52 protein-coding genes and 1 riboswitch (2 of these 53 running past the window's edge) are annotated in these 56,731 nt (G+C 70.8%); of the genes, 20 read left to right on the top strand and 32 right to left on the bottom strand.

Annotated elements, in window-relative coordinates:
• The 10 genes from JK363_RS02290 to JK363_RS02245 all read right to left on the bottom strand — a co-directional run.
• Positions 1-110: the 5' portion of a cytidine deaminase gene (locus JK363_RS02290; protein WP_201870781.1), read on the bottom strand. 313 nt of this gene lie to the left of the window's left edge; 110 of the gene's 423 nt are visible here — the first part of the coding sequence; its start codon is at positions 108-110; its stop codon lies beyond the left edge, outside the window.
• Positions 107-1,402 carry an ABC transporter permease gene (locus JK363_RS02285; RefSeq protein WP_201870780.1) on the bottom strand — a complete coding sequence of 432 codons (1,296 nt, stop codon included), beginning with the start codon at positions 1,400-1,402 and terminating at the stop codon, positions 107-109. Before JK363_RS02285 ends, JK363_RS02290 begins: the two co-directional genes overlap by 4 nt.
• On the bottom strand, positions 1,399-2,523 hold the full coding sequence (locus tag JK363_RS02280) for an ABC transporter permease (RefSeq protein ID WP_201870779.1): 1,125 nt from the start codon (positions 2,521-2,523) through the stop codon (positions 1,399-1,401). Before JK363_RS02280 ends, JK363_RS02285 begins: the two co-directional genes overlap by 4 nt.
• A complete protein-coding gene (locus JK363_RS02275; protein ID WP_236075480.1) occupies positions 2,520-4,322 on the bottom strand; it encodes an ABC transporter ATP-binding protein in 1,803 nt (600 codons plus the stop codon). The genes JK363_RS02280 and JK363_RS02275 overlap by 4 nt, the downstream gene beginning before the upstream one ends.
• 12 nt (positions 4,323-4,334) lie before the next feature.
• Positions 4,335-5,369, bottom strand: coding sequence for a BMP family lipoprotein (locus JK363_RS02270; protein ID WP_201870778.1), 1,035 nt, complete (start codon positions 5,367-5,369; stop codon positions 4,335-4,337).
• 153 nt (positions 5,370-5,522) lie between these two features.
• Complete coding sequence (locus tag JK363_RS02265) at positions 5,523-6,755, bottom strand: amidohydrolase (RefSeq protein ID WP_201870943.1); 1,233 nt, start codon at positions 6,753-6,755, stop codon at positions 5,523-5,525.
• Between the two features lie 179 nt (positions 6,756-6,934).
• On the bottom strand, positions 6,935-8,206 hold the full coding sequence (locus tag JK363_RS02260; RefSeq protein WP_201870942.1) for a hypothetical protein: 1,272 nt from the start codon (positions 8,204-8,206) through the stop codon (positions 6,935-6,937).
• Positions 8,207-8,343: 137 nt separating this feature from the next.
• A complete protein-coding gene (locus JK363_RS02255) occupies positions 8,344-9,276 on the bottom strand; it encodes an N-acetylneuraminate synthase family protein (protein WP_201870777.1) in 933 nt (310 codons plus the stop codon).
• Positions 9,276-10,502, bottom strand: a complete 1,227-nt coding sequence (locus tag JK363_RS42065) for an acylneuraminate cytidylyltransferase (protein WP_201870776.1) — start codon at positions 10,500-10,502, stop codon at positions 9,276-9,278. The genes JK363_RS02255 and JK363_RS42065 overlap by 1 nt, the downstream gene beginning before the upstream one ends.
• Positions 10,503-10,543: 41 nt before the next feature.
• A complete protein-coding gene (locus JK363_RS02245) occupies positions 10,544-11,863 on the bottom strand; it encodes a DUF6716 putative glycosyltransferase (RefSeq protein ID WP_201870940.1) in 1,320 nt (439 codons plus the stop codon).
• Positions 11,864-12,086: 223 nt separating this feature from the next.
• Between JK363_RS02245 and JK363_RS02240 the strand changes: the two genes are divergently transcribed.
• From JK363_RS02240 to JK363_RS02230, 3 genes are all read left to right on the top strand, one after another.
• Positions 12,087-13,061, top strand: coding sequence for a glycosyltransferase family 2 protein (locus tag JK363_RS02240; RefSeq protein ID WP_201870775.1), 975 nt, complete (start codon positions 12,087-12,089; stop codon positions 13,059-13,061).
• Complete coding sequence (locus JK363_RS02235; protein ID WP_201870774.1) at positions 13,061-14,473, top strand: polysialyltransferase family glycosyltransferase; 1,413 nt, start codon at positions 13,061-13,063, stop codon at positions 14,471-14,473. Before JK363_RS02240 ends, JK363_RS02235 begins: the two co-directional genes overlap by 1 nt.
• A gap of 108 nt (positions 14,474-14,581) precedes the next feature.
• Complete coding sequence (locus JK363_RS02230; RefSeq protein ID WP_201870773.1) at positions 14,582-15,739, top strand: acyltransferase family protein; 1,158 nt, start codon at positions 14,582-14,584, stop codon at positions 15,737-15,739.
• 22 nt (positions 15,740-15,761) lie between these two features.
• Here the strand turns inward: JK363_RS02230 and JK363_RS02225 are convergent, their stop codons facing one another.
• The 4 genes from JK363_RS02225 to JK363_RS02210 form a co-directional block, all read right to left on the bottom strand.
• The gene (locus tag JK363_RS02225) at positions 15,762-17,150 is read right to left on the bottom strand and encodes a CoA transferase (protein ID WP_201870772.1); all 1,389 of its coding nucleotides are present in this window, start codon (positions 17,148-17,150) and stop codon (positions 15,762-15,764) included.
• A 134-nt stretch (positions 17,151-17,284) separates the two neighbouring features.
• Positions 17,285-18,166: a D-alanyl-D-alanine carboxypeptidase family protein gene (locus tag JK363_RS02220; protein ID WP_201870771.1), complete on the bottom strand. Its 882-nt coding sequence runs from the start codon at positions 18,164-18,166 to the stop codon at positions 17,285-17,287.
• Positions 18,167-18,358: 192 nt separating this feature from the next.
• Positions 18,359-19,756 (bottom strand): GntP family permease, encoded by a 1,398-nt coding sequence (locus tag JK363_RS02215; RefSeq protein WP_201870770.1) that lies wholly within the window; start codon positions 19,754-19,756, stop codon positions 18,359-18,361.
• A 32-nt stretch (positions 19,757-19,788) separates the two neighbouring features.
• Complete coding sequence (locus JK363_RS02210) at positions 19,789-20,304, bottom strand: gluconokinase (protein ID WP_201870769.1); 516 nt, start codon at positions 20,302-20,304, stop codon at positions 19,789-19,791.
• 133 nt (positions 20,305-20,437) lie between these two features.
• On the opposite strand from JK363_RS02210, the gene JK363_RS02205 reads away from it, so the two are divergent.
• The 4 genes from JK363_RS02205 to JK363_RS02190 all read left to right on the top strand — a co-directional run bounded on the left by JK363_RS02205 (position 20,438) and on the right by JK363_RS02190 (position 23,060).
• Entirely contained in the window at positions 20,438-21,148 is a 711-nt protein-coding gene (locus JK363_RS02205) for a FadR/GntR family transcriptional regulator (protein ID WP_201870768.1), read from the top strand.
• Positions 21,149-21,257: 109 nt separating this feature from the next.
• On the top strand, positions 21,258-22,070 hold the full coding sequence (locus tag JK363_RS02200) for a helix-turn-helix domain-containing protein (RefSeq protein ID WP_201870767.1): 813 nt from the start codon (positions 21,258-21,260) through the stop codon (positions 22,068-22,070).
• Complete coding sequence (locus JK363_RS02195; RefSeq protein WP_201870766.1) at positions 22,067-22,312, top strand: DUF397 domain-containing protein; 246 nt, start codon at positions 22,067-22,069, stop codon at positions 22,310-22,312. The genes JK363_RS02200 and JK363_RS02195 overlap by 4 nt, the downstream gene beginning before the upstream one ends.
• A complete protein-coding gene (locus JK363_RS02190; protein ID WP_201870765.1) occupies positions 22,305-23,060 on the top strand; it encodes a YwqG family protein in 756 nt (251 codons plus the stop codon). Before JK363_RS02195 ends, JK363_RS02190 begins: the two co-directional genes overlap by 8 nt.
• Here the strand turns inward: JK363_RS02190 and JK363_RS02185 are convergent.
• The 4 genes from JK363_RS02185 to JK363_RS02170 all read right to left on the bottom strand — a co-directional run bounded on the left by JK363_RS02185 (position 23,050) and on the right by JK363_RS02170 (position 28,126).
• The gene (locus JK363_RS02185; protein ID WP_201870764.1) at positions 23,050-24,189 is read right to left on the bottom strand and encodes an LCP family protein; all 1,140 of its coding nucleotides are present in this window, start codon (positions 24,187-24,189) and stop codon (positions 23,050-23,052) included. The genes JK363_RS02190 and JK363_RS02185 overlap by 11 nt on opposite strands.
• 17 nt (positions 24,190-24,206) lie before the next feature.
• Positions 24,207-26,294 carry a bifunctional polysaccharide deacetylase/glycosyltransferase family 2 protein gene (locus JK363_RS02180; protein WP_201870763.1) on the bottom strand — a complete coding sequence of 696 codons (2,088 nt, stop codon included), beginning with the start codon at positions 26,292-26,294 and terminating at the stop codon, positions 24,207-24,209.
• Positions 26,291-26,611 (bottom strand): hypothetical protein, encoded by a 321-nt coding sequence (locus JK363_RS02175; RefSeq protein WP_201870762.1) that lies wholly within the window; start codon positions 26,609-26,611, stop codon positions 26,291-26,293. Before JK363_RS02175 ends, JK363_RS02180 begins: the two co-directional genes overlap by 4 nt.
• 66 nt (positions 26,612-26,677) lie before the next feature.
• Entirely contained in the window at positions 26,678-28,126 is a 1,449-nt protein-coding gene (locus JK363_RS02170) for an amidase (protein ID WP_201870761.1), read from the bottom strand.
• Between the two features lie 182 nt (positions 28,127-28,308).
• Between JK363_RS02170 and JK363_RS02165 the strand changes: the two genes are divergently transcribed.
• Positions 28,309-28,452, top strand: a complete 144-nt coding sequence (locus JK363_RS02165) for an SCO1431 family membrane protein (RefSeq protein WP_201870760.1) — start codon at positions 28,309-28,311, stop codon at positions 28,450-28,452.
• 60 nt (positions 28,453-28,512) lie between these two features.
• On the opposite strand, the gene JK363_RS02160 is transcribed toward JK363_RS02165, so the two are convergent.
• Positions 28,513-29,766, bottom strand: coding sequence for an alpha/beta hydrolase family protein (locus JK363_RS02160; RefSeq protein ID WP_201870759.1), 1,254 nt, complete (start codon positions 29,764-29,766; stop codon positions 28,513-28,515).
• 157 nt (positions 29,767-29,923) lie between these two features.
• On the opposite strand from JK363_RS02160, the gene JK363_RS02155 reads away from it, so the two are divergent.
• Positions 29,924-30,637 carry a B3/B4 domain-containing protein gene (locus JK363_RS02155; protein WP_201870758.1) on the top strand — a complete coding sequence of 238 codons (714 nt, stop codon included), beginning with the start codon at positions 29,924-29,926 and terminating at the stop codon, positions 30,635-30,637.
• A 21-nt stretch (positions 30,638-30,658) separates the two neighbouring features.
• Here the strand turns inward: JK363_RS02155 and JK363_RS02150 are convergent, their stop codons facing one another.
• A complete protein-coding gene (locus JK363_RS02150) occupies positions 30,659-30,871 on the bottom strand; it encodes a hypothetical protein (RefSeq protein ID WP_201870757.1) in 213 nt (70 codons plus the stop codon).
• Positions 30,872-30,982: 111 nt separating this feature from the next.
• Entirely contained in the window at positions 30,983-32,572 is a 1,590-nt protein-coding gene (locus JK363_RS02145; RefSeq protein ID WP_201870756.1) for an acyl-CoA mutase large subunit family protein, read from the bottom strand.
• A gap of 144 nt (positions 32,573-32,716) precedes the next feature.
• Here JK363_RS02145 and JK363_RS02140 point away from each other — a divergent pair, with 144 nt between their 5' ends.
• Positions 32,717-33,622: a L,D-transpeptidase family protein gene (locus tag JK363_RS02140; protein ID WP_215910397.1), complete on the top strand. Its 906-nt coding sequence runs from the start codon at positions 32,717-32,719 to the stop codon at positions 33,620-33,622.
• Positions 33,623-33,803: 181 nt separating this feature from the next.
• On the opposite strand, the gene JK363_RS02135 is transcribed toward JK363_RS02140, so the two are convergent.
• From JK363_RS02135 to JK363_RS02120, 4 genes are all read right to left on the bottom strand, one after another.
• Positions 33,804-34,991 (bottom strand): hypothetical protein, encoded by a 1,188-nt coding sequence (locus tag JK363_RS02135; RefSeq protein WP_201870755.1) that lies wholly within the window; start codon positions 34,989-34,991, stop codon positions 33,804-33,806.
• Positions 34,991-35,671: an RNA polymerase sigma factor gene (locus tag JK363_RS02130; RefSeq protein ID WP_201870754.1), complete on the bottom strand. Its 681-nt coding sequence runs from the start codon at positions 35,669-35,671 to the stop codon at positions 34,991-34,993. The genes JK363_RS02135 and JK363_RS02130 overlap by 1 nt, the downstream gene beginning before the upstream one ends.
• 51 nt (positions 35,672-35,722) lie before the next feature.
• A complete protein-coding gene (locus tag JK363_RS02125) occupies positions 35,723-36,571 on the bottom strand; it encodes a DUF4328 domain-containing protein (protein ID WP_236075479.1) in 849 nt (282 codons plus the stop codon).
• A gap of 426 nt (positions 36,572-36,997) precedes the next feature.
• Positions 36,998-38,608: a beta-N-acetylhexosaminidase gene (locus tag JK363_RS02120; RefSeq protein WP_201870752.1), complete on the bottom strand. Its 1,611-nt coding sequence runs from the start codon at positions 38,606-38,608 to the stop codon at positions 36,998-37,000.
• 192 nt (positions 38,609-38,800) lie between these two features.
• On the opposite strand from JK363_RS02120, the gene JK363_RS02115 reads away from it, so the two are divergent.
• From JK363_RS02115 to JK363_RS02085, 7 genes are all read left to right on the top strand, one after another.
• A complete protein-coding gene (locus tag JK363_RS02115) occupies positions 38,801-39,412 on the top strand; it encodes a 2-oxo-4-hydroxy-4-carboxy-5-ureidoimidazoline decarboxylase (protein ID WP_372444694.1) in 612 nt (203 codons plus the stop codon).
• Between the two features lie 157 nt (positions 39,413-39,569).
• Complete coding sequence (gene sdhC / locus JK363_RS02110) at positions 39,570-39,950, top strand: succinate dehydrogenase, cytochrome b556 subunit (RefSeq protein WP_201870751.1); 381 nt, start codon at positions 39,570-39,572, stop codon at positions 39,948-39,950.
• Positions 39,951-39,953: 3 nt separating this feature from the next.
• Complete coding sequence (locus tag JK363_RS02105) at positions 39,954-40,424, top strand: succinate dehydrogenase hydrophobic membrane anchor subunit (RefSeq protein ID WP_201870750.1); 471 nt, start codon at positions 39,954-39,956, stop codon at positions 40,422-40,424.
• 24 nt (positions 40,425-40,448) lie between these two features.
• Positions 40,449-42,203 (top strand): succinate dehydrogenase flavoprotein subunit, encoded by a 1,755-nt coding sequence (gene sdhA, locus JK363_RS02100; RefSeq protein ID WP_201870749.1) that lies wholly within the window; start codon positions 40,449-40,451, stop codon positions 42,201-42,203.
• On the top strand, positions 42,203-42,976 hold the full coding sequence (locus JK363_RS02095) for a succinate dehydrogenase iron-sulfur subunit (protein ID WP_201870748.1): 774 nt from the start codon (positions 42,203-42,205) through the stop codon (positions 42,974-42,976). The genes sdhA and JK363_RS02095 overlap by 1 nt, the downstream gene beginning before the upstream one ends.
• Before the next feature lie 289 nt (positions 42,977-43,265).
• Positions 43,266-44,687: a serine/threonine kinase C-terminal domain-containing protein gene (locus JK363_RS02090; RefSeq protein ID WP_201870747.1), complete on the top strand. Its 1,422-nt coding sequence runs from the start codon at positions 43,266-43,268 to the stop codon at positions 44,685-44,687.
• Positions 44,688-44,764: 77 nt separating this feature from the next.
• The gene (locus tag JK363_RS02085; protein ID WP_201870746.1) at positions 44,765-46,123 is read left to right on the top strand and encodes a VanZ family protein; all 1,359 of its coding nucleotides are present in this window, start codon (positions 44,765-44,767) and stop codon (positions 46,121-46,123) included.
• On the opposite strand, the gene JK363_RS02080 is transcribed toward JK363_RS02085, so the two are convergent.
• On the bottom strand, positions 46,089-47,765 hold the full coding sequence (locus JK363_RS02080; protein WP_201870745.1) for a metallophosphoesterase: 1,677 nt from the start codon (positions 47,763-47,765) through the stop codon (positions 46,089-46,091). The genes JK363_RS02085 and JK363_RS02080 overlap by 35 nt on opposite strands.
• A 46-nt stretch (positions 47,766-47,811) precedes the next feature.
• A complete protein-coding gene (locus JK363_RS02075) occupies positions 47,812-48,063 on the bottom strand; it encodes an SCO4848 family membrane protein (RefSeq protein ID WP_201870744.1) in 252 nt (83 codons plus the stop codon).
• Between JK363_RS02075 and JK363_RS02070 the strand changes: the two genes are divergently transcribed.
• Positions 48,062-49,507, top strand: a complete 1,446-nt coding sequence (locus tag JK363_RS02070; protein ID WP_372444693.1) for a D-alanyl-D-alanine carboxypeptidase family protein — start codon at positions 48,062-48,064, stop codon at positions 49,505-49,507. The two genes, JK363_RS02075 and JK363_RS02070, sit on opposite strands and share 2 nt — an antisense overlap.
• Before the next feature lie 28 nt (positions 49,508-49,535).
• On the opposite strand, the gene JK363_RS02065 is transcribed toward JK363_RS02070, so the two are convergent.
• The 3 genes from JK363_RS02065 to trpS form a co-directional block, all read right to left on the bottom strand.
• Positions 49,536-50,486, bottom strand: coding sequence for a YihY/virulence factor BrkB family protein (locus JK363_RS02065; RefSeq protein ID WP_201870742.1), 951 nt, complete (start codon positions 50,484-50,486; stop codon positions 49,536-49,538).
• A gap of 302 nt (positions 50,487-50,788) precedes the next feature.
• Positions 50,789-51,388 carry a 2'-5' RNA ligase family protein gene (locus tag JK363_RS02060; RefSeq protein WP_201870741.1) on the bottom strand — a complete coding sequence of 200 codons (600 nt, stop codon included), beginning with the start codon at positions 51,386-51,388 and terminating at the stop codon, positions 50,789-50,791.
• 176 nt (positions 51,389-51,564) lie between these two features.
• Positions 51,565-52,578, bottom strand: coding sequence for a tryptophan--tRNA ligase (gene trpS / locus JK363_RS02055; protein ID WP_201870740.1), 1,014 nt, complete (start codon positions 52,576-52,578; stop codon positions 51,565-51,567).
• A 55-nt stretch (positions 52,579-52,633) separates the two neighbouring features.
• On the opposite strand from trpS, the gene JK363_RS02050 reads away from it, so the two are divergent.
• Positions 52,634-53,494 (top strand): RNA polymerase sigma factor, encoded by an 861-nt coding sequence (locus tag JK363_RS02050; protein WP_307821547.1) that lies wholly within the window; start codon positions 52,634-52,636, stop codon positions 53,492-53,494.
• A 224-nt stretch (positions 53,495-53,718) separates the two neighbouring features.
• On the opposite strand, the gene glyA is transcribed toward JK363_RS02050, so the two are convergent.
• Positions 53,719-54,990: a serine hydroxymethyltransferase gene (gene glyA, locus JK363_RS02045; protein WP_201870739.1), complete on the bottom strand. Its 1,272-nt coding sequence runs from the start codon at positions 54,988-54,990 to the stop codon at positions 53,719-53,721.
• Positions 54,991-55,031: 41 nt separating this feature from the next.
• Positions 55,032-55,129, bottom strand: a riboswitch (ZMP/ZTP riboswitch).
• A gap of 45 nt (positions 55,130-55,174) precedes the next feature.
• Between glyA and rocD the strand changes: the two genes are divergently transcribed.
• Positions 55,175-56,401, top strand: coding sequence for an ornithine--oxo-acid transaminase (gene rocD / locus JK363_RS02040; protein ID WP_201870738.1), 1,227 nt, complete (start codon positions 55,175-55,177; stop codon positions 56,399-56,401).
• Between the two features lie 24 nt (positions 56,402-56,425).
• Here the strand turns inward: rocD and JK363_RS02035 are convergent, their stop codons facing one another.
• Positions 56,426-56,731: the end of a glutathionylspermidine synthase family protein gene (locus JK363_RS02035; RefSeq protein ID WP_201870737.1), read on the bottom strand. 879 nt of this gene lie beyond the right edge of the window; the window shows 306 of its 1,185 coding nt (coding positions 880-1,185); its start codon lies off the right edge, out of view; it ends in the stop codon at positions 56,426-56,428.

Below are 56,731 nucleotides of genomic sequence, written 5' to 3'. Positions count from 1 at the left end.
GCGGCGCCCACCGGGAAGCGGGAGTACGGGGCGTAGGCCCGGGACATCGCGTCCCGGGCCGCCGCGCGCAGCGACTCCCAGTCGGGAGCCGCCGCAGCGGATGTGCTCATGTGCCCTGTCCCTTCCGGTAGGGCTTGTTGTTGGCCTTGGGCATCCGCAGCCGTTGTGAGGCCATTCCCATCACCAGCAGGGTGACGACGTACGGGGTACCGGCGACCAGGTCGTTGGAGACGGTGTCCGACAGCAGGTACCAGACGATCAGCAGAACGGCACCCGCACCGGCCACCGCGCCTCCGAGATAACTCTTGCGGAACAGCCGCCAGCCCGCCAGCAGAGCGAGGCCGAGTGCCACCAGCAGGAGCAGCGCGTGCACGGTGGCACCGCCGTTGCGCAGCTGGAGGGCGTCGGAGTAGCCGAACAGGCCCGCGCCCATCGCCAGCCCGCCGGGCCGCCAGTTGCCGAAGAGCATCGCGGCGAGGCCGATGTAGCCGCGGCCGCCGGTCTGGCCCTCGTTGTAGATGTGCGAGCGGACCAGGGCGAGGAAGACACCGCCGAGTCCGGCCAGGGCACCGGAGGTGACCACGGCCGCGTACTTGTACAGGTAGACGTTGACGCCGAGGGACTCGGCCGCCGTCGGGTTCTCACCGCAGGACCGCAGCCGCAGTCCGAACGAGGTCTTCCACAGGACGAAGAAGCTCCCGATGACCAGCAGCACCGCCAGGATGGTCAGCGCCGAGATCTCGGTGACCAGCCCGCCGAGGATGCCGGCGATGTCCGAGACCACGAACCAGTGGTGGTTCTCCAGAGTGGACAGCCAGTCGGACAGACCCGGCACGGTGAATGTCGGGAGGTCGTCGACCTGCGGGGACTGCTTGGGCGAACCGCCGATGTCGCTCAGCGGCTCGAACCAGCGCTTGGCCAGATAGGTGGTGGCGCCCAGCGCGAGGATGTTGATCGCCACACCGGAGATGATGTGGTCGACCCCGAAGGTGACGGTGGCGATGGCATGGACCAGTCCGCCGACGGCGCCGCCGAGGACGCCCGCGAGCACACCCACCCAGGGGTTGGTCTGATACCCGGCCCAGGCACCGAAGAAGGTGCCGAGGATCATCATGCCCTCGAGGCCGATGTTGACCACACCGGCACGCTCGGCCCACAGGCCGCCGAGGCCCGCGAGCCCGATCGGCACGGCCAGGCCGAGCGCGGCGCCGATCTGACCGGCGGAGGTGACGCGGTCGAAGTCCGCCTGCTGGGCGGCGTCGACGAAGGTCCGCAGCACCGACAGGGCGACCAGTGCCCCGGCGACGATCAGCAGCACCTTGGCCAGGGACATCCGGGAGGCGGACCCCGCGGTCTTGCCCGGCGTGGTCGTGCTCTTGGTGGTGGTCACCGTGGCACTCATGCCGGCACCTCCTGCTTGTCACTCTTGGCGGCCTTGGCCTGGGCGGCGAGCTCCGCACCGACCTTCTGCTGCTGGCGCTTGAGGCCGTAGCGGCGCACCAGTTCGTATGCGATGACGACGCACAGGACGATCACGCCCTGCATCACGCCGACGATCTCCTTGTCGTAGCCCTCGAACTCCAGCCGGTTGGCACCGCGCTCCAGGAAGCCCCACAGCAGGGCGGCCAGTCCGATGCCGACCGGGTTGTTGCGGCCGAGCAGGGCGATGGCGATACCGGTGAAGCCCACGCCCACGGGGAAGTCGGCGGTGAACTGGTGGGTGTCGTTCAGCACGGTGGGCATGCCGATCAGGCCGGCCATCGCGCCGGAGAGCAGCATGCTGGTGAGGACCATGCGCTTGACGTTGACACCGCTGGCCTCGGCGGCGGACTCGGAGCGGCCCACCGCGCGCAGGTCGAAGCCGAACCGGGTGCGGCCCAGCATGAACCAGAAGCCGACCCCGGCGAGGACGGCGACGACGATGAAGCCCCAGATCGGGTCCAGGTCACCACCGGCCGGGATGGTGAAGAAGTGGCTGGACTCCGGCAGCGGCTCGGTGGCCACGATGTTGGTCTGCTTGTCCAGTACGCCCAGTCGGCCGTCCACCAGCAGATAGCTGATCAGGATGCCCGCGAGGGAGTTCAGCATGATGGTGCTGATCACCTCGCTGACGCCGCGGTAGACCTTGAGCAGACCGGCGATGGACGCCCACATCGCGCCGACGAGCATGGCGACCAGGATGATCAGCGGGATCTGCACCAGACCCGGCAGCCCCATCGCGCCACCGGCGGCGGCGCCGAAGAAGGCGCCCAGCCGGTACTGGCCGTCGACACCGATGTTGAACAGGTTCATCCGGAAGCCGATGGCCACCGCGAGACCCGCCAGGTAGTACGTCGTGGCCTTGTTGAGGATGTAGACCTGGCTGTCGGCCTTCACCCCGTAGTCGAACATCACGCCGAAGGCGTCGAACGGCGCCTTGCCGGTCGCCGCCAGCACCACCGCGGTCAGCAGGAACGCGCTGACGATCGCCAGCAGCGGGGCCGCGATCGCGAGGAGCACCCGCTCCTTGTCGAACTTCTTCATCGGTCCTCTCCCCCAGCCGGGGCCTCGTCGGCCGGTTCGGCGGTCGCCGGGGCGTCGGTGTCGGCCGGAGCGTCGGTGTCGGCGTCGGCCGGGGCGTCGGCGTCGGCCGTGCCCTCCAGATGGCCGGACGCCGCGCCGGTCATGGCCGAGCCCAGCTCCTCCGGGGTGATCGTGCAGGGGTCGGCGTCGGCGACCAGCCGGCCGCGGTACATCACCCGCAGGCTGTCGGACAGGCCGATCAGCTCGTCCAGGTCGGCCGAGATCAGCAGCACGGCCAGGCCCTCGCGCCGGGCGGCGCGGATCTGGTCCCAGATCTGCGCCTGCGCGCCGACGTCCACACCGCGGGTGGGGTGCGCGGCGATCAGCAGCTTGGGGTGGTGGCTCATCTCCCGGCCGATGATCAGCTTCTGCTGGTTGCCGCCGGAGAGGGAGGCCGCGGTGACCTCGATACCGGGGGTGCGCACGTCGTACTCGGTGACGATCCGCTCCGTGTCACGGCGCGCGGCACCCGGATTGAGCAGCCCGCCCTTGCTGTTGGGCGCCTCGGTGACATGGCCGAGGATGCGGTTCTCCCACAGCGGGGCCTCCAGCAGCAGGGCGTGCCGGTGGCGGTCCTCGGGGATGTAGCCGATGCCGTCCTCCCGCCGTTTGCGGGTGGGGGCGTGCGAGATGTCGGCGCCGTCGAGGGTGATGACGCCCGCGTCGGGGTCGCGGATACCCATGATGGCCTCGACCAGTTCGGCCTGGCCGTTGCCCTCCACACCGGCGATGCCCAGGACTTCGCCCTTGTGGATGGTGAGGTCGATGCCGTCGAGCACCGCGCGCTGCACCCCGTCCACATCGGTGGCGGTCAGCCGCAGTCCGTCGACGGTCAGCATCTTCTGGTCGGTGACGGTGGACTCGCGGGTCTCCGGAGAGGGCAGTTCACTGCCGACCATCAGCTCGGCGAGCTGGCGGGGGCTGGTCTGGGAGGGGACGACGGAGGCCACCGTGGTGCCGCGCCGGATGACGGTGATGTCATCGGCCACGGAGAGGACTTCACCCAGCTTGTGGGAGATGAAGAGGACGGTGAGGCCCTCGGACTTGAGCTCGCGGAGGTTGTCGAAGAGCGCGTCGACCTCCTGCGGCACGAGGACCGCGGTCGGCTCGTCGAGGATCAGCGTACGAGCGCCGCGGTAGAGGACCTTGAGGATCTCCACCCGCTGGCGGTCGGCGACGCCGAGGTCCTCCACGAGGACGTCGGGGCGGACCCCCAGGCCGTAGGCGTCGGAGATCTCCTTGATCCTGGCGCGCGCCTTGGCGCCGATGCCGTGCAGCTTCTCCGCGCCGAGGACGACGTTCTCCAGCACGGTGAAGTTGTCGGCCAGCATGAAGTGCTGGTGCACCATGCCCACGCCGCGGGATATCGCGTCCGCCGGGGAGTGCAGTTCGACCGTGGCGCCGTCGAGCGCGATGGTGCCCTCGTCCGGGCGCTGCATCCCGTAGAGGATCTTCATCAGGGTCGACTTGCCCGCGCCGTTCTCGCCGACGAGGGCGTGGACGGTACCGCGGCGCACGGTGATGTCGATGTCGTGGTTGGCGACGACTCCGGGGAACCGCTTGGTGATTCCGTGGAGTTCTACGGCGATGTCATGGACGTCGCCGGCGGGGGCGCCCTTGGGTGGGCTGGCGGCTTTGATGGCGCACTCCTGAGGGGCGTGAGCGGTAGAACTGGCCGGAGCGCGCCGGGAGCGCGCCTGCGTCGGAAGCGACGGGGATGTGCCATGGACCCGGGCGGACGGCGGGTCCCCCGGGTCCATGGCGGACGGTGATCAATCCTTGTAGGTGTCCGCCACCTTGATCTTGCCGTCGATGATCTTCTTCTTGGCTTCCTCGATCTTCGGCTTGATGTCGTTGATGAATCCGCCGGAGTACGAGAGGGAGACGCCGCCACGCTTCAGGTCGTAGGTCTGGACGCCGCTCTCGGGCTTCTTGTCCTTGGCCACGCTCTTGATGAAGTCGTAGACCGAGTTGTCCACGGTCTTGATCATGGAGGTCATGATCGTGTGCTTGTACTGGGCCAGGCCCTTGTCGTAGTACTGGTCGCCGTCGACACCTATCGACCAGGTGCCCTTCTTCTTGGCGGTGGCCTCGATGGCGCCCGCGCCGGAGCCGCCGGCCGCCGAGTAGATCACGTCAACCTTGTTGGAGAGCATGCCCTCGGCGATGTCCTTGCCGCGGTCGGGCATGCCGAAGCCCTTGGCGGAACCGACCTGGACCCACTGGACGTCCAGCGACGCCTTGGGGTTGGTGTCCTTCAGGCCCTGCTGGAAGCCGCCCGCGAACTTCTTGATCAGTGCGCTGTCGGTGCCGCCGATGAAGCCGACCTTGTTGGACTTGGTCTTCAGGCCCGCGGCCACACCGGCGAGGTAGGAGCCCTCGTGCTCGGCGGAGACCAGGCTGGCGACGTTCTTGAGGTCGACGACCGAGTCGACGATCGCGAAGTCGGTGTCCTTGTACTTCTTGGCGGCCTTGGTGAGCGAGGGGGTCCACGCGTAGCCGACGCCGACGACCGGGTTGTAGCCCTCCTCGGCGAGGCTGGCCAGCTTGTCGTAGCGGTCGGCGTCGGTGTCGCCGTCCTTCGCCGTCAGCTCGGTGCCACCGATCTTGAAGTCCTTCTTGGCCTTGTCGAAGCCCTTGGCGGCGGAGTCGTTGAAGGAGTGGTCGCCGCGGCCGCCCACGTCATAGGCCAGGCCGACGCCCTTGTCCTTCTTTCCTTCCGTCGAACTGCTGCCACAGGCGGTGGCGGAGAATGCGAGGGCCGCGGTGGCGATGCCCGCGGCAACTATCTTGGATACCCGGCGCACGAGGGTCCCCTCTGACTCGAAGCGCCTCCTTTGGCGCTGGCTCCGCGGCATCGTAACGCGCGTAGATGTCAGATAAAGCCCCCCTCGGAAGCCGTTATCGGATCGTCGCGAACGTGCCTTGACCGAGGGGTCGCGAAGGGGTCTCGGAGGGATCTACAGAAGGTTTCGGTCGAGCAACGCGGCGGCGGTGAACAGCTCCACGCCGACGCCGATGGCACCCTCGTCCACATCGAAGTCGCCGCAGTGCAGATCGCGCCGGGTGCTGTCGCCGGGCCGGCGGACGCCCAGCCGGGCCATGGCGCCCGGCACCCGCTCCAGGTACCAGGAGAAGTCCTCGCCGCCGAGGCTCTGTTCGGTGCCCTCGACCGCGGTGGAGCCGCGGCGGGCCACCATCGCGTCGCGCAGCAGCTGGGTGGAGCTCGCCTCGTTGACCACCGGCGGCACCCCGCGGATGTAGTTGATCTCCGACTTGGCGCGGTGCAGGGTGGCGATCTCGTCGACCGCGGCGTGCACCAGGTCCGGAGCCTCGCGCCAGGCGGGCAGGTCCAGGCAGCGGACGGTGCCGGACAGCTCGGCGTGCTGCGGGATGACGTTGCAGGCGTGGCCGGATTCCACCCGCCCCCAGGTCAGCGCGAGCCCGGAGCGGGCGTCGACCCGGCGCGCCAGCAGCGCGGGCACCTCGGTGATCACCTTGGCGGCGGCGGTCACCAGGTCGGTGGTCAGATGCGGACGCGCGGTGTGGCCGCCCGGTCCGTCGAGGGAGATCTCCAGCCGGTCGCAGGCCGAGGTGATCGGCCCGGTGCGCAGCCCGATCCGGCCGACCTCGACCTTGGGGTCGCAGTGCAGGGCCAGGATCCGGCCGACGCCGTCCAGCACACCCGCCTCGATCGCGTCGGCCGCGCCGCCGGGCAGCACCTCCTCGGCGGGCTGGAACAGCAGCCGCACCGGGCGGTGCAGCCGTCCCTCACGGGCCAGCTCGGCCAGGACCAGACCGGCGCCGAGCACCACGGTGGTGTGCACATCGTGGCCGCAGGCGTGGGCGCGGTCGGCGAAGGTCGAGCGGTAGGGGACGGTCTTGGTGTCCGGGATGGGCAGTCCGTCGATGTCGGCGCGCAGCGCCAGCAGCGGCAGCGCCGTCGACAGGCTGTCGCGCGGGCCGATGTCACAGATGAGACCGGTGCCGGAGGGGAGCACTCGCGGGGCGAGACCCGCCTTCTCCAGCCGCGCCTTGATCGCGGCGGTGGTGCGGAACTCGCAGTTGCCGAGCTCCGGGTGCATATGCAAGTCCCGCCGGAAGGAGATCAGTTCGGTGCGGAGCGCATCGGGCACCGCACCGGGCAGTGCCGCGTCGGCGGAGGGTGTGGCATCGGTCTCATCGAGGGACATCAATTGCTTCACCTGAAGAAGCGTAGAACGGCAACCGGGTCGCCCGAATGTCGATCAACAAAACTTCAACCGGATCGGGGAGGGAAAAGTACCCCTCCCGGTGCATGATCTCCCTAGTCAGGGGGTATAACAGCCTGCTTTGTCGTGAGAAGGGCCACACGGCCGTCCGAGCGACGCTGTCAGGAAGCTGCCATCGCGGTCCCGGGGGCCGCGGGTCTCCCCGGGGAGGACGCGGGCGGCGTCTGCGGTGCCGGAGCCGACGAAGGGCCGGGCGCCGGGGGCGAGGGCTGCGGCACCGTGACCGACGGCGCCGGGCTCAGCCGCTGGACGTCCCGGGCGGTGCCGGTGACACCCGACAGGAACCCCTGGGCGCGCGGTGAGGCGTCGCTCGTCAGCCAGGCCGGGTCCACATCGCAGACGGCGACCTGCACCCCGGTGCCCACCAGCGCCAGCGGCAGGGTGTGCACCACGGTCGAGGGAAAGCTCACGATGGTGTGGCCGATGGGGCCCCGGCGCGCTATCAGCTCCAGCGGCAGATCCGGCCGTACGATCTCCAGCCCCACCTCGGACGAGACCCGGTGCAGCTTCTCGGTGCTCTCCCGGCGGTGGGCGAAGTAGCGGGTGGCGCCGTGGGTACGGGCCAGGGCGGCGACCGCCTCCAGATAGCGCTCGAGGTCCACCACCCCGGTCTCCACCAGGGAGGTGCCCACCAGATCGGTGCCGCGGGTGAGTCGGGGCGGGCCGAAGCGGGAGCGGGTCCAGGCGAAGTCGTTGGCGATGACGGTCACCCCCGCGGGCGGCTCGACCGGCATGGAGCTGAAGACCTCGACCCGGCGCTTGTTGCCCGGGGTGAGCCGACGGCGTGCGGTGGCGGACACCGGCGCGAAGACCATGTCGCGCGCCCCTCGGCTGCTGCCGCGGCGGTGCCAGCGCTCCAGCCGCTCCCCGTTGGCGAGCTGGGAGATGAACTCCATGGTGGCCGTGCCGTCGTCCACCACGACCAGGTCGCGGGCGCGGGTGAGGGTCAGCAGCAGCTGGACGTAGCGCGAGAAGGGATCGCCGATGACGATCCGCCCGGCGCGGCGCAGCGGTCCGCGCAGTCCGCCGATGGTCTTCAGCGGGGCGCCCGCCCCGCCGCGCGCGTTCTCCCAGCGCACCGTGATGCTCTCGTCCCGGGCGAGCTCGGCCATCCGGCGCAGCTGGCCACGGGTCATCGGATCGTGCGGGGAGAGCACCACCACGGTGAGGTCCAGCGCGTCGCCCAGCGGTGGCAGCCGGTCCGGCGCCGCGGCGGACGCATCGGAACCACCGGAGCTGTCGGAACCACCGGACGTGGCCGGTGCCGTACCGCGCAGCGCGTCCGCGTACGCCCACTCCAGCACGTTCAGCAGCTGGACCGGGCTCTCCACGAAGGCGAGGGTGCTCAGGGGGGAGGAGGGGGCGGCGGGCATCGCACCGTCCACGGAGGGCATCGCACCGTCCAAGGGCAGGGCCCGGAACCGGCGAGCGGCCCCCGAGTGCTCGGGGCCGCCCGCCGTCTCCGGGCGCGGGCCGGTCTCACCGGCCGGTGGGTTCACGTCGAGGTGCCTCAGACCGCGACGGGCTCGCGCTCGGCGGCCTCGCCCTCGGCGATGACGCCCGGGACCCGGCGCAGCTTCTTCATCGGGCCGAGCTCGCTCTCGTAGACCTTCTTGATGCCGTCGCCCAGCGACTCCTCGACCACGCGGATGTCACGGACGAGGCGCTGGAGGCCCTGCGGCTCCACCGAGGCGGCCTGGTCCGAGCCCCACATGGCGCGGTCCAGGGTGATGTGGCGCTCGATGAAGGTCGCGCCGAGCGCGACGGCGGCCAGGGTGGTCTGGAGACCGGTCTCGTGGCCGGAGTAGCCGATCGGCACGTTGGGGTACTCGCCCTGGAGCGTGTTGATCACGCGCAGGTTGAGCTCCTCGGCCTTGGCCGGGTAGGTGGAAGTGGCGTGGCAGAGCAGGATGTTGTCGCTGCCCAGCACCTCGACCGCGTGGCGGATCTGCTTGGGGGTGGACATGCCCGTCGACAGGATGATCGTGCGGCCGGTCGCGCGCAGGGCGCGCAGCAGCTCGTCGTCGGTCAGCGAGGCGGAGGCCACCTTGTGGGCCGGGACGTCGAACTTCTCCAGGAAGGCGACGGCCTCGGTGTCCCACGGGGAGGCGAACCAGTCGATACCGCGCTTCTTGCAGTGCTCGTCGATGGCGCGGTACTCGTCCTCACCGAACTCCACGCGGTGGCGGTAGTCGATGTAGGTCATCCGGCCCCAGGGGGTGTCGCGCTCGATGTCCCACTGGTCGCGCGGGGTGCAGATCTCCGGGGTTCGCTTCTGGAACTTGACCGCGTCGCAGCCCGCGTCGGCGGCCACGTCGATCAGCTTGAACGCGTTCTCCAGGTCGCCGTTGTGGTTGATGCCGATCTCACCGGTGACGTAAACCGGCTGGCCGGGCCCGGCGGTCTTGTCACCGAGGGTGCGGAGGCGAGAGATGGAGCTCACTAAGACAGTTCCTTTCCGAGAATCCACGAGGCGATCTCGCGGATCGCGCCGTCACCACCGGGGGTGGAGGTGACCGCACGTGCGGCGCCGCGCACGACGTCGTGCGCACCTGCGACCGCCACGGGCCAGCCGACAAGGCCGAAGCACGGGAGGTCGTTGACGTCGTTGCCGACGTAGAGCACGCGCTCCGGCGCGATGCCCTGCTCCTCGCACCACTGCTTCAGTGCGAGATCTTTTCGGTCGATGCCGTGGAGCACGGGGACCTGGAGTTTGCGGGCCCGTGCGGCGACGACCGGGTTCTTTTCCGTGGACAGGATCAGCAGCGCCAGCTCCGCTCGGCGCAGGGCGGCGATCCCGAGCCCGTCGCCGCGGTGCACGGCGACGAGTTCGCGTCCTTCGGAGTCGATCAGCACCCTGTCGTCGGTCTGGGTGCCGTCGAAGTCGAGTACCACCGCGTCGATGTCCTCGCGGGTGGGGAGGGAGCCCGGCCGGTCCGCGTCCAGCAGCGGGGCCAGGGCGCGGGCGCGGGCCAGGTCGTGCGGGTCGTCGACCTCCAGCACCCGGGCGGCGTCGGTGCGCACCAGCTCGGTGCGGCCGAAGAAGCGGTGTCCGGCCTCGCGGAAGCCGCGCGCGTCCATCGCGTAGGCGGCGCCGGTCTCCAGGAAGTCCTGGGGGCGGTCCTGACGGCGCGGCCGGTACGCCTTGTCGTGGTTCACGCCCGAGCCGCCCGCGGCGGCAGGGATCGGGGCGGTCACGTCACTTTCCTGCTCGCCCTCGCGCCAGACGAAGCCGTGGAAGGGGGCGACCGTCAGGGCGCTGTCGGCGCCCTTCTCCACCACCGCCGCGGCGACCCCGTCGATGTCCTCGCGCACCAGGAACGGGCTGGTGCACTGCACCAGCAACACCACGTCCACCGGACCACCGCCGAGCGCCTCGTAGGCGTCCATGGCGTGGATCACCGCGGCCTCGCTGGTGGCGGTGTCGCCCGCGATGGCCGGGGGACGCTGGACGACCTCGGCGCCCGCGCCGCGGGCCGCGGCGGCGATCCCGGAGTCGTCGGTGGAGACGACCACGTCCGTCACCAGGCGGCTGGCCCGGCACTCCCGGACGGCGCGCGCCACCAGCGGCACGCCTCCCACGGCGGCGAGGTTCTTGGCGGGGACGCCCTTGGACCCGCCGCGGGCGGGGATCACGGCGAGTACTCGCCGGTCGGCGGAGGTGGGCATCGCGGCTCCTTCAGTGCTGATCGAGGTGGTCACAGCGGTGGTCACAGCTCCCCCATCCGACGGATGACGGGGGCCACACGCTGTACGCCGTGGCGGTAGGCGCCGCGGGCCGCCTCGCGCATCGTGTGGCGCACCACCCGGCGCAGACCCCCGACCCGGGCCTCGTCCTCGGGGGTGGCACCGGGGCGGGGCCGTCCGTCCGGCTCGAAGCCGTAGCGGGCGAGCCGTCCGGGCAGATAGCCGGGGGCGGTGGCGCGGGTGTAGTAGGGGTCGAGCGGCGGCAGGGTGTCCGCGGCGGCCAGTTCGGCGACCCGGTCCCGGGCGGCGTCGAACCAGGTCTCGTACGGCCCGTCGGCGGCGACGCCCTGACGGGCCAGCCACGCGGGGTCGGGCTCGGGCCGGTGTCCGGCGTCCAGCTGGTCCCAGGAGGCCAGGCAGCCGGAGCCGAGGAAGTGGTGGTTGCCCAGCGCCTCGCGGATCCCCAGATCGGTGAGGACGGCGGTGGGCACACCCCGGTGCAGGGACTCCAGCGCGGCCGTGGAGCTGACCGTGACCAGCAGGTCGGCAGTGTCCAGGACCTCGCCCATGTTCCCGTACGCCAGACGGAAGTTGGCGGGGACGCCGTCGCCGAGCCGGTCGATCAGCTTCTGGTAGGGAAGCTCCTCGATATGGGTGGTGTGCTCGCCGGGCTTGCTGCGCAGCTTGACCACCACCTCGCGGTCGGGGTGGCGGCGGGCGTGCTCCACCGCGCGGCGCAGCAGATAGGTGCGGTCGGCGCGGTTGTCGGGCACGGACGGCTGGACGGCGAAGACCACGGTGCCGCCGGGGTGGGCACGGCCGAGCCGGGCCTTCTCGTCGTAGCGGGCGCCGCCGAGGAACGGCAGCGCGCACTCCACGACGCTGTCCGCCGAGGCGCCCACGCCCCGGTAGACCTCGCGGAACCGCTCCGCGTCATGGCGGGAGTTGGCGAGCACGACATCGGCGCCGTGGCGCAGCAGCAGACCGTCGGCCAGCTTCTCGTAGACCACGCCGACATAGCCGGTGACGACCACGGGGCGGCGGGCGGCGCCGCGCCAGGCGTGGGCCAGACCGTGCACCATGGCCTGGACGGCACCCCCGACCAGGGAGAGCACGATCACGTCGTAGTGTTCACGGTCCATCGCGCGGACGAATTCGGTGCCGGTCACCTCGCGCAGCGCGTCGGCGCGCACCCCCACCTCGGCGAGCTGCCGGACGGTCGGCGTCGCGCGGCCGCGCAGCAGAAAACCGTCCAGGCGGCGGCCCGCCTCCGAGTCATCCGGGACGAGGCGCTGTGCGGTGAGCGCGCCCCATTTCCACCGGGTGTCGGAGTCGGCGAGCACGGCCACTCGCGGGGATGTAGGGATAGGTGAGGACACGCCGAAGACGCTAGGAAGCGATTTCGATTCACGGCCCAACGCCGGAGCAACAAAGGGTTAACAGCGCGTCGACGATTGGCGAATCGGCTGGCGGGAAGAGCGGGTTAACCGTTCCGACGTTCTTCGTTCACCTTGAGGTACTGCTCTGGTCAAGACGAATGCCAGACGGCGACCTAGCGTCACCCGCGTGGTTAAGCTCTCCGTCATCGTGCCGTTCTACAACGTGCAGACCTATGCCCCTGACACGCTCAGAAGCCTGCGTGCGAACGCGCGCGAGGACTTCGAATTCATTCTCGTCGACGACTGTGCCACCGACGGGACGCCGGAGATCCTGGAGCGCGCCGAGCGCGAGCTGCCGGGGGCCGTCTACGTACGGCACGAGAAGAACGGCGGGCTCGCCACCGCGCGCAATACGGGGCTGGACGCGGCCCGCGGCGAGTACCTGACGTTCCTCGACGGCGACGACTGGCTGGCTCCCGGGTACTACGCCCAACTCCTCGCCGCCATGGAGGACTTGGGGTGTGACTTCGTCCGCACCGACCATGTCCAGTGCACCGCCCGCGCGCGCTCGATCGCCCGGGCGCCGCACGGCCTGCGCGGGGTGGTGATGGACCCGCGGGACGCGATCCTGCCCGCCGACCGCTCCACCTCCGTCGACTATCCCTACGCCTGGGCGGGCATGTACCACCGGCGGCTGCTGGACCAGGGGCTGCTGCACTTCACCGACGGGCTGCGCACCGCCGAGGACCGGCCCTGGATCTGGCGGCTGCACCGTGAGGCGCGCACGTTCGCCGTGCTCGGACTGCACGGAGTGTTCTACCGCCGCGGGGTTTCCTCGTCACTCACGCAGATCGGCGATGTGCGCCAGCTGGACTTCATTCGCGCATTCGATCAGGTCATCGAGGAAACGGCCCGGGACCGGGATGCCGACACCCTGCTGCCGAAGGCCGTCCGCACCTATTGCGCAATCATTTCCCATCACCTCGGAAACATCGAAAGATTCGAACCCCAAGTGGCCAGGAAACTCCGTTCCCTGTCGGCGGCCGCGATGAAACGCATGCCCCAGGACGTACTGAAGGACGCGCTGGATTCCATGGACTACGAGCGCGCCGCACGGCTGCGGCGAGTCAAGCGCCGCCCGGCGCCGGAGGTGGCGGCCTGATGTCCGGCTACACCCCCCGCGCCGCCCGTAAGCGCACCCAGATCTTCCTCGCCTCGACCCTCTACGGGGCGGCGACCCTCGCGGCCGCCATCGACGCGCAGAGCATCGAACCGGCCGACCGCCGGCTGCTGCTCATCAGCAACAACGCGGCGACCCCGGAGACCACCCCGGCCGTGGATGACATGCCCGGCTTCGAGCGGCTGCGCGGCCGCTTCGACCGGGTGCTGTCCTGGAACGAGACGATCAGCCCGTTCCACCCCGGCGGCTGGTCCCCGCGCTCCGACGACGCCCCCCTGTGGGAGCGCCATCTGCGGCTGCTGTGGAACCTCGGCGACGACGACATCGAACTGGTCCTGGAGTCCATCCAGGTCAACCCGGCGATGGCGGTCGCCAATGTCTTCCAGGGCGCGCCCATCGACGTCTACGCCGACGGCCTGATGAGCTACGGCCCGACCCGCAACAAGCTGGATCCGCTGATCGGCACCCGGATCCGGCGGCTGCTCCATCTGGACCTGGTGCCGGGGCTGCGGCCGCTGCTGCTCACCGAGTTCGGTGTGGAGCCGGAGATCCTGCCGACCGAGGTGTTCACCAAGGTGCTCGCCGAGGTCTCCGAAGCCGCCCCGCGCGGTGTGGCCTCCGCGAGTGAGCAGATCGCCACCGGTGCCGGACCGGCGCTGATGCTCGGCCAGTATCTGTCCGCGCTGGACATCCTCACTCCGCAGGAGGAGGAAGAGCTCCATGTGCGGATGCTGCGCGGCGCGGTGGCCCTCGGCCACCGCACGGTCGTCTTCAAACCGCACCCCACCGCCCCGGCCCGCTGGTCGCGGCTGCTGGAGAAGAAGGCGGCGGAGCTGGGCGCGGAGCTGACCGTGCTGGACACCCCGGTGCTGGCCGAGGTGCTGTACCAGCGGATGCGCCCGGCCCTGGTGGTCGGCTGCTTCTCCACCGCGCTGCTCACCGCGAGCGTCTTCTACGGACTCCCCGTCGCCCGGATCGGTACCGAGGTGCTGCTGGAGCGGCTGTCGCCGTACCAGAACAGCAACCGGATGCCGGTGACCATCGTGGACGCGCTGCTGCCCGACCTGGAGGACCACCGCGCGGTGGCCGCCGGCGGCCAACCGGTCGACGAGCGCGCCGGACGGCGGCTGACCGGACTGGTCTCCGCGGTCGGCTTCTGCATGCAGGCCAAGATCTACCCCGGACTGCGCCCGGCCGCCGAGCGCTATCTGTCGGCCCATCTGGACTCCCACACCTGGCGCTACTTCAAGCGCCGCAGGCTCACCGCGCTCGCCCTGCCCGGCGCGGTCCCGTCCCAACTGGCCTTCATCCCGCGCAACGAGGCGGTGCGCCGGGTCGCCCGCCGGGCCCGCGCTCTGAAGCGGTCCGCACTGAAGCGGACGGCCACCGGATGAGCCGGATATCCCACCGGACACCCCCGCGCGACCACCATGAAGGAGTGACGGCGTGACGGCCGATGACCGAGCGCCCTCCATACGACGCCCGCGTCCGGGGGCGGACGCATGACCGCGACCACCGCCCCCGGCGCGGGCCCCGTATCCCTCGCACCCTCCCCCGCGGCCCCGGCCGGACCGGGGCCGCGCCCCGCGCGCACCGCCCATCCGCCGCGACTGCGCGCCCTGGACGGACTGCGGCTGCTCGCCGCGCTCATGGTCGCCGCGTACCACTACGGCGGCCGTACCGGTGAGATCGGCCAGGCGTGGGGCACCTCGCCCCGTGAGCAGTTCCCCACCGCCTCGTCCTTCTTCGCCTACGGCTGCCTCGGCGTCCAGATCTTCTTCGTCATCAGCGGCTTCGTCATCTGTATGAGCGGATGGGGGCGGCCGCTGCGCGCGTTCTTCGCCTCCCGCGTCTCCCGGCTCTTCCCCGCCTACTGGGCCGCGATCATCCTGGTGACCGCCGTGTTCGCGCTCCCCTGGGTCGCCTACGAGGCGGTCTCGCCCAGCGACGCGCTCGTCAATCTGACGATGCTGCAACAGCCGCTCGGGGTGGACCGGGTGCTGGGCGTGTGCTGGACGCTCTGGGCGGAGCTGCGCTTCTACGCGCTCTTCGCGCTGTTCGTCGTCCTCCCGGGCGCCAACCGCCGCCGTGTGGTGCTGTTCTGCGCCGTCTGGACCCTGGGCGCGGCCGTCGCCGAGGCGGCGAACCTGCCGCTGCTGGATGTGGTGCTGATGCCCGAGTACGCCTCGTACTTCATCGGCGGCATCGGCCTCTATCTGCTCCACCGCTACGGCCATGACGCCGTGGCCTGGGGCATCGTCGCGATCAGCTTTCTGATCGGCCAGCACTACGCGATCGCCGGGCTCTGGCACCCGGCGCATGTGGACGCCTTCTCCTACCGCTCGTCCACGGGCATCATCGCCGTCGTGGCCTTCGGCTATGTGGCGGTGGCGCTGATCGCCCTCGGCAAGCTGCACTGGGCGAACTGGCGCTGGCTGACCGTGGCCGGGGCGCTGACCTACCCGTTCTATCTGGTCCATGAGCATCTGGGCTGGGTGGTGGTCGGGGTGCTGCACCGCAAGCTGGGCCTCCCCTCGTATGCCACCCTCCTGCTGACCGTGGCGCTGATGCTGGCCCTGGCCTGGCTGCTGTACCGCTTCGTGGAGCAGCGGCTGACCCCGGTGCTCAAGCGGTCGCTGTCCGCGGTCCGGATGCCGTAACCGCCGGCCGCGGTGCGGGGCCTCAGCGCCAGCGCGCTGCGTCGGCACCCCAACGGCCCGGCGGACAGCTCCAGGTGAAGCCACCGCCGCCGGGCCGGGCGAGCGGTGAGCGGGCGTACCGCAGCGGGCCGTACGCGGAGTCCGTCTCCGCCAGCCACGGCGCCGGGTCATGGCCGGGCCCGCTCTCCGGAACCGGGGTGACCCCGTGCATCAGCCAGGACGCGGTGCCCGCGAGCGAGAGGCGCAAGCGCCGCCCGGCGCCGCTGTCCTGGCGTCCGGTCAGCGCCCGCAGCACCGCCGCGGCGATCAGATAGCCGGTGCCGTGGTCCAGCGCCTGCGCGGGCAGCACCCCGGGGCGGCCGTCCGGTCCGGCCTCCAGCGCGGCGATCCCGGTACCGGCCTGGACCAGGCTGTCGAAGCCGCGGCGGCCGGTCCACGGCCCGGACCAGCCCCAGGCGCACAGCTGGGCGGTGATCAGCCCGGGGTGGCGCTCGGCCAGGGTGTCCGGATCGAGTCCGAAGCGGTCCAGCGCTCCGGGGCGGTAGCCGCTGACCACCACATCGGCGCGGGCGAGGAGTTCATCGAAGGTCCGCCGGTCCCGCGGGTCGCCGAGGTCCAGCCGGGTGGACCGTTTGCCGAACCCGGTGTCGGCATGCGCGTCCGGGTCCTCGGGCAGCCGCGGGGTGTCCACGCGCAGGACGTCGGCGCCCAGGACGGCGAGGGTGCGGGTGGCCACCGGCCCGGCGATGACCCGGCTCAGATCGAGCACCCGGACGCCCTCGGCGGGCAGCGCCGCCGCGGGCAGCGGACGCGGTCCGGCGTCCGGCCCCGGCCGGGACTCGATCAGCGGAAGTCCGTCCAGCGGCACAGGGCTGGCGCCGGGCTCCGCCATGGCCACGGCCAGGGCGCCCGCCGCGTACGCCGTCTCCTGCGTCTCGCGCGCCGGGCGGGCCGCCAGCTCCGTACGCAGCCGCTCCACCAGCTGATCCGGCGTACCGCGTGCGGGGATACCGAGGGCGGCCAGCAGCCGGGCGCGGTGGTGCGGATAGTTGGCGTGGGTGCGGACCCAGCCGTCGGCCGCGTGCCAGAACCCGGACAGCGGGGCGAACGACACCGGCTGCCGTCCGTTGATCCGCACGTGCCGCTCGCTGACGAAGGCCGTGGCCACCGCGGCCTCGGCCACCCGGATCTCCGCGAGTGACTCCACCGGCCGGCCGGAGCGCCGGGCGTCCAGTTCGGCGGCGGCCAGCGAGCACACCCCCACGGTGGCGCGTGCCAGCTCCCGCACCGGCAGCCGGGCGGGCAGCGCCCCGGCCGACGGCGCGTAGGTCACCGTGGCAGCCAGATCCGGCGTTCCGCCGAGGGCGGCCCAGGCGTCCGCGGTCGTGGTGTCGGTCTGCCCGTTTCCCATGGGCTGATTCTGCGCCGGCGAGATCGCGGATATGCGGCGGCCGCGTGTGACAAAGAACGAGTGTGACCAAGGCGAAGGGCCCGCTCGCCGACCGGTGCGGTCGGCGAGCGGGCCCTTGCCCGTGCGCGGAGGGACTACTTCTTGAAGCCGTAGTCCATCAGCTTCTTGGCGTCGGAGGTGCGGGCGTCCACCGAGGTGGAGGCGAGCACCGTGCCGATGACCGTCTTGCCGTTCCGGGTGGCGGCGAAGACCAGGCAGTACTTGGCCTCGGGGCCGGAGCCGGTCTTCACGCCGATCGTGCCCGAGTAGCTGCTGAGCAGGTTGTTGGTGTTGCTCCACGACATGTAGCGGTAGCCACCGCTCTTCGTGGTCACCTTCTGCTTGGTCGACTTGGTCTTCACGACCGACCGGAACGTCGAGTACTTCATCGCGTTGCTGGCGAGCTTCGTCAGATCGCGCGGGGTGGAGTAGTTCGCCCCGTGCCCGATGCCGTCGAACGAGTCGAAGTGGGTGTTGGTCATGCCCAGGTTCCTGGCGGTGGTGTTCATCTTGCCGATGAACGACTTCACCCGGGCGGACCGCGTGGAGCCACTGCCGAACTTGTCCGCCAGCGCATACGCCGCGTCGCAGCCGGACGGCAGCATCAGCCCGTACAGCAGCTGACGGACGGTGACCTTGTCACCGACGATCAGCCGCGCCGAGGAGGCGTAGTTGTTGTCGACGATGTAGTCGCTGTACGCCTTCTGGACCGTCACCTTGGCGTCAAGGTTCAGGTTCGGCTGCGCGAGCACCACCCGCGCCGTCATGATCTTGGTGGTGGAGCCGGTGGAACGACGGGTGTCGGCCGCCTTGGTGTAGAGGCTCTTCCCCGTGCTGTTGTTCATCACATAGCCGCCCTTGGCGGCGATCGAGGGCGTGGCGACCGCGGCGGCCTGCGCGGTGGCGGAGAACGCCCCCGCCGCCAGCACGGCACCCGCGGTGACGACCGCCGCGGAGACGCGACGTACGCTCTTCATGCCGGTTCTCAAGATATTTTCTCCAAAATGCCCCTGCCGTACGGCGGCATAACAATGCCGCTCCCCTTGATGACGCGCGACAGGGGCCAATGGATGTGCTCCGTGCGGATGTTTTTCCAGAACTCCTCCGAACTCTTCCGCACGCGTTCGAACGCTTCAGAACACGTCAGCGCGTCAGAGCACGTCAGCGCGTCAGAGCACGAGTGAGAGCAGCAGCACACAGCCGAGCCCGGTCACCGAGATGAGCGTCTCCATCACCGACCAGGTCCGTACGGTCTGTCCCACGCTCATCCCGAAGTACTCCTTCACCAGCCAGAACCCCGCGTCGTTGACATGGCTGAAGAACAGCGAACCGGCGCCGATGGCGAGGACCAGCAGGGCGGTGTGGGTGGTGGACATATCGGCGGCCAGCGGTGCCACCAGACCCGCGGCGGAAATGGTGGCCACGGTCGCCGAGCCGGTCGCCAGCCGGATGGCGACCGCGATCAGCCAGGCCAGCAGCAGCGCGGAGATGTTCCAGTCCTTGGAGAAGTCCAGGATCATCTGGCCGACGCCGATGTCGATGAGGGTCTGCTTGAAACCGCCGCCCGCGCCGACGATCAGCAGGATCCCGGCGATGGGAGCGAGCGAGATCTCCACGGTGGAGGTGATCCGGTCCCGGGTGAAGCCCGCGGCCCGGCCGAGCGTGAACATCCCGACGATCACCGCCGCCAGCAGCGCGATCAGGGGCGAGCCGATGACGTCCATGGCTCGCTGGACCCCGTTCTCCGGGTCGTCCACCACGATGTCGGTGAGCGCCTTGCCCAGCATCAGCACCACCGGCAGCAGCACGGTGGCCACGGTGGCGGCGAAGCCCGGCCGCCGCTCCAGATCCTCCGACGGGCGCTGCGGGATCATCCGCTCCGGCGGGGTGACGTCCACCCAGCGGGCCGCGTACCGCGCGAACAGCGGTCCGGCGATGACCACGGTGGGCAGCGCGACCAGAACCCCGAGGGCCAGGGTGACGCCCAAGTTGGCGTGGACCGCGTCGATCGCGGCCAGCGGGCCGGGGTGCGGCGGCACCAGACCGTGCATCACGGACAGGCCCGCGAGGGCCGGGATGCCGATGCGTATCAGCGAGTAGTTGCCGCGCTTGGCGACCATCAGCACCACCGGGATCAGCAGCACGATGCCGACCTCGAAGAACAGCGGCAGTCCGATCAGTGCCGCGATCAACGCCATCGCCCAGGGCATGGTGCGACCGCTCGCCTTCGCCAGGATGGTGTCGACGATCTCGTCGGCACCGCCCGAGTCGGCGAGCAGCCGCCCCAATATGGAGCCCAGCGCGATCAGCACCCCGACGCCCGCGACCGTGGTCCCGAGCCCGGCCGTGAAGCTGGCTATCGCCTTGTCCAGCGGCGCCCCCGCGGCGGCGCCCAGCACCAGCGAACCGATGGTCAGCGACAGAAAGGCGTGCAGCTTGAACGTGGTGATGAGCAGAACGATGACGGCGATGCCGAGGAGTACGGCGATCCCCAGCTGTGCGTGACCTGCCGACGTGATCGGGTCGACGGTGTCCGCTGCCAGCATCTCAACGCTGAGTCTGGTCACGGCGGTTCCTTACGTAGCGGTACCTGGCGGTGTCACTTCTGCGCGGCCCGCCGCCGCAGTTCGGCGGCGGCCCGCTCGGCGATGGCCTCGGGCTCCGGGGAGATGTCCAGGGCCATGCCGTTCTCGTCCGGCTCGAGCGGTTCGAGCGTGGCGAGCTGGGAGTCGAGCATCCGGTCGGAGAAGAAATGGCCCGTGCGGGCCTTCATCCGCTCGGCGACCGTCGGGCGATCGCCGGTCAGATGGAGGAAGACGGCCTCGGGGTTGGCCGCGCGCAGCCGGTCCCGGTAGCCCCGCTTGAGCGCGGAGCAGCTGACCACACCACCGCGGTCGGCGTGGTCCCGGGCCCATGCGCCGATGGCGTCGAGCCAGGGCAGGCGGTCCTCGTCGTCCAGCGGGATCCCGGCCGACATCTTGGCTATGTTGGCCGGCGGGTGGAAGTCGTCGGCCTCGGCGTACGGCACGCCGAGCCGGTCGGCCAGCAGCGGCCCGACCGTGGTCTTGCCCGTTCCGGACACTCCCATGACGACAACTACCGGGGGGCTGTGCATTGCGGTGAAACCTCGCTGTCTTCGTCGACCTCGGCGCCGCGGCACACTCAACCCCACAGGTACGACGTATTCAAGAGTCCGTGACTCAAAAGTCATACTTATTTGCTCCGGGCGTGGCACGTAGGCTGATCCCATGGACGATCAGGGGCCCAAGGGGCGGGGGCCGCATGCCCGGGTGCTACAGACCATCGGGCCCGCGATCACCGCGGGTGACTATCCGCCGGGGACGGTGCTGCGCACCGATGAGCTGGAGCAGCGGTTCGAGGTCTCGCGCACGGTCGTCCGGGAGGCGGTACGGGTCCTGGAATCCATGCACCTGGTGGAGTCCCGCCGCCGGGTCGGGGTGACGGTCCGCCCGGCCGAGGACTGGGACGTCTTCGATCCCCAGGTCATCCGCTGGCGGCTGGCCGGTCCCGACCGCCCCCGCCAGCTCCGCTCGCTGACCGCGCTGCGCTCGGCGGTCGAACCGGCCGCGGCGGCCCTGGCCGCCGAACACGCCACCCCCGAGCAGTGCGCCGAGCTGACCGAGCACGCCCTCGGCATGGTGGCCACCTCACGGGGACAGCAACTGGCCGGATACCTGGTGCACGACATCGCTTTCCACCGGGTGGTCCTGCGCGCCTCCGGCAATGAGATGTTCGCCCGGCTCGGCGATGTGGTCGCCGAGGTACTGACCGGCCGCACCGAACACCAGGTGATGTTCACCGACCCCGACCCGGAGGCGGTCACCCTCCATGTGCGGGTCGCCGAAGCGGTCCGGGCGCGGGACGCGGAGCGGGCGGAGGCGTACACCCGCGAGATCACCGTGGGCGCGCTGCGCGAACTGGACATCCTGGCCCCGTAGATGAAACGGAACTGCCGGTTCGAGTGATTTGTTTGGCGCTCGTCACTCAGCGTGGCCGTCCGTGCCTAGGCTCATGAGGGCGGGGGGCTAGCTCGGGAGGTGGGCCGGTATGGAGGACGAGGAGAGCGCCGCTGTATTGAAGGCGGTCGGCCGTCAGATCAAGCTCTGGCGGGAGGCGGCCGGGCTGAAACAGGCGGAGTTGGGCGCGGCGATCGGCTACGGCGAGGAACAGGTCTCGGCGGTCGAGCGGGCGCGGCGGATCCCCAGTGTTGAGTTCCTCGACAAGGCGGATGAGGTGCTGGGGGCGAGCGGCAAGATCGCCGCGATGAAGACGGATGTCGCGGAGGCGCGGTATCCCAAGAAGGTCCGGGACCTGGCGAAGTTGGAGGCGGAGGCTGCGGAGCTGTCTGCGTACAACAACTCGGTCATCCAAGGGCTGTTGCAGACCGAGGAGTATGCGCGGGCGGTGTTCCGCGGACGACGTCCGGTGTTCACCGAGGAAGAGGTGGAGCAGCGAGTAGCTGGCCGCATGGCGCGACAGGAGATCCTCGATGCCGCGTCCGCACACCCGCTCTTCAACTTTGTCCAATGCGAGTCGACGCTGCGCCTTCGCATCGGAGGTAAAATGGTGATGCGGAGACAGCTCGAACGCCTGTTGGAGATTGGCCAGTTGAGGAACGTGGATCTTCAGGTCCTGCCGCTGTGTCGTGAGGAGAACTCAGGAGTCGATGGTCCGTTCCGGCTGTTGAAGCTCCGTGACGGCACGACGGTCGGCCATACCGAAGTCCAGCTCTTCAGCCGCGTGGTTGCCGTTCCCAAGGAGATCCACATCCTTGAGATGCGCTATGGGATCATCCGGGCGCAGGCGCTCACGCCCCATGAGTCACTGGCCTTCATCGAGAAAGTGCTGGGAGAGACATGACCCTCAAGCCCTTTGAGTGGATAAAAAGCAGCTACAGCACAGCCGACGGCCCCGATTGCGTCGAGGTTGCCTGGATGAAGAGCAGCTACAGCACAGCCGACGGCCCCGCCTGCGTTGAGGTCGCCGCCGACCCCTGTGGCACCATCCACATCCGCGACTCCAAGAACCCCGACGGTCCCCAACTCGCCGTCGCACCGGCCACCTGGACCGCCTTCGTCTCGTACGCCTCGACCGTTGCCTGACCTCACCCCCTACGCCCGGAGCACCGTCCGGCTGCACCCGCGCCGGGGCACCCCGGGCATCCGGGAGAGCCACATCGGCGGGCCCCTGTGGTGGCCCGCCGATGAGCCCTGGCCCGACTGTGCCGAGCACAAGGACGTCAACGGCAAGCCCCAGGGGCCGTACCCCCTGGTCGCTATCGCTCAGCTGACCGCCGCCGACTTCCCCGAGGCACCGTTCCTGCCCGGAACGGATCTCGTCCAACTCCTCTGGTGTCCCGAGTGGCACGACCAGCCCCACCCGGAGGGGTGGGGACAGTTGTGCCAACTGGTGTGGCGGCGGGCCTCGGATGTCACCGAGCCCCTCGCCGACCAGCCCGACCCCGAAGAGCACTGGGTGTACGACGAGGACATGCTGCCGCGGCCGTGTGTGCTGCGTCCGGAGCGTGCGGTGGAGTACCCCTGGGTGGAGGAGTTGGCCGACGCCCTCAGGGAGCAGTTGGACGAGGACCACTACCGCGACACGTCAGTTCTCTCCGGCTGGAAGCTGGGCGGCAGCATGGGCTGGGCGACCACGGACATGCCGTCATCGCTGGAGTGCGGCGTCTGCGGGCAACCACTCGCGCTGTTCCTCCAGTTCGACACCTACGAGGACACAGACAGCGAAGAGGACCGCGAACCGACCGGGATGACGGTCGGACGGGCCAGCCACGCCGGGCTGTTCATCTGCTCGGCCGACCCCACCCACCCGCCGTCCTTCTTCACCCAGTAAGAGGCACTGGCCGGTCGTTCCTCAACTGCTCGAAGAGCTTCTTCGCCCGCTTGTCGTCCCATTTCACCGCGCTGCCCTTGGGCGTCCGGAAGCCGAGGCTCGCCACGGGGACGTTCAGCTGTTTGCCGCTCCCGCCCGCGACCCCCTGCATCGCCTCGAACAGGGACGTGAGCGTCCGCAGGTCCATGTCCTTGTCCACGATGAGGGTGTCCAGGCCCGCCCCCACGGTCGGGAAGACCTCCCACGGGACGAGAACATGGCCCGGCTCCGCGGCCTTCTTCGCGAGGGCGGACAGGAACTTCTGCTGGTTCTGGCTACGGCCGAGGTCTCCCTTGGCCTCCTGGTGACGCTGACGGACGAAGGCCAATGCCTGGGCGCCGTTCAGGGTCTGGCAGCCCTTCTTCAGGTCGGCGCCCGACTTCTCGTCCTTGATGGGCCTGGGCAGGCACATCCGGACCCCGCCCACCGAGTCGACGACGTTCACGAATCCCGCGAAGCCGATCTCCGCGTAGTGGTCGATGCGCAGCCCGGTGTTGTGCTCCACAGTCCGCACCAGCAGTTCGGGACCGCCCAGCGAGAACGCGGCGTTGAGCTTGTTCTTCGACGCCCCCGGGCGCTTGCCGGTCATGGGGAAGGTGTACGGCGGGAGGGTCACCCACGAGTCGCGCGGCAGGCTCATCAGCGTGGTGCCGTGGGCGCCGGTGTGCAGCACCATCATCGAGTCGGTGCGACGGCCTTCGGCCGATCCGGTGTGCAGGTCCTTCTTGTCCTTGCCGGAGAGGCCGTCACGGCTGTCGGAGCCCACGATGAGGTAGTTGGTGCCCTTGCCCTTCGGGGGACGGTGCTCGACCCTGCCCAGGTCGACCTCGTTGTTGAGCTTGGACGTGGCCCAGACGTAGGCGGTGCCGCCGCCGAGCAGGGCCAGCGAGAGCACGACGGCCACCGTCCGCCACAGCCGCCGGGGCCACCGGCGGCGGGCAGCGGTCTCGTCGTCATCCTCGCGCGGCCGGTACGGGTCCGGCGGTATTCGCCGCAGCGGCACCGGCCGCTGTTGCCGCGACGGGAGGACGATGCCCTCGTGCGGCGCGTGCCCAGTGTCGGTCCAGGCGTCCGGCCAGTGGTTCGACATGGTTCTCCTCGCCCCGCTCACTTGGATGTCAGGCTCTGGTGGCGCCCGCCCGGGTCGACGGTCAGCTGGTCACCCGCCGAGCCGGAGCGCTGCATGCGGTGCCAGCGCAGCCGGGTGCCGAAGAGGGCGCTGACCACGGACTGGATGATCACCAGATACATCAACTGCCGGTAGACGAAGAGCTGGAAGGGCATCGCCCACAGCGACCTCAGCCGCTCCTTGTCCAGCCGCAGCGCGTATCCGGCGCCGAGCAGCTGCACCACGAGGAAGGCGAACCACACCCCGACCGACTGCAGGGGATCGGCGAACAGCACACCGTAGAGCGCGAAGACGTCCACGATGGGCGCCAGCAGCGGCAGCACGACCTGGAAGAGGAAGAGGTAGGGCAGCGCACGGCGGGCGAAGCGTCCGGCCGGGCCGACCTCGGCCAGCGCGCGCCGGTGCTTCCACATGGCCTGGAGGGTGCCGTAACACCAGCGGTAGCGCTGCCGCCACAGCTGGCCCAGCGAGGTGGGGACCTCGGTCCAGGCGATGGCGGACTCCTCGTAGACCACCCGCCAGCCGGCCCGCCACAGAGCCATGGTGAGGTCCGTGTCCTCGGCGAGGGTGTCCTCGCTGACGCCACCCACACCCATCAGCGCGTCCCGGCGGAAGGCGCCGATGGCGCCGGGAATGGTCGGCATGCACTCCAGCACCTCGTACATCCGGCGGTCGAGGTTGAACCCGAAGACGTACTCCAGGTGCTGCCAACGTCCGAGCAGCCGACGGCGGTTGCCCACCTTGGTGTTGCCGCTGACGGCGCCGATGGCGGGGTGGGCAAGAGGCTGGATGAGCTGGTGAATGGTCTCGGGTTCGAAGATCGTGTCGGCGTCGACCATGACCACGATGTCGTGGTGCGCGTGGATCAAGCCGGTGTTGAGGGCCGCCGCCTTGCCCGCGTTGGGCTGCCGGATCACCATGATCCGGGGGTCGTCGATCCAGGTGGCGAGGTCCGCGGTGGTGTCCGTCGACCCGTCGTCGATCACGATGACCTGGAGCTGCCGGTGGGTGGAGGCGAGCAGCGACCGCACCGTGGACTCGATGCCCGCTTCCTCGTTGTACGCGGGGACCAGGACCGTCACCGGTTCGTTGACCTCGCGTAGCCAGGGCGAGCCGGGCCGGAAGCGGTGCAGGCGCCGGACATGGGTCCGCGCGAAGACGACGAGCATCAGCAGCCGCACCAGGGCCAGGGCCCCGGAGATGACGAGCACCCAGGTCATGGCGGGGACGAAGGCGTGCCCGATGCCCTGGACCTGGATCAGCGCCTGGCCCTGCCAGCGGCCGACCGTGGACGCTGGGGAGTTGGCCGGGGCCTGACCGAGCCCCTCGGACACGGTGGCGAACTTCTCGATCTTCCGGTTCTTGAGGAGCTTCTTCACCTCGCCGTAGGCGGTGTCCGTCTGGCTGAACTGCCGGACCACACCCCGCTCCGGTTTCCGCAGCGGCCGGTCGGCCGCGACCACGAGGTACCCCTGTGCGGCGGCGCGCTGTGCGGCGGTCCACTCGCCGCCGCAGAGCGTGTCCGCCTGGGTGGTCATCGGCAGCCGCAGGAGTTTGGTGGTGACGCCGGTGGTGCCGGACAGCGCGGTCTGGGTGAGTGACAGTTCCAGGTGGGTGCGCGGCGCCGAAGCCGAGCTCAGGTCGGATCCGGTGTAGGTGTTCGAACCGAGCTCATGTCCCTCGGCACGGATCCGCCGGACCAGCTCCGGGTGCCGGACCACCTGGGCGCCGGAGACGAAGAAAGTGGCGTGTGCGCGGTGCTCGCGCAACAGGTTCAGCAGACGTGGGGTCCACACCGGATCGGGGCCCCCGTCGAAGGTGAGGGCGACGGTGCGGGCCGGCATACCGGCCGTTTTCACGGTGCCATCGGCGATGCGTACCACCGGCTCCCCGGTGTCGGCCGCCTTGGGTACGGGGTGGGTGCAGGGCTTTCGGGTCTGCGCGGACGCGACCTCGTGAGTGGTCCAGCCTTCGAAGACCAGCGCGGCGGCGACCGCGGAGACGACGATGATCAGCAGTAGCCAGTGACCGCGCGGCGCGGGACGGAGTGCGTGCCGAGGGCTCACCAGCGGCTGCCTCCGGTGGGTGAGGCCGTGGCAAGGGGCGCGGACACCCCGACACCCTCGGAGCCGGCGCCGGACCACGACCCGGTGGCCGGGGCACTGCCGTTGGTGGACCGCTCGGCGGTCCTGGGGGGATCCTGCGCGTCCTGCCAGATCACCCCGGACAGGGCCGCGACCAGCAGCAGCAGATAACCGAGGCAGACACAGCCGACGGCCAGCGCCGCGAGCCTCAGCAGCGACCTCCGGCCGCCGGAGGCGTTGACGAATATCTGCCCATTTTTCTTTCTGCGCCGCCGCTTCTCGGTCACCTTCTTCACCATGTGGCGGGAGTGTAGTGATGATCTTTAGAGTTCGTGACCACAACGGAAGAAGCTCTTCCGTTGCGCTCAGGGGGCCGCCGAGTCCGTATGTCCGGCCGATTCCCCCGCCAATGGGGGCCAGTGTTCGAACCAGCGCGCGTCCGCCTCGAGCTGAGCGGCCAGAGAAATGAGACGGGGCTCACTGTTGGCCGGGCCGAGCAACTGGGCGCCCAGCGGAAGGGTGCTGTCGGCGTCGGCGAACCCGGCCGGTACGTTCACCCCGGGCCAGCCCAGCACGTTCCACGGCCAGGCGTACGGACAGGCCGCGATCATCGCGCGGTCGGTGCGCCACCCGGAGAGACCGGACATCGCCCCGATCCGCAGCGGCGGGGTGGCGGTCGTCGGGGCCAGCACCACATCGAATCCCCGCTGGTGGAAGATCGCCCCGACCCGGCGGTGCAGCCGCACCTCCGCGGCACGGGCCCAGCGCAGCGGTCCGCCGCCCAGCAGCCGTCCATGGCGGACGGCGGCCTGGGTGCGTACGTCCAGCAGCGTCTGATCCGGAACGCGCGCGGCCCATTCGTGGAGGCCCGCCGTCGCGCGCGGCAGGAAGGCGAGCCCGACCATCCCGTAGCGCGGTTCGGCCTCCACGACGTCGTGCCCGAGGGCGGCCAGCCGCTCCGCGAGCCGCAGCACCGCGGCCCTGACCACCGGGTCCAGCTCCTTGGGCGTACCCGTGAACGCGGGCTTGAGCGAGAGCGCGATCCGCAGCCGCCCCGGATCGCGGCCCACCGCGGACAGTACGTCCACCGGCTCCGGGCGGTGGAGATCGTTCTCGTGGTTGCCGCTGGCGGCGTGCAGCAGCAGCGCGGCGTCGGCGACCGTACGGGCCAGCGGTCCGTTGCAGGTGATGCCGTTGAACGACTCGGCGTCGGGCCAGGTGGAGATCCGCCCGCGCTGCGGCTTGATGCCCACCAGATGGGTCCAGGCGGCGGGGATGCGGACCGAGCCCGCTCCGTCCGAGCCCAGCGCGCCGGGTACCACACCGGCGGCGACGGCCGCCGCAGCCCCGCCGGAGGAGCCGCCGGGGGTGTGCGCGGGGTTCCAGGGGTTGCGGGTCTCGCCGAAGGCCGGGCCCTCGGTGAACGGCCACTGGCCCAGCTCGGGGGTGTTGGTCTTGCCGACGATCACCGCCCCGGCGGCCCGCAGCCGCCGTACGGCCTCGCCGTCCTCGGTCTTGACCGGGAATTCCCCACAGCACCCGAAGGCGGTCGGCTCCCCCGCCACATCCATGTCGTCCTTGATCGCGATCGGCACCCCGAGCAGCGGCAGCCGCTCCCCCGCCGCCAGCCGCCGGTCGGCCTCCTCGGCCTCCAGCAGCGCGGCCTCGGCCCGGATCCGGCGGAAGGCGTTGAGGGTGCTCTGCGTCGTGGCGATGCGCTCCAGCGACTGTTCGACCAGGACGCGGGAGGACACCTCACCACCGGCCAGCGCACGGGCCTGTTCGCCCAGACCCTTGGGAATGACGCTGGTCACCCTGGACCTCCTCGATTCGCACGGTGAGCGGCGTGACGGTTACAACGGCCTACAGGTGAGCCTACGGGTGAGTTCGGCCACTCCCCCTTTACCCCGCGTGGGTCGTCACGCACCCTGGGGCCCGGAGGGGGGCCGATTCATCCCGTTCGTCACGATCATCTCCGAGCAGCGAGGACACCCGCATGACCGACATCGCGGCGCGCCGCATCGGCCTCCGCCGGCGCACCGGCGGCCCCACCGACGACGACCAGCTCAAGGAGCACATCGCGGGCTGGGCCCTCGTCATCGTGATCGCGATGCTCACCGTACAGCTCGGGCTGTTCTGACCGCAGGTCATCGCAGAGACCAGGAAGGGCGCGGCCGGGCGCCGCGCCCCGCGACCGGCTTCAGCGCACGAACCGCAGCTCCGGCCACCCCGCCGACGGACCGTGCAGCGGCTCGCCGCCGTCGCGGCCCCGCAGCCAGGCGTCGAAGAACGCCCGGACACAGGCCCGCTCGGCGGCCACCGCCCGGTGCGGCGCGACCGTGCCGATCACCTTGGTGAGGGTCTTCTCCGGCAGGCCGAGCTGCCGGATGATCTGCGGCAGCATCGCGACGACGTCGGTGTACGCCGCATGGCGCGAGCCGCGCAGCGTCAGGTCGGCGCGGGGGCCCGTGCTGTGGTCCCACAGCGCACGCCACGAGGGCACCGTGTGGTGGTCGTTGCCGTCCATACCCATCAGCAGCACGGGCCGGTCCACACCGTCCCGGGCGGCCGTCGAGAGATTCCCCGGGTTGTGGTCCTTCCTGACGTAGGCCAGCACACCGTCCAGATTCGCGGCCGCCGCGATCCGCTGGTCGTCGTGCATCCCCTGGACGGCCGCGAAGCCGCCCGCGGACTGCCCGAACATCCCGACGCCCGACACCTCCGCCCCCGCCGGGACCAGCTCCTCCAGCCGGTCGAGGACGAAGCGGGTGTCGGCCACCCGCACCGCGCAGGTCTTCTTCAGCAACTCGACGAACGTCCCCTCGCGCTCGGCCCGCTCGTACTCCTCCGGCAGGCGGCTGGTCTCCACCCGGCCGTCCGGGAACTCGACCGCCGACGCGTCGAAGGTGTGGTCGATGCAGACCACCACGTATCCGCGCGAGGCCAGTTCATCGGTGAGGGTGGTGCCCATGGAGCGCGGATCGCCGACGCCGGGTGAGTAGAGCACCACGGGGTGCCGGGCGGCGCGGCGCCTCGCGGGCGGGGCGCCCTGATGTGCGAAGGTCCGGGTCGCCGCCCAGTCGACGCGTCCCTTCGGCACGCCCCCGAAGGCGTTCAGCCGGTCGAAACCGGCCGCCTCGCCGGGCAGCATCTGCGGTGCGCGCGGATGCCCCGCGACGTCCCGGGCGGGATAGCGGACGGAGACCATCAGCTCGCGCGACGGCCTGGACGTCACCCAGGGATCGGGCCGACGGTGATCGACGAGATGACGGGAGACCGTGCCGACGGCGTACGGCCCGGTCGGGGCGGGCAGCGTCAGCCTGGCCCGCCCGCCGGAGCTGCGTGGTACGGCCCGCGCGGCGGGCGCGGCCACCGCCGCTCCCAGGACGGCGAAGGCCGCGGCGGCCAGTACTCCTCGGCGGTCCGGCCCGCGGCCGGAGGTGTGGGGATCCATACCGCAGAGACTTCCGTTCGCACCGGCCGCGCCGCCATCGTGCTGGCTACCGTCCCGGGGTGGGGCCTGCCCCCGTACCGCCTCCGTGGTCCAGCATGGTGCACCACGCCGTATGCCATAGTGGACCATCCGCAGACACCAGGCGCAGGGAGAGAGCATGATCACCGACGTAGCGGGCTGGCTGGGGTCCGCCGCCATCGACCCGGCCGTCCACACGCTGCGCCCCGACTACCGCGCGCTGCTGATCACCGCGGAGGGGCTGCGCCCCGGGCCGAGCGACGAGCTCGGCGAACGTCTGCTGGCGGACGCCGAGTCGGCCGCCCGTGAGCGGTTCGGCGACGGGCCGGTGGAGGAGCATCCGCATCTCGCCGCCTGGCGGGAGGCGTTCCGCGGTTTCGGGGCGAAGCCGCAGCGCACCCGGCCCGGCGCGGAGGCCCTGCTGCGGCGGGTGGGCGCCGGACTGCCCCGGGTGGACCGGCTGACCGACCTCTACAACGCGGTCTCGGTCGCCCATGCGCTGCCGCTGGGCGGTGAGGACCTCGACCACTACCGCGGCCCCGCGCGGCTGGTCCGGGCCACCGGTGACGAGACCTTCGAGACCACGGCCGGGGGCGAGGCCGCCGTGGAACACCCCGCGTCCGGCGAAGTGGTGTGGCGGGACGACGCGGGCGTCACCTGCCGCCGCTGGAACTGGCGCCAGTGCACCCGCACCCGGCTCACCCACACCACCACCCGGGCCTTCTTCGTCCTGGACGCGCTCGGTCCGCTGGACGACATCGCGCTGAAGGCCGCCGGTGATCAGCTGTCCGAGGCCCTGGCCGAGAGCAGCCCCGGGGTGCGGATCGCCTCCCGGCTGGTCGCGGGCGGCTGATCCGCGGCGGCGCGCGGTGGGTCAGAACAGCGACTGCTGGCCCGGCGACGGCGGCTCGTCCGCACCGAACAGCTTCGGCGGGGTGGTGAGCAGCGGTGCGATCCGCCGCGACCCGGGGCAGGAGACCAGTTCGTAGTCCGAGCGGCGGCCCGGCGGATCGTGGCGGGCGAACCGCCCGCCCACGACCGCGATCTCTCGGGTGCAGACCGGACAGGCGCGGCGGGGAGCAGACATGACCCCAGTGTCGCTCACCCGCCGCCGAGGTCGCGGGCGAGCTGCCGCGCGGACTCCCGGGTGAAGCTCCCCGAGATGACCTAACCGAACGCCCCTGAGCCCTCGGGTCGCTCAGAATGCATCAGCGGGGACATACACGCCCCACACCTCGCGCAACGCGTCGCACACCTCGCCCAGTGTGGCCCGTGCCGCCAGTGCCTCCTTCATCGGATAGAGCACATTGGCCGTGCCCGGCTCGCTCTCGGCCGCCTTCTTCAGTGCCGCCAGCGCCGTACGGACCGCCTCCCCGTCGCGCCCGGCGCGCAGCGCGGCCAGCCGCTCCCGCTGCCGGTTCTCGATCGCCGGGTCCACCCGCAGCGGCTGATAGGGCTCTTCCTCCTCCAGCCGGAAGCGGTTGACGCCGACCACCACCCGCTCACCCGCGTCCTGCTCCTGCGCGATGCGATAGGCGTGGCGCTCGATCTCCTCCTTCTGGAAGCCCTGTTCGATGGCGGCCACCGCGCCGCCCCGGTCCGCCACCCGCCGCATCAGGTCCAGGGCCGCGGCCTCGACGGCGTCGGTCAGCGCCTCGACGGCGTACGAGCCCGCGAACGGGTCGACGGTGGCCGTCACATCCGTCTCGTACGCCAGCACCTGCTGGGTGCGCAGCGCCAGCCGGGCGGACTTGTCGGTGGGCAGCGCGATGGCCTCGTCGAAGGCGTTGGTGTGCAGCGACTGGGTGCCGCCGAGGACGGCCGCGAGCCCCTGGACCGCGACCCGGACCAGATTGATCTCGGGCTGCTGGGCGGTGAGTTGGACGCCCGCGGTCTGGGTGTGGAAGCGCAGCATCTGCGACTTGGGGTCGCGGGCGCCGAATTCCTCGCGCATCACCCGCGCCCAGATCCGGCGCGCGGCACGGAACTTGGCGACCTCTTCCAGCAGGGTGGTGCGGGAGACGAAGAAGAACGACAGCCGTGGCGCGAAATCGTCGATGTCCATGCCCGCCGCGACCGCCGTCCGCACATACGCGATGCCGTCGGCCAGGGTGAAGGCGATCTCCTGCGCGGGCGAGGCCCCGGCCTCGGCCATGTGGTAGCCGGAGATCGAGATCGTGTTCCACTTCGGCAGCTCGGCCGTGCAGTACTTGAAGGTGTCGGCGACCAGCCGCAGCGAGGGGCCGGGCGGAAAGATGTAGGTCCCGCGGGCGATGTACTCCTTGAGGACGTCGTTCTGGATGGTGCCGGTCAGCCGGTCGCCCGTCACCCCCTGCTCTTCGGCGACGAGTTGGTACAGGAGCAGCAGCAGCGCGGCGGGCGCGTTGATGGTCATCGAGGTCGAGACCCGGTCCAGCGGAATCCCGTCGAACAGCACCCGCATGTCCTCGATCGAGTCGATGGCCACGCCCACCTTGCCGACCTCGCCGTGGGCCAGATCGGCGTCGGAGTCGTAGCCCATCTGGGTCGGCAGGTCGAAGGCGACCGAGAGCCCGGTGGTGCCGTGGTCGATCAGCTGCCGGTAGCGGGCGTTGGACTCGGTGGCGGTGCCGAACCCCGCGTACTGGCGCATCGTCCAGGGGCGGGTGGTGTACATCGTCGGATAGACCCCGCGGGTGAAGGGGTACGCCCCGGGCTCGCCCAGCCGCTCGGCCGGATCCCGGCCGGTGAGCGCGTCCGGGCCGTACACCGGCTCGACGGGGAATCCCGACTCCGACTCGCGCGCCATGGGTCCACGCCTCCTGGTGGCTGATACCGGCTCTTGTGCCGGTACGGGGCCTCTCTCACAGCATGCGTCGATGTTCGCCGAACGGCAGCCCCGGGAAACATTCGGGGCGAAATATCAGTGGACCGGGTGGACTGAGGGGATGAGATGCACCGGAGGCCGGTGATCCGCACCGCGCTCGCCACGGCCACGGCCGCGGCGCTGCTCGCGGGATGCAGGGCGGGGTCGGTGACCGCGGACGGACGGAGCCAGGACAGACCGCAGGCCCGGACGAGTGCGAGCGCGCCCGCGCGGGACGCCCCGCGGCCGCACCGCACCTTCACCCACAAGCCGCGGCACAAGGCCGAGCACAGACCGGTCCGGGCCCGTCCGGCGCGGCCCGAGGTCCGGGCGCCGCGGCGCGGTACCGCGCCCCGGGTCGCCCCGGCGGTGATCGCGGTGGGCACCAGCGGTGAGCGGGTGCGCGAGTTACAGGCGCGGCTGCGTCAGCTGGATCTGTTCGGCCGCAATCCGACCGGGTACTACGGCCCGGTCACCCGGGAGTCGGTGCTCTCCTACCAGCGCGGCCACGGGCTGGTGGCCACGGGTTCGGTCGACCGGCGCACCTGGAGCTCGCTGTGCTCCCGGAGCCGGCCGCCCGCGCGGGACGAGCTGTATCCGCCGACCACCCTGCCACCGGCCAAGCCCGACCGCCGCTGTCTGACCGGGCGGGTGCTGTGCATCAGCAAGAGCAGCCGCACCCTGTCCTGGATGATCGACGGGCGGGTGGTCTCGGCGATGGACGTGCGCTTCGGCTCGCAGTACACCCCGACCCGGGAGGGCCTGTTCCAGGTCAACTTCAAGAGCCGGGACCATGTCTCGACGATCTACCACACCCCGATGCCGTACGCGATGTTCTTCAGCGGCGGCCAGGCGGTGCACTACTCGGCGGACTTCGCCGCCCGCGGCTATGCCGGTGCCTCGCACGGGTGTGTCAACGTCCGGGACAAGAAGAAGATCGCCTCGGTGTTCGGCCAGGTGAGGGCCGGAGACAAGGTCGTGGTCTTCCCCTGAGGCGGTCGTCACCCACAGAAGAGTGGCGCGGGCAGGGCCGGGGGAACGTGCCCTGCCCGCGCCGGATGCGCGGTGCCGTCGGTACGGGGGGAACCTCGGCTCCCGCGCGGCCGATGACCAGTCGGCCCGTTTCTTACAGCGTCACCCCTGAAAAAAACGTCACACCTAAGACCTTGAGCGCTCAACCGGCGGTCGGATCGGCGGTCTTCGCGGGACTTTCCTGGGCCGCGGAGCCGGTCGTCACCGTGCCGTCGGCCGAGGTCTCGGCCGGTGCGGATGGCGTCGGAGGCGGCGGTTCGGAGTGGTGGCTGCCGGACCCGCCGTCCTGACCGGAGCCACCGGGATCACCTTCGCCGGAACCGCCGTCGTCAGAGCCGCCGGAGCCGCCGTCGTCAGAGCCGCCGGAGCCGCCGTCGTCCGAGCCCCCGCTGCCACCGGACCCGCCGCTGTCGTCCGCGCTGCCGTCCGTACCGCCGGCGTCATTGCCGTCGGAACCGGTACGCGGCAGCTGTGCGCCGTTGTCGGCGAGGAGCTGGGCGCAGTAGCCGTGGACGCTGGACCGGCCCGCGGACTTCTTCAGCTTGTACAGCGATCTGCGGTCCAGTCCGCTGCCCTCGCCGTACTCCGCGGCCAGATAGCGGCGGCAGGCGTCCAACGCCCACGGTCCGCTGTGCCGCCCGCTGCCCGGGGAAGAGGTGGGGTGACGCTTGTCACCGTTGTCCTTGCCCCAGCCCTTGCCGTCCTCAGTCGGCGCGGCCGAACCCTGGCCGCCGTTGGAGGACGGGCCGCTGGCATCGTTGTCGCCGGAGCCGCTCGGGCCGGGCGAGGAAGTGGTGCCGCCCTGGGAGATTTCCGGACGGACCGGACCGCTGCCCGAGGAAGGGCCACCCGGAATGCTCACCGAGGGGGCCGGGTCGCCGCCCCCGCTGAACGGCGTGGGCAGCACACCCGCCGCGGCCGCGACCGCGAAACCGCTGAGCGCACAGCCCGCCAGCGCGGCCACCATGCCCGCGCGCAGCTGCCGCCGGGCACCGAAGCGGCCGCCACGCAGAATACGCAGGCCGCCGCCGGACCGCGCGGAGTCGGGCATCGCGGCTTCGGCCGCCTCGGCGAACTTCTCACGGGCCGCCATGAAGGCGGATACGGCCGCCTCCTCACCGGGAAGCGGAAGCGCGCCGTCCGTGGGTCCGGACGCGAGGCGGGTCTCCTCGGCAACGGCGGAGAGCACAGCGGCCAGCCGTTCCGCTTCGGCACACGACTGGTCGTGCCGGTCAACTGGGACGCCGTGCTGCCCCACGACCGGTTCGCCACGAAGCAACCGCTCCGCGGCACTGTCATCCAGCCAGCTGTAGCGGTTGTCTTCGGCCATCACATGTCCTTCTGCGTTGGCGCGCACGAATCCGTCACACCCGCAGACTTCGCCACCCCCGAGTTGGTTGCCTTCCCAGGCGACTCACGTTGCACGGGAATCCCGTCGAGGGTGGTCGGATCACCCCCCGCCCGGGGATCGATCAGATCAGCGAGCTTCCGCAGTCCGCGGTGGGCCGCGGTGCGCACGGCGCCCGGCCGCTTGCCGAGCACCGAGGCCGCGCTCTTCGCGTCGAGGCCGAGGACCACCCGCAGCACCACGGCCTCGGCCTGGTCCTGCGGCAGCTGGGCGATGAGCCCGAGCGCGCGGCCGGTGCCCAGGGCCTCCATCGCCTCGCCCGCGGTGTCCGCCTCCGAGGCCCGGGTCTCCAGCTCCGTCTCGTCGCCGCCGATGGCCGGGCGACGACCGCGCATCCGTATGTGGTCCAGTGCGCGGTTGCGGGCTATCCGGGCCGCCCAGCCGCGGAAGCGGTCCGCGTCTCCACTGAAACGTTGCAGATCACGAGCTATCTGGAGCCACGCCTCCGAGGTGATGTCCTCCGCGTCGCCATCGCCGACCAGGGTGCGTACGTAGCCGAGGAGGCGAGGGTGTACCGACCGGTAAACGGTCCGGAAGGCGATCTCGTCCCCGTCCTGTGCCGCACGCACCGCGGCGGTCAGTTCCGCGTCGTCCCCCTGCACGCTCACTTCCTGCCCTCGGAGGTTCTGAGGTCCGCGATCGCCCGCGATGGTCTAGCCGTGGCCGTAAGGAGGGTACTGCTGGCCCGGCTGACCGGGCGGCGGCGGGGGCATCTGCGGGGTGCCGTACGGCGGCTGTCCCTGCGGCGGGACGCCGTACGGCGACGGGCCGCCCGCCCCATAGCCCGGACCGCCCATCGGCGCCACCTGCGGGGGCAGCGCCGCACGCTGCTCCTGCATGGCGGTGATCTGGCGGACCAGCAGCAGCGCCAGGACCGCCGCCGCCATCAGGATCACGGCCGCGAACATATCGAAGGCGAGGATGTCATGCAGACTCTCGACGTCGTCCTTCGCCTCCGACAGGGAAGGGGAGTAGTTGTCACTCTCCACCTTGTTGCGGAGGGCGGAGTAGCGGATGTTGCCGATGCCGTTCGCGACCATGGCGACGATCCAGGTGACCCACCAGGCGTTGAGCAGCCCGCGGTTGGCCGCGGCGGGGCCCTGAGGGGAACTGGCGCGCCAGATGTCATTGGCGATCTGCTTGGGGAACCACAGGTTCACCACCGGGGTGAACCAGGCACCGGCCGCCCAGCCGGTGCTGAAGCGGTGCCCGCCCGGCGCGAAGACCTCGGCGTTCAGCCGCAGCTTCCGGAACCAGACGGCCCAGACCACGGCGATCGCGAGGGTGAGCAGCATAAAGATGACCCAGGTGCCGAGGAAGAAGTCGTCCGCGTCGTCCAGGTCCCGCTGCGTGACCATTTCCCCGTCGAGCATGTCACCGATGACGCTCCACTGGCCGCCCCGGCCCACCAGCACCAGAATCAGCGCGGGCAGCGCCAGGCTGAACAGCACGGTGAGCGTGGTCGCGAGCCCACGGCGCAGATCGACACCTCCGGCCGGCATTCCGGCCGCGGGTGCGACGGGGTAGCCTCCGGGCGCCTGCGGCTGCTGATACTGCTGCTGGAATGTGCCACATGCCGCGCAGCGTCCGTCGGGCCCGACGGCGACAGCGCGGCAGTTCCCGCACGGATACATTTTGAGTCCCCCTGGGGACGTGGCCCGCACCAGGCCACGCGCGAAGTTAAGCAATTGACCGCGCCCACGGCGCGGACCTGCACGTTACGGGCATTCGCCCGGTCGCGTCCAGAGCCGAAGGGCCCCCCGGACGCGCTCCGGGCACCCGAGGTTTCATCCCCACCACAGGTGTGACGTATTCGAGGCATGCGACGCTGTAGGGAGTGAGGGCTCCACGCGGGCCCACGCTGGACGGCGGCCGGGGCCTCTCCTGTGGGGGGTGGCGGCCCCGGCCGTCCTTCCTCCTCCCGCGTCTCAGACGCCCAGCCGATCAGCGAGCTTGGTGAAGTCATCCCAGCTCAGCGGCGGCTTTCCGGGATCCCACAGCCGTTGGGCAAGCGCCGCGAGCGGCAGCCGGATGCCGTGGGCGACCTGCGCCTGGGTCTGTGCCCCTGGCTGGTCGGACCAGACCGCGAAGCGCGCGCCGAGCACCCGGTCGGGTCGGGTCAGCTCCTTGTCGGCGACGGGCTTGGTGCCGCGCAGGGTCCCGGGTGTCCACTGTTCGTAGATGCGTTCGCCTGTGGGGTAAAAGAAGCTGTTGGGCTCGCCGAGGACGTAGTAGAGGTACTCGGAGTTGAGATTGACCACCTTCCGGCCCTCGCTCAGATACTCCTCCGGCTGCCGGGCGGGCCACTTCAGCCGCCCCGTCCAGTACTCGACCTCGATGTTCCGGTCGGGGGTGACCACACCCCCGGCGAAGAAGCCGTCGTTCCACGCCTTGGGCTGCTTGCCCAGCGACCGCGCGACGGCCGCCCGGTCGTTCAGCCAGCCGGTGGCCAGGTCCTGGACCGTCGCCTGGGGTCCGTACTTCCGCTGGGCGGCGGCGGCCAGCTGCGGGAACGACGCCTGGGGGTCCTTGACGGTGAGCGCCAGATACTCATCGGCGCCCAGATGCCAGTAGCGGCCGGGGAACAGCGGTGCGTACTCGCGCATCAGCTCGTCCACGATCCGCGCGGCGCCCGGATCGGAGATGTCCACGGCGCCCATGAACCGGGTCCCGGAGGCGTTGCGCAGCTGGAGCTGGGGGTGGGCGTCGATGATCGCGCCAAGGTGGCCGGGCGAGTCGATCTCGGGGATGACGGTGATGTGCAGCCGCTGGGCGAGGGCGACGATCCGCCGGACCTCGATCTTGGTGAGATGCCGCTCGGCGACGATCTCGGGGTGGGTGGTGCTCTGGAGGCGGAACGCCTGGTCGTTCGAGAAATGCAGCCCGAGCTGGTTGAGCTTGAGATCGGCCATCTCGCGCAGCCGTGCCTCGATCCACGAGGCGGAGTAGAACTTGCGCGCGATGTCGAGGTTGAGGCCGCGCTGGGCGCGGGCGGGCCAGTCGTGGATCACGCCCGCGGGGACGCGGTCGCCGGAGCGCAGCGCCTGTTTCACGGTGCGGGTGCCGTAGAAGACGCCGGTGTCGTCGGCGCCGGTGATCCGGGCGCTGCCGTCCTTGACGGTGAGGGTGTAGCCCTCGCGGCCGCCGCGCTGTCCGTGTTTCAGCGCCAGGGAGAGATCGCCGCGGTGGGGCTTGCCGGAGACGGCCTCGATGTCCAGCTCGTCGGCGATCATCCGGGCCTCGTCGGCGAGCGGGCCCTTGAGGTTGGCCACCACCCGGCTGTTGTCGCCGGGCCGCCAGCCGGATCCGGTCCCGGGGGCGAAGTCACGGACCGAGGGGATGGTGCGGGGCGGGCGGGAGTGCGTCGTGCCGGGCGCCGAGGCCGAGGGGGACTCCGAGGGCGAGGCGGCCGGGGAACCGGACGGGGAGGATTGCGTGGGTTGCTGACAGCCGAGTGCTATGAGGACGAAGGTGGCGGCGGCACCGGCGACGGTGCCGCGGACGCAACCGGCCCGGGTGACTCTCCGGGGCATCCTCATGGCGCAAACCTCCCGCCTCAGGCGAAATCCGCCCTGCGCCTCGGCATCTCGTCCACTCCCTTCGACAAAACGTCCCCGTACGGGTGAATTTACGCCCTCTGCGGCACACCGGCCTGTTCACCTCGTTAGCGTGTACTGCTCACGCCCCCAGCACAGGCCCCTCATGCATCCCCTCAATGTCATGCCACCCCCTTGAACCGCTCGCCTCATGTGCCCCAGCCACGCGCGTCCAAGGAGCCCACGCTGTCCAGGTCCAGGTCCCGTGACGCAGTCCACAGCCTCGACCGGCTGAATGCCGCCACCGCCGAGGCGGCCGAGGAGGCGCTGCTCGCATGCTGCGGCAGCCGCCGCTGGGCACGGCTGATCGCGGCCCACCGCCCGTATCCGGATCGGGAGGCGCTGCTCGCCGCCGGGGACGAGGCCAGCTACGACCTGACCCCCGACGATCTGGACGAGGCATTGGCCGACGAGGCGATGGTCGGCCATCCGCTGCCGGCCGCCGACAGCCTGGGCACCCTCGCCGCTCACACCGCGCTGCGAGCCGCTCACGCCGAGTACGAGCGCCAGTTCGGCCATGCCTTTGTGATCTGCCTGGACGGCCTGAACCCCGACGAGATGCTGGACCGGCTGCTCACCGGGATCCGCACCCGGCTCGGCAATGAGCACGAGACGGAGCGGAGCAACGCCGCGGAGGAACTGCGGCGGATCGCCCGTGGGCGGCTCGCCCGGCTGACCCGGGAGCAGCCGGTTTGCCGGGAATCATGCGGTTCCGGGCCCCCTGATCGGCCGTACGTGCCCCTTTGATCACACCTCCGTGCCTCTTTGATCACACCTGAGCACCCCCGGGCGGAGGATCCGACAACACGTCGCTACGATGGCCAGGGCCGGTGGACCGTACCCGGCCGGGCCAGACCGACAGTGAAGCCGGCAGGCCCCAATCCCCGCTTCCGGAGGGTTTTCCGTGCCGGCTGGAACGCTGTATCGCGGCCGGGAAGGTATGTGGTCCTGGGTGGCTCATCGAGTCACCGGCGTCCTCATCTTCTTCTTCCTGTTCGTACACGTCCTGGACACCTCGCTTGTCCGTGTGTCCCCTGAGGCGTACGACGACGTGGTCGCGACGTACAAGAATCCCATCGTGAACCTGATGGAGTACGGCCTCGTCGCCGCCATCCTGTTCCACGCCCTCAACGGCCTGCGCGTCATCGCCGTGGACTTCTGGTCGAAGGGCCCGAAGTACCAGCGCCAGATGCTGTGGTCCGTTGTCGGTATCTGGGTCGTGCTGATGGCCGGGGCCTTCTACCCCATCCTCCAGCACAGCCTGCGCGAACTGTTCGGGAGCTGACCCATGTCCGCCGAGACCACCACCCCCGCGAACGACGCGGTCAGCGCGTACGACGTGGATCACCCCGCCCCGGTCATCGAGCCGCCGCGGGCCCGCACCCGTAAGACGCCCAAGGCGACCCGCACCAACTTCGAGATGTACGGCTGGCTCTTCATGCGCCTGTCCGGCATCCTGCTGGTCGTCCTGGTCCTGGGCCACCTGCTGATCCAGCTGGTCCTCGACGGCGGCGTCTCCAAGATCGGCTTCGCCTTCGTGGCGGGCCGCTGGGCCTCGCCGTTCTGGCAGGCATGGGACCTGATCATGCTCTGGCTCGCCACGCTGCATGGCGCGAACGGTCTGCGCACGGTCATCAACGACTACGCGGAGCGGGACAACACCCGCCTGTGGCTGAAGGGGCTGCTCTACACGGCGGCAGGATTCACCATCGTGCTCGGCACTCTGGTGATCTTCACCTTCGACCCGAACATCCGCTAGGCCCCGGGGCTGAGGTATCCACTCATGAAGATCCACAAGTACGACACCGTCATCGTGGGCGCCGGCGGCGCCGGTATGCGCGCGGCCATCGAGTCGACCAAGCGCAGCCGCACGGCGGTGCTCACCAAGCTGTACCCGACCCGCTCCCACACCGGCGCCGCCCAGGGCGGTATGGCCGCCGCCCTCGCGAACGTCGAGGAGGACAACTGGGAGTGGCACACCTTCGACACGATCAAGGGTGGCGACTACCTGGTCGACCAGGACGCCGCCGAGATCCTGGCGAAGGAGGCCATCGACTCGGTCCTGGACCTGGAGAAGATGGGCCTGCCGTTCAACCGGACCCCGGACGGCACCATCGACCAGCGCCGCTTCGGCGGCCACAGCCGTAACCACGGCGAGGCCCCGGTGCGCCGGTCCTGCTACGCCTCGGACCGCACCGGCCACATGATCCTCCAGACGCTGTACCAGAACTGCGTCAAGGAGGGCGTGGAGTTCTTCAACGAGTTCTACGTCCTGGACCTGCTGATGACCGAGGTCGACGGGGTCAAGCGCACCGCCGGTGTGGTCGCCTATGAGCTGGCCACCGGCGAGCTGCACGTCTTCCAGGCCAAGGCCGTGGTCTTCGCCTCCGGCGGCTGCGGCAAGTTCTTCAAGGTGACCTCCAACGCCCACACCCTCACCGGTGACGGCCAGGCGGTCGCCTACCGGCGCGGGCTGCCGCTGGAGGACATGGAGTTCTTCCAGTTCCACCCGACCGGCATCTGGCGGATGGGCATCCTGCTGACGGAGGGCGCCCGTGGTGAGGGCGGCATCCTCCGCAACAAGGACGGCGAGCGCTTCATGGAGAAGTACGCGCCGGTCATGAAGGACCTCGCCTCGCGTGACGTGGTCTCGCGCTCCATCTACACCGAGATCCGCGAGGGCCGCGGCTGCGGTCCCGAGGGCGACCACGTCTTTCTGGACCTCACCCACCTGCCGCCGGAGCAGCTGGACGCCAAGCTGCCGGACATCACCGAGTTCGCGCGCACCTACCTGGGCATCGAGCCGTACACCGACCCGATCCCGATCCAGCCGACCGCGCACTACACGATGGGCGGCATTCCCACCAACGTCGAGGGCGAGGTGCTGTCGGACAACGACACCGTCGTCCCCGGCCTCTACGCCGCCGGCGAGGTGGCCTGTGTCTCCGTGCACGGCGCCAACCGCCTGGGCACCAACTCGCTGCTCGACATCAACGTCTTCGGCCGCCGCGCGGGCATCGCCGCCGCGGAGTACGCCGCCACGGCCGACTTCGTCGAGCTGCCGGAGGACCCGGCCGGGCTCGTCCACGACCAGGTGGAGAACCTGCGCGACGCCACCGGCACCGAGCGGGTCACCGAGATCCGCAAGGCGCTCCAGGAGACCATGGACAAGAACGTCATGGTCTTCCGCACCGAGCAGACGCTCAAGGAGGCCGTCGAGGAAATCGGCCACCTCCGCGAGCGCTACAAGAACTGCAGCGTCCAGGACAAGGGCAAGCGGTTCAACACCGACCTGCTGGAGGCCATCGAGCTGGGCAACCTGCTCGACCTGGCCGAGGTCATGGCGATCTCCGCACTGGCCCGCAAGGAGTCGCGCGGCGGTCACTACCGCGAGGACTACCCGAACCGCGACGACGTCAACTTCATGCGTCACACCATGGCGTACCGCGAGGTGGGCGCGGACGGCGCGGAGTCCATCCGCCTCGACTACAAGCCGGTCGTGCAGACCCGCTACCAGCCGATGGAGCGTAAGTACTGATGAGCACCCCCACGCTTGAGAAGAACGCGGAGGCTCCGGAGGCGAGCGACGCCACTGCCTCGCACCTGATCACGGTCACTTTCCGGATCCGGCGCTTCAACCCGGAGATCTCGGACCAGGCGGTCTGGGAGGACTTCCAGTTCGAGATCGACCCCAAGGAGCGCGTCCTCGACGGTCTCCACAAGATCAAGTGGGACCTGGACGGCACGCTGACGTTCCGCCGTTCCTGCGCCCATGGCATCTGCGGCTCCGACGCCATGCGGATCAACGGCCGCAACCGGCTGGCCTGCAAGACGCTGATCAAGGACATCAGCCCGGAGAAGCCCATCACGATCGAGGCCATCAAGGGCCTCACGGTCCTCAAGGACCTGGTCGTGGACATGGAGCCGTTCTTCCAGGCGTACCGCGATGTGATGCCCTTCCTGATCACGACGGGCAACGAGCCGACCCGGGAGCGCCTCCAGTCCGCCGAGGACCGCGAGCGCTTCGACGACACCACCAAGTGCATCCTGTGCGCCGCGTGCACCTCCTCGTGCCCGGTGTTCTGGAACGACGGCCAGTACTTCGGCCCGGCGGCGATCGTCAACGCGCACCGCTTCATCTTCGACTCGCGTGACGAGGGCGGTGAGCAGCGGCTGGAGATCCTGAACGACAAGGACGGTGTCTGGCGCTGCCGCACCACCTTCAACTGCACGGAGGCCTGCCCGCGCGGTATCGAGGTCACCAAGGCCATCCAGGAGGTGAAGCGCGCGCTGATCACGCGTCGCTTCTGACCTCCACGGTCGCGCACCGTTCGCGGCGAGGGCCCCGCACTCCGGAAAGGGAGCGCGGGGCCCTCGCCGCTTCCCGGGCTCCGTCTGCGCCTGTCTCTTTCTGGAGGCCGCCCCATCCCGCGCCGCGGGAAACCGGAGTGAACGTCCGCGCTCCGTTCCGGCCCAGGACGACCGCCCCCTTCCGGACACGGGCCGCATTCGCCGCGTCTCCCATTGAGCAGACGCCGAAGTCCGGGCGTACCTCCTGTGGGAAAGCCGTTGGGCGTGTTGTGGAGCAAGGGGTGAGACCATGACCAGCGCGGACCAGCCCGTTTACGGGGCGCAGGCCGTACGACCCGATACCGACCGCCGTCCGCTGAGTGAACTCCTCGACCGCGTGGGCCGTTTGGAGCCCGGCCGGGCGTCCAGAATCGGGCTGAGGCTGCTCGATGTCCTCGACGCGGCCCATATCAAGGGCATGACGCACGGCGATCTCAACCCGGCGCGGCTGCTGCTCCTGCCCGACGATGAGATCGTGCTCAGCGGCTTCGGCCCCACCGGCACGGATCCCTCCCGCCCGGTCACCGACCCCGCGTACGCCTCCCCCGAACAGGTGCGGGGCGACGGCGGAACCCCCGAATCCGATCTGTGGTCCCTGGGCGCGATCCTCTTCGTCATGGTCGAGGGCCATCCGCCGCACCCCGACTGGAGTGGTCTCGACGCAACCAAGGCCGGGCCGCTCACCCAGGTGATCCAGGGACTGCTGCGCACCGACCCCCAGGCGCGGCTGACCGAACCGCTGGTCCGGCAGGCGCTGGCTCGGGTGGTGAACCATGACCAGCCCGCCGATGCGCGGACCATGGTGCGGATCCCCTGGCTGCACGGCACCTGTGAGGCGCTGTGGCCGAGAGGGCACCGTCGCGAGGGGCGGAAGGCCCTGCCCAGGGCGGCGTTGGCGGCCGGGCTGGCCCTGGTGTCGGTCGCCTCGCTGGTGGCGCTCGCCGCGAGCGGCGCGCTGACCGCGGGCGACAGCCGCGCCTCCGGCCCCACCCGTTCCGCGGCCCCGCCGAACGGGGCGCAGCCGATGCTGCCGCGCGAACCCTCCCCCTCGAAGCCGTCGCCCACCGCCCCGCCGTCGCCCACCGCCCCGTCGTCGCCCGCCGCCCCGTCGTCGCCCGCCGATCCCACCGATCCGGCCACACCTTCCGATCCGCCCGGCACGGGCGGGGGCGGGGGTGGTGGCGAGCCCACGGGATTCGTCCGCTTCACCGCCGACGCCGAGGGGTTCTCCATCGATCTGCCCAAGGGCTGGAAGCGGGTGGAGAGCGGCTCGCGCTTCCATGTGAAGTTCGCGCCCGAGGACGAGGACGACAGCCGGGACCTGGTGGTCACCTTCGGCAAGGGCCGCGAGGACGACGACCCGGTCGAGGTCTGGAAGAGCCTGGTGCCGTCGCTGGAACAGCTCTCGCCGGGCTTCCAGCGGGTCGACGACATCCGCAGAGTCGACTACCGCGACTGGAAGGCGGCGGACATGACCTGGTCCTCGGCCATCGGCGGCGATCCGTTCCGCACCGTCGGCCGCGGCTTCCTCGTCGGCGGCGGCCGCGGTTTCTCCATCCGGTGGACGACCCCGGCGGACGAGGCGGACTCGGCGGAGAACAAGCAGGCGCTGGACATCATCCTGAACTCCTTTGAGGAGACCAAGGACTCCACCAAGGACTCCAAGGACTGATCGCCGCCGCCCCTCGGCGGGGATCAGGCATGGACCTCTATACACCCGGTGTATACACATCGCGTATAGTGCCGTGCATGCCTCAAGCGCACCTCCTGCCCATCAAGACGGCCGCCGCAGTCTTCCCGCTGCTCGCCCTGGTGTTACTGCTGCCGACCGCCGTGGTCCTCTACCGGCGCCACGGCGTCATCTCGCAGGGCCGGACGCTGTCGCTGTGCGGCTTCCTCTACTACGCGCTCACCGCCTGCTGCCTGACGGTCGTTCCGCTGCCGCGCCGGACGGCCGACATGTGCACACGGTTCAGCGCCTTCGCCCAGCCCCAGGCGATACCGGGGAACACCTTCGCCGACATCTGGAAGGAGGCCCACCACAAGGTCACCCCCGGCGCGCTGGTCCTCCAGAACCCCGCCGTCGCCGGAGCCCTGCTCAATCTGCTGCTCCTGGTGCCGCTCGGCGTTTTCCTGCGCTACCACGTCCGCTGCGGACTGCGGGCCACCACCGCGGTCGGCCTGGCGTCCTCGCTGTTCTTCGAGCTGACCCAGTGGTCCGGGGTGTGGGGGCTCTACGACTGCCCGTACCGGCTCTTCGACGTGGACGATCTGCTCACCAACACGGCGGGCGCGGCGGTCGGTTGGCTGCTCGCCGGACCGCTCATCCGCGTACTGCCCCCGCTGGAGACCCTGGACGGCCGGGCCCTGGCGCTCCGCCCGGTGCCGTTCGGGCGGCGGCTGGTGGCGCTGATCGTCGATCTGACGGGGTTCCTGGTGGTGGCGGGCGTGTCGGGCCAGATGCTCGCGTACGGGGACCCGGGGGGCGAACTGTGGGTGGCGGCCGGGCTGTTCATGCTGTGGTTCATCGTCCTCCCGCTGAGGACGGGCGCGACACCGGGGAAGCGGCTGTTGCTGCTGCGGCTGGAATCCGCCGACGGCGGCCCGCTCCCCCTCGGACGGCTGGCCGTCCGCTCGGCCCTCCTCGGGGCCGCGGCGCTGCCGGTGCTGGCAGGGATGGCGGTGGCCGCGGCCGTGCTGACGTCCGCGTCCGCCATGCCCGGAGTGACCGAGCTGACCGGCCTGTTCACGGCCGCCCACCAGTCGGGCGGGGCCGAGACCGTGGCCCGGGCGGCCTTCGCCATCGCCCCGAGCGACCTCCTGATCGCCCTGACGGCGTTCGCCCTGGCCCTGCGCTACGGTCTGCGCACCCTGCGGGACCCGGCGGGGCTGGCCCCGCACGAGCGGGTGTCGGGGGTGCGTACGACGGCGTTGCCGCATACGCGGGCGGTGTTGCCGGATACCCGGGCGGTGTTGCCGGATACCCGGGCGGTGTTGCCGGATACGCGGGCGGTGGGGGCGAAGGCGGCCGGAGGTCCGCCGCCCCGGCTCCCCCTCCCCGTCACGCCTCCCCTCACGCGTGACGCGATGCCAGTTCCACGACCGTGACGTCCGGCGGCGCCCCGACCCGCACCGGCGGCCCCCAGGCCCCGGCGCCACGGGTGACGTAGAGCTGGGTGTCGCCGTAGCGCTCGAGCCCGGCGACGGTCGGGTTGGCGAGCGCCGCGACCAGATCGCCGGGCCACATCTGCCCGCCGTGCGTATGGCCGGAGAGCTGGAGGTCGACACCGTGGTCCACCGCGTCATGGATCACCACGGGCTGATGCGCCAGCAGCACCGAGGCCCGCGACCGGTCGCGGTCCCCGAGCGCCCTGCCGAAGTCCGGCCCCTCGCCCTCGTCCTCCCCCGCGATGTCGTTCACCCCGGCGAGATCGAAGCCGGGCAGTTCGGTGCGCTCGTTCTCCAGCGGGCGCAGGCCCAGCTCACGTACGTGATCGACCCATTGGCGGGCGCCGGAGAAGTACTCGTGGTTGCCGGTGACGAAGAACGAGCCGTGCCGGGCCCGCAACCCCCGCAACGGCTCGGCGGCCGGCCCCAGATCCGCCACACTGCCGTCCACGAGATCGCCCACGACGGCGATGAGGTCGGGGTTGGTGCGGTTGATCGCCTCGACGACCCGCTGGGTATGGGCGCGGCCCAGGATCGGCCCGAGGTGGATATCGCTGACCACGGCGATCCGGAACCCGTGCGCCCGCCGCGGCAGTTTGGCGAGCGGCACGGTGACCCGCTTCACCCGCGGCCCCCGCAACACGGTGGCCGCCCCGTACCCCACGGTCCCCACCGCCACAGCAGTGGCCCCGAGCGCAATCGCCCGCGCAACAAACAACCGCCGCGCCCCGCCCCGCTCCGCCGCCCCCGCCCCGGGGGTGGTGGGGGCGTCGGAGGCCGCGGGGGTTTCCGGGCTGCCGGGGATGCTGGGCGCGCCGCCGGGTGATCCCAGGTGACCGGGAGCGGCGGGCGTTCCCGCGGTGGCGGGGGTGACGGAAGTCCCCGAACGGCCCGGGACATCAGGACCACCGGAAGCGGCGGGGGTTTCCGACGCGGCGGGGGCGGCGAAGGCGCCGGGCGCGCTGGACGGTCCCGGGTGGCCGGGGGCGGCGGAGGCGCCGGGCGCTCCTGCGGCAGTGAGGGCGCCAGGCGTACCGGGAACATCCGACGCTCCGGGGCCACCGGGGACGTTGGCGGTGCCGAGGCTCTCCGGGGTGCTGAGCACCCCGTCAGCGGCGCCGGGCGTACCCGATACGACCGGGGCACCGGACGTACCGGGGCCTTGGGGCACGCCCGGTGCGTCGATCGGTGCGTCGATCGGTGCGTCGATCGGTCTAACGGCCCCCGCCACCGCAGACGTGCCGTCGGTCCCCTCCTCCCCGCCGGATGGCGCGACGCGTAGCAGGACCGGGCGCAGAACCTCGCCCACCAAGAGTGCGAGGGTCAGATAGAGGACCAGCGCGAGCCACAGGTAGCCGGGCCAGGCCAGCGCGCGCTGGAGCGCGAAGGGCGCTCCGGCGCGTCCCGCGATCAGCGCCCCGAACGTCGTCAGCGGCAGCACGAACGCCGCCACCGTGCCCGCCCGGCGGGCGAGCCCGCCGGGCGCCGTCGTGTCGCGGACCAGCCGCCGCCACAGATACCAGTGCACCCCGGCCAGCAGTCCGACGACGGCCAGTGCGATCAGGACGAAGAGCACGACCATCCCCGGTTTTCTCCCCTTTTATCCGGCCGTAACGGCTGGCGAACGACTACTCCGAGGTGTCCTTCCTGCGCAGAGCGCGCAGACCACGCAACCCGATCACCCCGATAGCCGTCCCCAAAAGAAACGAGGTGATCGCGAGCAGCAGATGCACCCAAAAGTACGCGGTGGGATCACCGGCGTCGTCGAAGGCGAGTCCGCTGCTGTCCTTCCACAAATTTTTGACAAAGGTGAACCAGATGACCCAGCTCCAGACCCCGAAGGCGAGCAGGAACCAGGACACGGGGCGGCTGAGCTTCATGGTCTCCAGTATGGGCACATCCCCCGACACCTCCACGCGGGGGTCCGACGCCCATACGACGGCGGTCCGGTCGCATGCGATAGCGACGGCGGGTACGTTCACCAACGTGCCGACATGTTCATATGCCTACACGCCCCCCACGCGCCCCTCTGTCCCTGCGCGCCCCTCTGCCGCCACGGCCGCCCCCGCTTCCCGGGCCGCCAGACGCCGTACCGCCGTACCGCTGACCGCCGCCGCCGTCCTCCTGCTGTCCGGCCTGCTCCCCGCCGCCCCGGCGTTCGCCGACGAACGCTCCGGCGGCGCCGATGGTCCCGATGCCGTGAAGCCCCCCGCCCAGATGTCCACGATCGGCGGAAAGCAGCTCGGCCGCCCCGGCACCCAGGTGGATCCGAAGGCGGGCGCGCCGCGGCTGCCGAAGGAGCTCAGCGGGCGGTCCTGGGTGGTGGCCGACGCCGAGTCGGGCGATGTGCTGGCGGCGCACAACGCCCACTGGCAGCTGCCGCCCGCGAGCACCCTGAAGATGCTGTTCGCCGACACCGTGCTGCCCAAGCTGCCCAAGAACCAGACCCACAAGGTGCTGACGTCGGACCTGGCGGGCATGGGCGAGGGCAGCAGCCTGGTCGGGGTCAAGGAGAACTACACCTACTCGGTGCACGACCTGTGGCTCGGCGTCTTCCTGCGCTCCGGCAACGACGCGGTGCATGTGCTGTCCGCGATGAACGGCGGCAAAGCGAAGACCGTGCAGGAGATGCAGGCGCACGCCCGCCAGCTGAACGCCCGTGACACCCACGTCGTCACCCCGGACGGCTACGACGAGAAGGGCCAGGTCAGCAGCGCGTACGACCTCACGCTCTTCGCTCGCTCCGGACTCCAGAAGGCGGACTTCCGGGAGTACGCCTCAACGGCGAACGCGAAGTTCCCAGGGGAGTTCAAGAAGGGCAGGGCAGGCAAGAAGACCCGCGAGAGCTTCGCGATCCAGAACACCAACCGGCTGCTGACCGGCTTCGGCATCCCGACCTACAAGGGCATCGCCGGGGTCAAGAACGGCTACACGACGCATGCGGGCTCCACCTTCACCGGGGTCGCCCAGCGCGGCAAGCGGGTGCTGCTGGTCACCGTGATGAATCCGCAGAAGTCCGAGCCGAACGAGGTCTACAAGGAGACCGCGAGGCTCTTCGACTGGGGGTTCAAGGCGGCCGACTCGGTGAATCCGGTCGGCACCCTCGTCCGGCCGGGCGAGGCGGGCGCCGGCCAGGACGGGACCTCCGCGCACGGGAAGGACGAGCACACCCAGGCGTCGGTCTCCTCGGGTCACGGCGGGTCGGGCAAGTGGACCGCGATCGGCATCACGGGCGGCACGCTGGCGCTGCTGGCCGCGGTGGCCTACGCGGTGCACCGCCGCTGGCCGCTGCCGGAGCTGGTGCGGCGCCGCGGCCGCGGCTGAGCACGGGGCACGGAGCACGGGGGACGGATCAGTCCAGGGGATTGGCGGGACCGGCGGGCGGCTTGGGCGTCGCGTCGGACCCGCCGACTCCGTCCTCCTCGGCGTTCTCGGCGCCCGCCTCGTCGCTCTCCTCGGCTGACCCGGTGGCGGTCCAGGAGGCGCAGTACAGCGTCAGTTTGGCGGTGAAGTTGATCCACAGCAGCAGCGCGATGGGCGCCCCGAACGCGCCGTACATGCTCTTGGCCGCCACGTCCCGCAGATAGCTGCTCAGCAGCAGCTTGAGCAGTTCGAAGCCGATCGCGCCGATGAGCGCGGCGACCACGACGCGGCGCCGCGGCGGCTCCACCCCGGGCAGCCAGGTCAATACGTAGCACAGCAGCAGGAAGTCGGCCACGACCGCGACGAAGAAGGCGGCGATCTGGAGCAGCCAGCCACCGATGCCGTCCTCGGGGATGCCGAGCAGCCGCGCGACGTGGCCGACGGCGGTGCCCGCGAGCGTCGAGACGGCGAACGAGACGAGGGCGACGCCGCCGAGGCCGACCAGAACGACCGCGTCCTTGAGCTTGCGGGCCACCGGATTGCCCGGGTCCTCCTCCAGCTCCCAGACGGCGCGCAGGCACTCGCGCAGCGAACCCACCCAGCCGATACCGGTGAACAGCAGCAGCGCACCCGCGACGACCCCGATTGTGCCCGCGTTGTCGACCAGGCCGCCCAGGTCGAGCTGACCGGAGATACCGGGGATCTGCTCGGCCAGCTTCTTCTGGAGCTGATGCATCCGGGACTCGCTGAGCGTCGCGGCGCCGATCGCCGCGCCGACCGCGATGAGCGGGAAGAAGGCGAGAAAGCTGATGAAGGTGATCGCGGCGGCGAGCCGGGTCCAGTGGACGCGGTCCAGCCGTTCGTAGGAACGCCATGCATGGGTGCGCATCAGCTGGGCGATCGCGGGGCCGACGACTGGCAGCCGGGTCAACCATTCCATGATCAGCAACTACCCTTCTGCACGGTTTCTCCCCCTCGGCGCACCCGGCGGGCGGCGCGGAAGGTCAGAGTCCGGGTTCCCCGGAACGCGGAGACGTAGCGCGGCACGCCGCGGGAACGCGTGCCTCGCCAGGGCATGACTCTGGCCGCCGACGGGTCATCAGCCGGCACACCGGCACCCACCACACACCGTTCATCACTCGTTCCGGTGAACGTGCTGACGCGGTGTCGGGCCACCGGGCGACGCGCGGCGAAGGGCTCGTTGACGCGGGACGCGGCGAACGGCTCCTGGACGCGGGAGGGTCAGTGCAAGGGCGTGGCCGGGCGGGAGAGATCGGCCTGACGGGGCACCACCGGCGTGCCGCCCTCCGGCGGCTCACTCGCCCCGAAGGGGTACTCGCGCTCCAGCCGCCACACCCCGTCGGCGCCCTGCTCGTAGAGGGCGAAGCCCCTGATCGTCCAGGCCGCCTCGTAGTCCTTCAGCTCTGTGAACGCCCGGTCCATGGCCCCCTCGTCGATGCCGTGGGCGACCGTGACATGCGGGTGGTACGGGAACTGGAGCTCACGGGCGCACGGTCCGGACGCCGCCCGGATCCGCTCCTGGAGCGCGGCGCACTCCTCCACGCCCTCCACGATCTTGACGAAGACGACCGGCGAGAGCGGGCGGAAGGTGCCGGTCCCCTCCAGCCGCATCGGAAACGGCCGCCCTTCGGCGGCCACCCGGGCCAGATGGGCCTCGATGGCCGGCAGTGCCGAGCCGTCGACCTCGGTCGGCGGCAGCAGGGTGACATGGGTGGGGATGCCATGGGCGGCAGGGTCCCCGAAGCCCGCGCGCCGCCCCTGGAGGTAGCTGCCGTACGGCTCCGGGACCGCGATCGAAACGCCGAGCGTTACGGTCCCCACTGCGTTCTCCCTCCTGGCCCTCCCGGGCTGCTGGGCTCGATGCCGCTGCACCGGTGCCAGTGTGGCGGCTGTGCCGCCTCCGCGGCTAGGTGCCTCGGTCCTTCGGCACACGGGTCCTAGGACCCCCTGGTCGGGGGTCCGGACCCGGGTGTACGTCCGTGCTCGCCGTCAGGCCGTCAGGGCTTGGCGGGCAGAAAGCCCACCTTGTCGTAGGCGAGGGCCAGCGTCTCGGCGGCGACGGCCCGGGCCTTCTCCGCCCCCTTGGCAAGGATCTTGTCCAACGTCCCGGGGTCCGCCAGGTATTCCTGCGTCCGCTCGCGGAATGGTGTCACCCACTCGACCAGGATCTCGGAGAGTTCGGTCTTGAGCGCGCCGTAGCCCTTGCCCTCGTACCGGCGCTCCAACTCCGGGATGGCGGTGCCGGTGAGGGTGGAGTAGATGGTCAGCAGATTGCTGATGCCGGGCTTCTTCTCCTCGTCGAAGCGGATCTCGGTCTCCAGGTCGGTGACCGCGCTCTTGATCTTCTTCGCGGAGACCTTGGGCTCGTCGAGGAGGTTGACGATGCCCTTCGGGGTGGACGCCGACTTGCTCATCTTGATCGTCGGGTCCTGGAGATCGTAGATCTTCCCGGTCTCCTTGACGATGTACGGGGCCGGGACGGTGAAGGTCTCGCCGAAGCGCCCGTTGAACCGGTCGGCGAGGTCGCGCGTGAGCTCGATGTGCTGGCGCTGGTCCTCGCCGACGGGGACGTGGTTGGCCTGGTAGAGCAGGATGTCCGCGACCTGGAGGATCGGGTAGGTGAACAGGCCGACGGTCGCCCGGTCGGCGCCCTGCTTGGCCGACTTGTCCTTGAACTGCGTCATCCGCGACGCCTCGCCGAAGCCGGTGAGACAGTTCATCACCCATCCGAGCTGCGCGTGCTCGGGCACATGGCTCTGGATGAAGAGCGTGCAGCGGTCCGGGTCCAGGCCGGAGGCGAGCAGCTGGGCGGCGGCGAGCCGCGAATTGGCGCGCAGCTCGGCCGGATCCTGGGGGACGGTGATCGCGTGCAGGTCGACCACGGTGTAGAACGCGTCGTGGGTCTCCTGGAGCGCGACGTACTGCCGGATCGCACCGAGGTAGTTCCCGAGGTGGAAGGAGCCTGCGGTGGGCTGGATACCGGAGAGCGCACGGGGACGATCGAGGGCCATGGCACCCATTCTCTCAGGTGTGGAACCCGACTCCGTCCGCCGGTGTATGAAAGGTGTGAGGACGACACAGAGGGCGCGGGAGGGGGACCTCGTCGCGCGGGACGAAGCGGGGATCATCGCGCGGGTGCGCGCCGGGGAGACCGAGGCGTACGCGGAGCTGATGCGGGCCCACGCGCCGATGGCGCATCGCACGGCGGTGCTGCTCGGTGCGGGTGCCGATGCCGAGGACGTGGTGCAGGACGCCTTTGTGAAGGCGTATCTCGCACTGGGGAGTTTCCGCAGCGGGGCGGCGTTCCGGCCGTGGCTGCTGCGGATCGTCGCGCGGGAGACCAGCAACGCGATCCGGTCGGCGCGTCGGCTGCGGACGGCGGTCGACCGGGAAGGGGCGCTGGGCGGGGCCGCGGCGGCCGTACCGGAATCGGCCGACCCGGCCGCGATGGCGATGGCGGGTGAGCGGCGGGCGCGGCTGATGGCCGCGCTGGACCAGCTGAGCGCACCCCAGCGGCGGGTCGTGATCCACCGCTATCTGCTGGATCTGGACGAGGCGGAGACGGCTGAGGCGCTGGGCTGGCCTCGGGGCACGGTGAAGTCCCGGCTGAGCCGTGCGCTGAGACGGCTGGAGCTGCTGCTCGGCCCGGACGACGAGGTGGAGCGGACCAGGGGAGGAGACCGAAGTGTGCACGGTGTGCGCGATGTGCGCGAGAGACGGAGTGCGCGGGGCGTGCGGGGAGCCCGGGCCGCGCGGGGAGGCGGAGCACATGGCCGGAGTGCGGGAGGCGGGGCCGTGCGGCGGCCCGGCCGGGCTGCCGGAGGAGCGCGGACTGTCCGAGGAGCACGGACTGCCCGAGGAGCTGCGGGCGCTGGGGCGCGCCCTGGACGGGCCGCCGGGCATGTCGCCCCGGGGCGCGCCGGATGAGGGCGAGACGGTGGTGGAGCGGGTGATGGCCCGGATCGTCGGCCTCCCGGTGCCGGTGCCGCCGGACCGCCGCCGGATCCGGGAGGAGCAGTGGTGGCGGGCCATACCCGGCCTGGCGGCCGGGCAGGGCACCGTCACCTCCGTCAGCCCTGGCGGCTCCGCTGCCCGCTCAGCCGGCACTGCCGACTCCGGCGACTCCGGCCGCTCCGGCGGCGTCGGCGCCGTCAGCCGGTCGGCAGACCCGGGGCGGGGTAGGCCGCCATCAGCTCGGCGACCTCGTTCCTGATCTTGGCGAGCCCGGCTGTGTCACCGCTCTTGGCGGCAGTCACCCCGCGGTCGATCCAGTCGGCCACGGTGGGCATGTGCTCGGTGCCCAGTCCGCGCGAGGTCAGAGAGGGGGTGCCGATACGGATGCCGGACGGGTCGAAGGGCTTGCGCGGGTCGAAGGGCACGGTGTTGTAGTTCACCACGATCCCGGCCTCGTCCAGGGCCTTGGCCGCGACCTTGCCCGGCACCTCCTTGGGGGTGAGGTCCATCAGGATCAGATGGTTGTCGGTGCCACCGGAGACCAGGTCGAAGCCGCGGGCGAGCAGTGCCTCGGCCAGGGCCTTGGCATGGGCGACCACGGCGTGGGCGTAGTCCCGGAAGGCGGGCTGGGCGGCTTCGTGGAGGGCCACGGCGATGGCCGCGGTGGTCTGGTTGTGCGGGCCGCCCTGGAGCCCGGGGAAGACGGCCTTGTCGATCGCCTTGGCATGGGCCTCGCGGGCCATCAGCATCGCGCCGCGTGGGCCGCGCAGGGTCTTGTGGGTGGTGGTGGAGACCACGTCGACATGCGGCACCGGGGAGGGGTGCGCACCGCCCGCGACCAGCCCGGCGATATGCGCGATATCGGCCACCAGCACCGCGTCCACCTCGCGGGCGATCTCCGCGAAGGCGGCGAAGTCGATCGTGCGGGGCACGGCGGTGCCACCGCAGAAGATCAGCTTGGGCCGCTCCTTGCGGGCAAGGTCGCGGACCTCATCGAAGTCGATCATGCCGGTGTCCTGGCGCACCCCGTACTGGACACCGCGGAACCAGGAGCCGGTGGCGGAGACGCCCCAGCCATGGGTGAGATGGCCGCCCATCGGCAAGGACATGCCCATCACGGTGTCGCCGGGCTCGGCGAAGGCGAGATAGACGGCGAGGTTGGCGGGTGAACCGGAGTAGGGCTGGACATTGGCGTGGTCGGCGCCGAAGACGGCCTTGGCCCGGTTGACCGCGAGGGTCTCGACCTGGTCGATGACCTGCTGGCCCTCGTAGTAGCGGCGGCCCGGGTAGCCCTCGCTGTACTTGTTCTGGAGCACCGTCCCCGACGCCTCGAGGACGGCCCCGGAGACATAGTTCTCGCTGGGGATCAGCCGCAGGGTCTCGGACTGGAGCTGTTCCTCGGCGCCGACGAGGGCGGCGAGTTCAGGGTCGGCGCCCGAAAGGGCGGGATGGGAGAGGGGCAGGCTCATGGCATTCCTCCGGGGCGATCGGGGTGATCCGGTCGTGATCCCTTCGGTGCCCAGGCGGGCGGCACCTCGTGGCGCTGGGGCCGCGCCCCGCTTCCTCGTGGTCGGTTCCACGCTCGGCTCGCCAGTCACGGTGCGCACCCCCACTCTAGTAGGCAGCCCCTCCCTCGCCCGAAGGGAGCCCGCGTTGTCCACCCCGGATGCCCGTACAGAGCGCGCACTGGAGGCCGCCGAGGCACATAGCGCGCACAACTACCACCCGCTGCCGGTGGTGATCGCCTCCGCCGAGGGCGCCTGGATGACCGATATCGAGGGCCGCCGCTATCTCGATCTGCTCGCCGGATACTCCGCGCTCAACTTCGGGCACGGCAATCAGCGGCTGATCGAGGCCGCCAAGGCCCAGCTGGAGCGGGTCACCCTCACCTCGCGCGCCTTCCACCACGACCGCTTCGGGGCGTTCTGCGCGCAGCTGGCCCAGCTGTGCGGTATGGAGATGGTGCTGCCGATGAACACCGGGGCGGAGGCAGTGGAAACGGCGGTCAAGACCGCCCGGAAGTGGGGCTACCGGATCAAGGGCGTTCCGGAGGGCCGGGCCAGGATCATCGCCGCGCAGAACAACTTCCACGGCCGGACGACCACCCTCATCAGCTTCTCCACCGATCCGGAGGCCCGTGCCGACCATGGCCCCTTCACCCCCGGCTTCGAGATCGTCCCGTACGGCGATCTGACGGCGATGGAGACCGCGCTCGACGCCGCGCCGGCGGACACCGTGGCCGTGCTGCTGGAGCCCATCCAGGGCGAGGCGGGGGTGCTGGTGCCGCCGCCCGGCTATCTGGCCGGGGTCCGGGAGCTGACCCGGTCACGGAAGGTGCTGTTCATCGCGGATGAGATCCAGTCCGGTCTGGGGCGCACCGGGGCGACCTTCGCCTGTGAGCAGGAGGGTGTGGTCCCGGATGTCTATGTGCTGGGCAAGGCGCTCGGCGGCGGAGTGGTCCCGGTGTCGGCGGTGGTGTCCTCCGCCGAGGTGCTCGGGGTCCACCGGCCCGGGGAGCACGGTTCGACCTTCGGCGGCAATCCGCTGGCCTGTGCGGTCGCGCTGGAGGTGATCGCCCTGCTGCGGACCGGGGAGTTCCAGCGGCGGGCCGCGGAGCTGGGCGAGCGGCTCCACCATGAGCTGCGGCTGCTCCGGGAGGCGGGGCGGGTGGACGAGGTGCGCGGACGGGGGCTGTGGGCGGGGGTGGACATCCCCGCGGACCGGGGCACCGGGCGGCAGATCTCCGAGCGGCTGATGGACCGCGGGGTGCTGGTCAAGGACACCCGTGGCGCCACGATCCGGATCGCCCCGCCGCTGATGATCAGCGAGGAGGATCTGCTCTGGGGCCTGGCGCAGCTCACGGCGGTGCTGTCGCCATGAGACCGCACCGCCCCCGCTCAGGGCCTAGAGGATCACATGCGGCAGAAAGCGGGCGTACTCATCGGTGACCAGCCCCGCGGACTCCCGGATGCCGAGCCCGGCCGCCTCGTCCTCCACGACCCACGCCCCGAGCACCACCCGATTGCCGTCGAAGTCCGGCAGCGGCGCCAACTCCTGGTAGCAGCAGGGCTCGTCGCGGACCACGGGCTGCTCGCCCGGCCGGTGCACGGTGACCCCGGCGCCCTCCCGGCCCAGCAGCGGCTTGGCCACATAGCCCGTTGTCCGGGCCAGTTCACGGGGTCCGTCGAGATAAGCGGGCAGCAGATGCGG

It is taken from the genome of Streptomyces coffeae, from assembly GCF_016741875.1.
In the GTDB taxonomy this organism is placed as follows: domain Bacteria; phylum Actinomycetota; class Actinomycetes; order Streptomycetales; family Streptomycetaceae; genus Streptomyces; species Streptomyces coffeae.
This window is presented reverse-complemented; position numbering and strand designations above follow the sequence as displayed.

Coding starts and splice junctions, on each gene's coding strand:
- JK363_RS02285 (WP_201870780.1), bottom strand. CDS start 1,402: ATGAGTGCCACGGTGACCACCACCAAGAGCACGACCACGCCGGGCAAG.
- JK363_RS02280 (WP_201870779.1), bottom strand. CDS start 2,523: ATGAAGAAGTTCGACAAGGAGCGGGTGCTCCTCGCGATCGCGGCCCCG.
- JK363_RS02275 (WP_236075480.1), bottom strand. CDS start 4,322: ATGGACCCGGGGGACCCGCCGTCCGCCCGGGTCCATGGCACATCCCCG.
- JK363_RS02265 (WP_201870943.1), bottom strand. CDS start 6,755: ATGTCCCTCGATGAGACCGATGCCACACCCTCCGCCGACGCGGCACTG.
- JK363_RS02260 (WP_201870942.1), bottom strand. CDS start 8,206: ATGCCCGCCGCCCCCTCCTCCCCCCTGAGCACCCTCGCCTTCGTGGAG.
- JK363_RS42065 (WP_201870776.1), bottom strand. CDS start 10,502: ATGCCCACCTCCGCCGACCGGCGAGTACTCGCCGTGATCCCCGCCCGC.
- JK363_RS02235 (WP_201870774.1), top strand. CDS start 13,061: ATGTCCGGCTACACCCCCCGCGCCGCCCGTAAGCGCACCCAGATCTTC.
- JK363_RS02230 (WP_201870773.1), top strand. CDS start 14,582: ATGACCGCGACCACCGCCCCCGGCGCGGGCCCCGTATCCCTCGCACCC.
- JK363_RS02225 (WP_201870772.1), bottom strand. CDS start 17,150: ATGGGAAACGGGCAGACCGACACCACGACCGCGGACGCCTGGGCCGCC.
- JK363_RS02220 (WP_201870771.1), bottom strand. CDS start 18,166: ATGAAGAGCGTACGTCGCGTCTCCGCGGCGGTCGTCACCGCGGGTGCC.
- JK363_RS02210 (WP_201870769.1), bottom strand. CDS start 20,304: ATGCACAGCCCCCCGGTAGTTGTCGTCATGGGAGTGTCCGGAACGGGC.
- JK363_RS02205 (WP_201870768.1), top strand. CDS start 20,438: ATGGACGATCAGGGGCCCAAGGGGCGGGGGCCGCATGCCCGGGTGCTA.
- JK363_RS02200 (WP_201870767.1), top strand. CDS start 21,258: ATGGAGGACGAGGAGAGCGCCGCTGTATTGAAGGCGGTCGGCCGTCAG.
- JK363_RS02195 (WP_201870766.1), top strand. CDS start 22,067: ATGACCCTCAAGCCCTTTGAGTGGATAAAAAGCAGCTACAGCACAGCC.
- JK363_RS02185 (WP_201870764.1), bottom strand. CDS start 24,189: ATGTCGAACCACTGGCCGGACGCCTGGACCGACACTGGGCACGCGCCG.
- JK363_RS02175 (WP_201870762.1), bottom strand. CDS start 26,611: ATGGTGAAGAAGGTGACCGAGAAGCGGCGGCGCAGAAAGAAAAATGGG.
- JK363_RS02165 (WP_201870760.1), top strand. CDS start 28,309: ATGACCGACATCGCGGCGCGCCGCATCGGCCTCCGCCGGCGCACCGGC.
- JK363_RS02160 (WP_201870759.1), bottom strand. CDS start 29,766: ATGGATCCCCACACCTCCGGCCGCGGGCCGGACCGCCGAGGAGTACTG.
- JK363_RS02155 (WP_201870758.1), top strand. CDS start 29,924: ATGATCACCGACGTAGCGGGCTGGCTGGGGTCCGCCGCCATCGACCCG.
- JK363_RS02150 (WP_201870757.1), bottom strand. CDS start 30,871: ATGTCTGCTCCCCGCCGCGCCTGTCCGGTCTGCACCCGAGAGATCGCG.
- JK363_RS02145 (WP_201870756.1), bottom strand. CDS start 32,572: ATGGCGCGCGAGTCGGAGTCGGGATTCCCCGTCGAGCCGGTGTACGGC.
- JK363_RS02140 (WP_215910397.1), top strand. CDS start 32,717: ATGCACCGGAGGCCGGTGATCCGCACCGCGCTCGCCACGGCCACGGCC.
- JK363_RS02135 (WP_201870755.1), bottom strand. CDS start 34,991: ATGGCCGAAGACAACCGCTACAGCTGGCTGGATGACAGTGCCGCGGAG.
- JK363_RS02125 (WP_236075479.1), bottom strand. CDS start 36,571: ATGCCGGCCGGAGGTGTCGATCTGCGCCGTGGGCTCGCGACCACGCTC.
- JK363_RS02120 (WP_201870752.1), bottom strand. CDS start 38,608: ATGAGGATGCCCCGGAGAGTCACCCGGGCCGGTTGCGTCCGCGGCACC.
- JK363_RS02105 (WP_201870750.1), top strand. CDS start 39,954: ATGTCCGCCGAGACCACCACCCCCGCGAACGACGCGGTCAGCGCGTAC.
- sdhA (WP_201870749.1), top strand. CDS start 40,449: ATGAAGATCCACAAGTACGACACCGTCATCGTGGGCGCCGGCGGCGCC.
- JK363_RS02095 (WP_201870748.1), top strand. CDS start 42,203: ATGAGCACCCCCACGCTTGAGAAGAACGCGGAGGCTCCGGAGGCGAGC.
- JK363_RS02090 (WP_201870747.1), top strand. CDS start 43,266: ATGACCAGCGCGGACCAGCCCGTTTACGGGGCGCAGGCCGTACGACCC.
- JK363_RS02085 (WP_201870746.1), top strand. CDS start 44,765: ATGCCTCAAGCGCACCTCCTGCCCATCAAGACGGCCGCCGCAGTCTTC.
- JK363_RS02080 (WP_201870745.1), bottom strand. CDS start 47,765: ATGGTCGTGCTCTTCGTCCTGATCGCACTGGCCGTCGTCGGACTGCTG.
- JK363_RS02070 (WP_372444693.1), top strand. CDS start 48,062: ATGGTCTCCAGTATGGGCACATCCCCCGACACCTCCACGCGGGGGTCC.
- JK363_RS02075 (WP_201870744.1), bottom strand. CDS start 48,063: ATGAAGCTCAGCCGCCCCGTGTCCTGGTTCCTGCTCGCCTTCGGGGTC.
- JK363_RS02065 (WP_201870742.1), bottom strand. CDS start 50,486: ATGGAATGGTTGACCCGGCTGCCAGTCGTCGGCCCCGCGATCGCCCAG.
- trpS (WP_201870740.1), bottom strand. CDS start 52,578: ATGGCCCTCGATCGTCCCCGTGCGCTCTCCGGTATCCAGCCCACCGCA.
- glyA (WP_201870739.1), bottom strand. CDS start 54,990: ATGAGCCTGCCCCTCTCCCATCCCGCCCTTTCGGGCGCCGACCCTGAA.